Origin of the sequence: Pseudooceanicola antarcticus, assembly GCF_900215355.1 — a bacterium.
Classification (GTDB): Bacteria; Pseudomonadota; Alphaproteobacteria; order Rhodobacterales; family Rhodobacteraceae; genus Pseudooceanicola; species Pseudooceanicola antarcticus.
This window is the reverse complement of the sequence record NZ_OBEA01000003.1, coordinates 55569-113239: the sequence shown is the minus strand read 5'-3', so window position 1 is coordinate 113239 and position 57671 is coordinate 55569. Positions and strand designations below refer to the sequence as shown.

The 57671-nt window shown below is 66.9% G+C and carries 48 protein-coding genes and 2 tRNA genes (2 of these 50 cut by a window edge); 20 read left to right on the top strand and 30 right to left on the bottom strand.

Going from position 1 to position 57671, the window contains the following annotated elements:
* The 16 genes from CRO50_RS08435 to CRO50_RS08360 all read right to left on the bottom strand — a co-directional run.
* A protein-coding gene (locus CRO50_RS08435) for a hypothetical protein (protein ID WP_143516882.1) crosses the window boundary here: on the bottom strand, positions 1 to 111 show its 5' end (the start). 234 nt of this gene lie to the left of the window's left edge; only the first 111 of its 345 coding nucleotides appear in the window; the start codon lies at positions 109 to 111; the stop codon falls past the left edge of the window.
* Between the two features lie 4 nt (positions 112 to 115).
* Positions 116 to 832 (bottom strand): hypothetical protein, encoded by a 717-nt coding sequence (locus CRO50_RS08430; RefSeq protein WP_143516881.1) that lies wholly within the window; start codon positions 830 to 832, stop codon positions 116 to 118.
* A 312-nt stretch (positions 833 to 1144) separates the two neighbouring features.
* Entirely contained in the window at positions 1145 to 1843 is a 699-nt protein-coding gene (gene rplA / locus CRO50_RS08425; protein WP_097145466.1) for a 50S ribosomal protein L1, read from the bottom strand.
* 1 nt (position 1844) lies between these two features.
* Complete coding sequence (gene rplK / locus CRO50_RS08420; RefSeq protein ID WP_097145465.1) at positions 1845 to 2270, bottom strand: 50S ribosomal protein L11; 426 nt, start codon at positions 2268 to 2270, stop codon at positions 1845 to 1847.
* Positions 2271 to 2472: 202 nt separating this feature from the next.
* The gene (gene nusG, locus CRO50_RS08415) at positions 2473 to 3006 is read right to left on the bottom strand and encodes a transcription termination/antitermination protein NusG (protein ID WP_097145464.1); all 534 of its coding nucleotides are present in this window, start codon (positions 3004 to 3006) and stop codon (positions 2473 to 2475) included.
* A 216-nt stretch (positions 3007 to 3222) separates the two neighbouring features.
* The gene (gene secE, locus CRO50_RS08410; RefSeq protein ID WP_097145463.1) at positions 3223 to 3414 is read right to left on the bottom strand and encodes a preprotein translocase subunit SecE; all 192 of its coding nucleotides are present in this window, start codon (positions 3412 to 3414) and stop codon (positions 3223 to 3225) included.
* Positions 3415 to 3567: 153 nt separating this feature from the next.
* Positions 3568 to 3643, bottom strand: a tRNA-Trp gene (locus tag CRO50_RS08405).
* A gap of 208 nt (positions 3644 to 3851) precedes the next feature.
* Positions 3852 to 4604: a hypothetical protein gene (locus tag CRO50_RS08400; protein ID WP_097145462.1), complete on the bottom strand. Its 753-nt coding sequence runs from the start codon at positions 4602 to 4604 to the stop codon at positions 3852 to 3854.
* Positions 4588 to 5646 carry a GSCFA domain-containing protein gene (locus tag CRO50_RS08395; protein WP_097145461.1) on the bottom strand — a complete coding sequence of 353 codons (1059 nt, stop codon included), beginning with the start codon at positions 5644 to 5646 and terminating at the stop codon, positions 4588 to 4590. Before CRO50_RS08395 ends, CRO50_RS08400 begins: the two co-directional genes overlap by 17 nt.
* A gap of 130 nt (positions 5647 to 5776) precedes the next feature.
* Entirely contained in the window at positions 5777 to 6748 is a 972-nt protein-coding gene (locus CRO50_RS08390) for a zinc transporter ZntB (RefSeq protein WP_097145460.1), read from the bottom strand.
* A 129-nt stretch (positions 6749 to 6877) separates the two neighbouring features.
* On the bottom strand, positions 6878 to 8053 hold the full coding sequence (gene tuf / locus CRO50_RS08385; protein WP_097145459.1) for an elongation factor Tu: 1176 nt from the start codon (positions 8051 to 8053) through the stop codon (positions 6878 to 6880).
* A 156-nt stretch (positions 8054 to 8209) separates the two neighbouring features.
* A complete protein-coding gene (locus tag CRO50_RS08380) occupies positions 8210 to 8890 on the bottom strand; it encodes a hypothetical protein (protein WP_097145458.1) in 681 nt (226 codons plus the stop codon).
* 78 nt (positions 8891 to 8968) lie between these two features.
* A complete protein-coding gene (locus CRO50_RS08375; RefSeq protein WP_097145457.1) occupies positions 8969 to 9541 on the bottom strand; it encodes a cob(I)yrinic acid a,c-diamide adenosyltransferase in 573 nt (190 codons plus the stop codon).
* Between the two features lies 1 nt (position 9542).
* Entirely contained in the window at positions 9543 to 9740 is a 198-nt protein-coding gene (locus CRO50_RS08370) for a twin transmembrane helix small protein (RefSeq protein ID WP_097145456.1), read from the bottom strand.
* A gap of 135 nt (positions 9741 to 9875) precedes the next feature.
* Positions 9876 to 10715, bottom strand: coding sequence for an SDR family NAD(P)-dependent oxidoreductase (locus CRO50_RS08365; protein WP_097145455.1), 840 nt, complete (start codon positions 10713 to 10715; stop codon positions 9876 to 9878).
* A gap of 101 nt (positions 10716 to 10816) precedes the next feature.
* Entirely contained in the window at positions 10817 to 11479 is a 663-nt protein-coding gene (locus CRO50_RS08360) for an SH3 domain-containing protein (RefSeq protein WP_097145454.1), read from the bottom strand.
* 182 nt (positions 11480 to 11661) lie between these two features.
* Between CRO50_RS08360 and CRO50_RS08355 the strand changes: the two genes are divergently transcribed.
* The gene (locus tag CRO50_RS08355) at positions 11662 to 13983 is read left to right on the top strand and encodes a DNA topoisomerase IV subunit A (RefSeq protein ID WP_097145453.1); all 2322 of its coding nucleotides are present in this window, start codon (positions 11662 to 11664) and stop codon (positions 13981 to 13983) included.
* A 200-nt stretch (positions 13984 to 14183) separates the two neighbouring features.
* Here CRO50_RS08355 and CRO50_RS08350 read toward each other — a convergent pair whose 3' ends face one another.
* Complete coding sequence (locus CRO50_RS08350) at positions 14184 to 14975, bottom strand: hypothetical protein (RefSeq protein WP_097145452.1); 792 nt, start codon at positions 14973 to 14975, stop codon at positions 14184 to 14186.
* A 15-nt stretch (positions 14976 to 14990) separates the two neighbouring features.
* Positions 14991 to 15977, bottom strand: a complete 987-nt coding sequence (locus CRO50_RS08345) for a 2-hydroxyacid dehydrogenase (RefSeq protein ID WP_097145451.1) — start codon at positions 15975 to 15977, stop codon at positions 14991 to 14993.
* Positions 15978 to 16084: 107 nt separating this feature from the next.
* Between CRO50_RS08345 and CRO50_RS08340 the strand changes: the two genes are divergently transcribed.
* The gene (locus CRO50_RS08340; RefSeq protein WP_097145450.1) at positions 16085 to 16708 is read left to right on the top strand and encodes an SH3 domain-containing protein; all 624 of its coding nucleotides are present in this window, start codon (positions 16085 to 16087) and stop codon (positions 16706 to 16708) included.
* 226 nt (positions 16709 to 16934) lie between these two features.
* Positions 16935 to 17009 (top strand) — tRNA-Gln (locus tag CRO50_RS08335).
* Positions 17010 to 17354: 345 nt separating this feature from the next.
* Here the strand turns inward: CRO50_RS08335 and CRO50_RS08330 are convergent.
* From CRO50_RS08330 to CRO50_RS08295, 8 genes are all read right to left on the bottom strand, one after another.
* Positions 17355 to 17993 (bottom strand): hypothetical protein, encoded by a 639-nt coding sequence (locus tag CRO50_RS08330; protein WP_097145449.1) that lies wholly within the window; start codon positions 17991 to 17993, stop codon positions 17355 to 17357.
* Positions 17990 to 22495 carry a non-ribosomal peptide synthetase gene (locus CRO50_RS08325; protein WP_097145448.1) on the bottom strand — a complete coding sequence of 1502 codons (4506 nt, stop codon included), beginning with the start codon at positions 22493 to 22495 and terminating at the stop codon, positions 17990 to 17992. Before CRO50_RS08325 ends, CRO50_RS08330 begins: the two co-directional genes overlap by 4 nt.
* Before the next feature lie 3 nt (positions 22496 to 22498).
* A complete protein-coding gene (locus CRO50_RS08320) occupies positions 22499 to 23341 on the bottom strand; it encodes a hypothetical protein (RefSeq protein ID WP_097145447.1) in 843 nt (280 codons plus the stop codon).
* A gap of 48 nt (positions 23342 to 23389) precedes the next feature.
* Positions 23390 to 24121, bottom strand: coding sequence for a hypothetical protein (locus CRO50_RS08315; RefSeq protein ID WP_097145446.1), 732 nt, complete (start codon positions 24119 to 24121; stop codon positions 23390 to 23392).
* Between the two features lie 12 nt (positions 24122 to 24133).
* A complete protein-coding gene (locus tag CRO50_RS08310) occupies positions 24134 to 24439 on the bottom strand; it encodes a hypothetical protein (RefSeq protein ID WP_097145445.1) in 306 nt (101 codons plus the stop codon).
* A gap of 235 nt (positions 24440 to 24674) precedes the next feature.
* Positions 24675 to 25670, bottom strand: a complete 996-nt coding sequence (locus tag CRO50_RS08305) for a glycosyltransferase (protein ID WP_100128033.1) — start codon at positions 25668 to 25670, stop codon at positions 24675 to 24677.
* Between the two features lie 9 nt (positions 25671 to 25679).
* The gene (locus CRO50_RS08300; RefSeq protein WP_097145443.1) at positions 25680 to 27992 is read right to left on the bottom strand and encodes a glycosyltransferase family 2 protein; all 2313 of its coding nucleotides are present in this window, start codon (positions 27990 to 27992) and stop codon (positions 25680 to 25682) included.
* Positions 27989 to 29905: a glycosyltransferase gene (locus CRO50_RS08295; RefSeq protein ID WP_097145442.1), complete on the bottom strand. Its 1917-nt coding sequence runs from the start codon at positions 29903 to 29905 to the stop codon at positions 27989 to 27991. Before CRO50_RS08295 ends, CRO50_RS08300 begins: the two co-directional genes overlap by 4 nt.
* Positions 29906 to 30232: 327 nt before the next feature.
* Here CRO50_RS08295 and CRO50_RS08290 point away from each other — a divergent pair, with 327 nt between their 5' ends.
* From CRO50_RS08290 to glpK, 4 genes are all read left to right on the top strand, one after another.
* On the top strand, positions 30233 to 31357 hold the full coding sequence (locus CRO50_RS08290; RefSeq protein WP_097145441.1) for an aromatic ring-hydroxylating oxygenase subunit alpha: 1125 nt from the start codon (positions 30233 to 30235) through the stop codon (positions 31355 to 31357).
* A gap of 234 nt (positions 31358 to 31591) precedes the next feature.
* Positions 31592 to 32236: a phosphoglycolate phosphatase gene (gene gph, locus CRO50_RS08285; protein ID WP_097145440.1), complete on the top strand. Its 645-nt coding sequence runs from the start codon at positions 31592 to 31594 to the stop codon at positions 32234 to 32236.
* Positions 32237 to 32318: 82 nt separating this feature from the next.
* A complete protein-coding gene (gene glpD / locus CRO50_RS08280; protein WP_097145439.1) occupies positions 32319 to 33893 on the top strand; it encodes a glycerol-3-phosphate dehydrogenase in 1575 nt (524 codons plus the stop codon).
* Between the two features lie 21 nt (positions 33894 to 33914).
* Positions 33915 to 35399, top strand: a complete 1485-nt coding sequence (gene glpK / locus CRO50_RS08275) for a glycerol kinase GlpK (RefSeq protein WP_097145438.1) — start codon at positions 33915 to 33917, stop codon at positions 35397 to 35399.
* Positions 35400 to 35614: 215 nt separating this feature from the next.
* On the opposite strand, the gene CRO50_RS08270 is transcribed toward glpK, so the two are convergent.
* Entirely contained in the window at positions 35615 to 36532 is a 918-nt protein-coding gene (locus CRO50_RS08270) for a LysR family transcriptional regulator (RefSeq protein WP_097145437.1), read from the bottom strand.
* Between the two features lie 168 nt (positions 36533 to 36700).
* Here CRO50_RS08270 and chvE point away from each other — a divergent pair, with 168 nt between their 5' ends.
* The 11 genes from chvE to CRO50_RS08215 all read left to right on the top strand — a co-directional run bounded on the left by chvE (position 36701) and on the right by CRO50_RS08215 (position 49431).
* On the top strand, positions 36701 to 37753 hold the full coding sequence (gene chvE, locus CRO50_RS08265) for a multiple monosaccharide ABC transporter substrate-binding protein (protein ID WP_097145888.1): 1053 nt from the start codon (positions 36701 to 36703) through the stop codon (positions 37751 to 37753).
* A 114-nt stretch (positions 37754 to 37867) separates the two neighbouring features.
* Positions 37868 to 39421 (top strand): multiple monosaccharide ABC transporter ATP-binding protein, encoded by a 1554-nt coding sequence (mmsA, locus tag CRO50_RS08260; protein WP_097145436.1) that lies wholly within the window; start codon positions 37868 to 37870, stop codon positions 39419 to 39421.
* Positions 39422 to 39432: 11 nt separating this feature from the next.
* A complete protein-coding gene (gene mmsB, locus CRO50_RS08255; RefSeq protein ID WP_097145435.1) occupies positions 39433 to 40626 on the top strand; it encodes a multiple monosaccharide ABC transporter permease in 1194 nt (397 codons plus the stop codon).
* 147 nt (positions 40627 to 40773) lie between these two features.
* Positions 40774 to 42519 carry an L-arabinonate dehydratase gene (gene araD / locus CRO50_RS08250; RefSeq protein ID WP_097145434.1) on the top strand — a complete coding sequence of 582 codons (1746 nt, stop codon included), beginning with the start codon at positions 40774 to 40776 and terminating at the stop codon, positions 42517 to 42519.
* Positions 42519 to 43445: a Gfo/Idh/MocA family protein gene (locus CRO50_RS08245; protein ID WP_097145433.1), complete on the top strand. Its 927-nt coding sequence runs from the start codon at positions 42519 to 42521 to the stop codon at positions 43443 to 43445. Before araD ends, CRO50_RS08245 begins: the two co-directional genes overlap by 1 nt.
* A gap of 41 nt (positions 43446 to 43486) precedes the next feature.
* On the top strand, positions 43487 to 44404 hold the full coding sequence (locus CRO50_RS08240; protein ID WP_097145432.1) for a dihydrodipicolinate synthase family protein: 918 nt from the start codon (positions 43487 to 43489) through the stop codon (positions 44402 to 44404).
* 12 nt (positions 44405 to 44416) lie between these two features.
* Complete coding sequence (locus CRO50_RS08235; RefSeq protein ID WP_097145431.1) at positions 44417 to 45931, top strand: aldehyde dehydrogenase (NADP(+)); 1515 nt, start codon at positions 44417 to 44419, stop codon at positions 45929 to 45931.
* A 3-nt stretch (positions 45932 to 45934) separates the two neighbouring features.
* Entirely contained in the window at positions 45935 to 46855 is a 921-nt protein-coding gene (locus tag CRO50_RS08230) for a 2-dehydro-3-deoxygalactonokinase (RefSeq protein WP_179747235.1), read from the top strand.
* 145 nt (positions 46856 to 47000) lie between these two features.
* The gene (locus CRO50_RS08225) at positions 47001 to 47609 is read left to right on the top strand and encodes a 2-dehydro-3-deoxy-6-phosphogalactonate aldolase (protein WP_097145430.1); all 609 of its coding nucleotides are present in this window, start codon (positions 47001 to 47003) and stop codon (positions 47607 to 47609) included.
* Positions 47606 to 48454, top strand: coding sequence for an SMP-30/gluconolactonase/LRE family protein (locus tag CRO50_RS08220; RefSeq protein ID WP_097145429.1), 849 nt, complete (start codon positions 47606 to 47608; stop codon positions 48452 to 48454). Before CRO50_RS08225 ends, CRO50_RS08220 begins: the two co-directional genes overlap by 4 nt.
* Complete coding sequence (locus CRO50_RS08215) at positions 48454 to 49431, top strand: aldose epimerase family protein (RefSeq protein ID WP_179747234.1); 978 nt, start codon at positions 48454 to 48456, stop codon at positions 49429 to 49431. The genes CRO50_RS08220 and CRO50_RS08215 overlap by 1 nt, the downstream gene beginning before the upstream one ends.
* A gap of 195 nt (positions 49432 to 49626) precedes the next feature.
* Here the strand turns inward: CRO50_RS08215 and CRO50_RS08210 are convergent, their stop codons facing one another.
* On the bottom strand, positions 49627 to 51078 hold the full coding sequence (locus CRO50_RS08210) for an aldehyde dehydrogenase (RefSeq protein ID WP_097145428.1): 1452 nt from the start codon (positions 51076 to 51078) through the stop codon (positions 49627 to 49629).
* 417 nt (positions 51079 to 51495) lie between these two features.
* Between CRO50_RS08210 and CRO50_RS08205 the strand changes: the two genes are divergently transcribed.
* Together CRO50_RS08205 and CRO50_RS08200 are read left to right on the top strand one after the other, a co-directional pair.
* Entirely contained in the window at positions 51496 to 52407 is a 912-nt protein-coding gene (locus CRO50_RS08205; RefSeq protein ID WP_097145427.1) for a helix-turn-helix domain-containing protein, read from the top strand.
* A gap of 289 nt (positions 52408 to 52696) precedes the next feature.
* Positions 52697 to 54901 (top strand): NADP-dependent isocitrate dehydrogenase, encoded by a 2205-nt coding sequence (locus CRO50_RS08200; RefSeq protein WP_097145426.1) that lies wholly within the window; start codon positions 52697 to 52699, stop codon positions 54899 to 54901.
* A gap of 574 nt (positions 54902 to 55475) precedes the next feature.
* On the opposite strand, the gene CRO50_RS08195 is transcribed toward CRO50_RS08200, so the two are convergent.
* Complete coding sequence (locus CRO50_RS08195; protein WP_097145425.1) at positions 55476 to 56564, bottom strand: ABC transporter ATP-binding protein; 1089 nt, start codon at positions 56562 to 56564, stop codon at positions 55476 to 55478.
* A gap of 1 nt (position 56565) precedes the next feature.
* Positions 56566 to 57671 carry the 3' portion of an alpha-glucosidase gene (locus CRO50_RS08190; RefSeq protein ID WP_232617676.1) on the bottom strand. 562 nt of this gene lie beyond the right edge of the window, so only the last 1106 of its 1668 coding nucleotides appear in the window; the start codon falls outside the window, past its right edge — the gene reads right to left on this strand; the stop codon is at positions 56566 to 56568.

The window sequence follows — 57671 nt, the reverse complement described above, 5'->3', positions numbered from 1 at the left end:
CCCCGGATCAGTCGTCCCGGTCACGGTGACTTTGCCACCAGCCGAAGCGGGCAGTGCGCTCAAAGCGAGCAGAGCCGAGACTGCAAGGCCCTTCAATACACGATTGGTCATGTCATCAGCCTCCGAAGACATTGTTGATGCTGTAGCTCACAGAAAGGATCTTCTGCTTCCGCTCCATGTTGTCGGTGATGTCGTTGACGCCGAAGCTGACGTTCAGCCCTTCAACACCCGGCACCTTCAGACCGATACCCGCGTTCAGCTGGTTCTCGGTGCCCGAAACTGCGACGCCCAGGTACTTGGTGACGCCGATGCCGACACCGGCGAAGAAGCCTTCCTCGGTGGTCGAGCTGCCGGGGGTCACGAGCACGGCGTCAGAGCCGTAGCCGACGGTCCACATCACCGGGTGGATCAGGGTCGGGCCGTCGATCTGGGTCATGCCGGACACGGTGACGTTCCAGCGCGTGTCGCCGGCGGCGGCATCGCCCCAGGGGGCCAGGTTCGAGGCTGCGACCGAGCCGAAGATCACGTGGTTGGGCTGCAGCACCAGAGCGCGGCCCAGCTTGAGGCCCAGGCCACCGGAATCGCCCAGCGGATCGGTGCCGGTGATGTTGACGTCGACCTGAACGCCGACCGCGTCGATCGGGTTGCCGAAACCGGCACCAAATGCGAGCGAGCCATCCATGTCGGCGCCAGCAATGCCGCCACGCGGATCAGTCAGTGTACCGGCGAAGTACATGTTGCCCTTGGGCAGCAGGAATGCTGCATCGGCACCAAACATAGTAACGTTGGCGCTGTCCTTAGCGAGGGTCGCCGTAGAGGAGAGTCCCAGCATTGCCGCGCTCGCTACCGCAGCAACACCGACCTTGTTCAAAATGTTCCACATTGGTCCATGCGTCCTTCAAATGAATCCTTCCGAAACTTCGCGTCCGGGATCTTCGCCGCCATTGAATCTCGGGGCAACAGAACGTTCAACACGTTTCTTAAATGACGATCACCGCGCGTAGGAACTATGTCAGATCCGCATCGGATTCGGGGACTTTCGGCAAAGTTGTGCCGGACTGCAGCAATATTTTTTCTGCACTTGCATACAAAAGGGGCGGATCGTTTCCGACCCGCCCCTCTGATTGTATTCTGATCCGGTGAATCAGTTGCCGGTTGCGCTCTCGACGGAGACGGAGACGCCCGGGCCCATGGAAGAGCTCAGCGAGACCTTCTTCATGTAGGCGCCCTTGGCACCGGTCGGCTTGGCCTTGGAAACCGCGTCCACGAAGGCACGGATGTTCTCGACCAGCTTGGCTTCGTCGAAGGAAACCTTGCCGACGCCAGCGTGCACGACACCGGCCTTCTCGGCCTTGAACTGCACTTCGCCGCCCTTGGCTGCTTCCACGGCCGCTTTCACGTCCATGGTCACGGTGCCGACCTTGGGGTTCGGCATCAGGTTGCGCGGGCCCAGGATCTTGCCCAGACGGCCGACGATCGGCATCATGTCCGGAGTGGCGATGCAGCGATCGAATTCGATCGTGCCGCCCTGGATGGTTTCCATCAGGTCTTCTGCGCCGACGATGTCGGCACCGGCTGCCTGAGCTTCCTCGGCCTTCGGGCCACGGGCGAAGACGGCCACGCGGACCTCCTTGCCGGTGCCGTTCGGCAGGCCGACGACGCCACGGACCATCTGGTCGGCATGACGCGGGTCAACGCCCAGGTTCATGGCGATCTCGACGGTCTCGTCGAACTTGGTGTTGCTGTTGGCCTTGATCAGGGCAACGGCTTCCTCGACGGAGAGGTTCTCTTTGCCGGCGAAGGCTTCGCGAGCGGCGCGGGTACGTTTACCGAACTTTGCCATCTTACTTCACCTCGATGCCCATGGAGCGGGCGGAGCCCAAGATGATCTGCATTGCGCCTTCGATGTCGTTGGCGTTCAGATCCTTCATCTTCGCTTCGGCGATCTCTTTCACCTGGGCGACGGTCACGTGACCAGCCACGGCCTTGCCGGGGGTCTGCGAGCCGGATTTCAGCTTGGCGGCCTTCTTCAGGTAGTAAGACGCGGGGGGCGTCTTGATGTCCATGGTGAAGGACTTGTCCTGATAGTAGGTGATCACGGTCGGGCACGGCGCACCGGGTTCCATGTCCTGCGTCTTGGCGTTGAACGCCTTGCAGAATTCCATGATGTTGATGCCGCGCTGACCCAGTGCGGGGCCGACGGGCGGGGACGGGTTTGCCTGACCGGCAGGCACCTGCAGCTTCAGGCTGCCGACGAGTTTCTTGGCCATTGGCCTTCTCCTTGTTCATCGCGCAGTTGCGACGGGGATCACCCCGCCCTGCGCCTGTTCCCTCGGGCGCGCCTTCGGGAACGGTTGCGCGTGGTCAGGTCCGACGGACGCGTCCGCCTCGCCTCCCACGTATGAACGGGACCGGAGCCCCGTAGGGCGGGAGTTCATCCCGCCTCGGCGGGTCACCCCGCCGCCACTCAGGTCAGCCTTGCTTGGTGACCTGGGTGAATTCCAGCTCGACCGGGGTTTCCCGGCCAAAGATCGAAACCGAGACCTTGAGGCGCTGATTGTCCTCGTCGACCTCTTCGATCATGCCGTCGAAATCCTCAAACGGACCGTCGTTGACCTTCACCTTCTCGCCGATCTCGAAGGAGATCAGGGTCCGCGGGGCGTCTTCGCCTTCCTGGACACGGTTCAGGATCTGGTTCACCTCGGCGTCGCGCATCGGCATCGGGCGCCCTTGCGGGCCCAGGAAGCCGGTGACGCGGTTGATCGAGTTGACCAGGTGATAGCCCTCGTCGGACATCTCCATGTGAACCAGCACATAGCCGGGCATGAAGCGGCGCTCGGTCGAGACCTTCTTGCCGCGACGTACCTCGATCACCTCTTCGGTCGGGACGAGGACTTCGTCGATCTGGTCCTCAAGCCCCTTTTCCTCGACGCTCTGCCGGATCTGCTCGGCGATCTTCTTCTCGAAGTTCGAGAGGACCGAGACCGAGTACCACCGCTTTGCCATGTCGCAACGACCCTTCCATCGCCGGCCCAAGGGCCGAAATACATTCACTTTCCCTGGGCCGCACCGGTCATCCGGCAAAAGGCCCTTCCGAATAGAAAATCGGCGCGAGACTCGAATCGCCGCGCGCCAGACCTGGGAACGGGTCGTGGGTTACAGCGTGACGCCGAAAAGCGCAAGCCTGCCGGGGCGTTCCGCCCCCGCAGCCCTGCAGGATGCTCAGCCGAAGAAGCCCAGAAGGCCGGTCAGGCCGGTGCGGATCAGCACATCCACCAGGGCGAAGAAGACCGCGGTGATCGCAGCCATGACGAAGACCATGACCGTGGTCAGCAGCACTTCGCGGCGCGTGGGCCATGCGACCTTGCCGACCTCGGCACGGGTCTGCTGGATAAATTGCAGCGGATTGGCCATTGGGGCTCCTCAGCGTCGAAACTTCATGTCCCGGACCAGCACGGCCCCGGACGTCATCCGGTGCAGATACGGAAAAGCGGCCCGCTGTTCAAGGTGCAAAGGCGCGCAGCGCACGACGGCGCGATGGAACGTATCTGATGGGAGGTTCGGACTTGGCAGGGGCAGCAGGGTTCGAACCCGCGACCTACGGTTTTGGAGACCGTCGCTCTACCAGCTGAGCTATACCCCTAGTCCGTCGCTGTCGTCTAATGCAGGGCGCGAGGGGGATCAAGAGGCGATCTGACGGCAGCCGGGAAATTCCCGGCCCATCCGGATTTTCGCCCGCAGGTACGGGCCTTCATGCGTCGCAGGCAGGGGGCCGGCAGCGCCCTGCCGCCCTGTCGCAAGAGATGAGCCTGGCAAGGGCTGCACCAGGCAGGGCAAGACCGACACCGCACCTAGCCTGCCTGCATCTCGCGGTAGCGGGTCAGCATGAGGGCGGCAAACTCGGGGCTCTTGTGGACCGGGTCATCGGCGCTTTCCGGGCCAGTCGCGGCATAGCGGGGGTCGGTCCAATAGCCCTCGACGATGGTCTCGTCGGGCTGGTGCAGCAGGGTGATTCCATCGCGCTCTGCTTCCATGTCCAGCCAGGAGCGAATCTCTGCCCGTTCCTCGGGCGTGGCCCCTTCCGCCTCGGGCCAGGTCTTCTCGGGCTGGCCCACCCCCAGGGTCAGCAGCGGTGCCGGGGCGAAAGTGACGCGGGCGGCGGGATTGGCGCGGACGAACTGCTGCGCGATCCGGTAGCTCTTGCGACCCTCCAGGAAACGCCGCGTCACCCGCTGCCGTACCGCTGCCGAGAGGTGCCCGCCCTGCCGCAGGGTCGACAGCATGGGCGGCAGGAACTCGGCGCTGCGCAGCCTGGCACCATAGAAGAGATAGGCGGCGAAGTCATCGCAGCGCAGCGACAGGCGGCCGTTGCCGTTGATCCGCGCCACCATCTCTTCCGCCTCCTTGCGGGGGTGGACCGCCTGATCCTGGTATTCAAACTGCCGGAAGGCCGGGCCATAGGCGCCCCAGAACTCTAGGTGGTCGGTGAGATAGGGCAGAAGCCCCGCATCCAGCGCCAGCTTGACCGAGGCGATATGGCTGTCCCCGAAAATGCAGAGCGAGGGGAGAGGCGAGGGCGCGGGCTGTTCAGCGGGCGAAAGCATTGAGCATCTCCTCTTCGCATTTCACATCCCCCGCAGCAGGGCGCACCCGCGCCCCCTGCCCCTTCCGGGCCTTGGGGAATTTCGGCGGACCAAAGGCGGCCTCCTGGTCGGCGAAGAAGTTGCGCATCACCACCTCGACCCCCTCGGGCACAACCGAGCGCTGGTTCGGCGCGTAGAACATGCCCCGGAAGACCGGATGGGTGATGATCTCGTAGCTGGGGAAGTAGTCGACCTGGGGGTGGTCCTCGACCAGCTCGCCGGCCACCGCGCGCAGGGTCGCCTTGGAGCGACTGGTGGCGGTAAGCACATGCTCTCCGCTGGCCGTGGCAGTGAGCGGCACCGGGCTGACCGTCAGCAGGACCTCCAGTCCGGGGTTCCGGGCGGCCAGCAGGGCCAGCACCGCCTCCATGTCCGCAAGGATCGCCGCGTGGCGGTGATTGCGGAAGACATGCAGGGCGGGGTCGAAGTCCCCCGCCAGGGTGCCGGGGCAGAGCGCATATTCCAGGCCCGTCTCGGCATTGGCCCAGCTCTCGGTCAGGCCGAGGGTGAAGACGAAGAGCCGTGCCGTCTCGACCGCGCGGCGGATCGCCACCAGGGTCGCCGCGCGCGAGGCGCGGGCCTCTTCGACGCTCTCGAAGCCCCTGGGTTCGATGGCGGGGCGCAGGGGATCGTAGACCCGTCCCTTGCGGTGCCACCACTCCTCGGGCGGCTCCATCTCGCCATAGGCCATGCGCAACCACTGCAGCAGGGCGCGTGCGGTGTAGATATTGCCGGTGCGGAAAGAGAAGATGCCGTAGTTGAAGGTCTCCGCCTCGTCGAAGAGCCAGGCCGGGGCGGGTTCGGCGTCGAACCAGTCAAAGCCCCGCGCTGCCAGCGCCCGGCCGATATGCTGGGCGAAACACGACCCCGCGGTGATGATCGGCTGACCGGGGCTCACCTTCAGCTTCGGCTGCCAGAGCCCCGAGATCTGCAGGGGGTTCACCTCGGCCACGCCGGTCTTCCAATAGGCCCGCGCGGGCAGGGACTGGTAGGGATGCGACATCGAAGGACCTTTGCAAGAGGGCGAGACGACCTGTTGGCCTCAGCCTAGCAGACAAACGCCCAATTGGGGCCGGTTGCGGTCATTTCCGGGGAATTCAGGGGGTTTTTGCGGCACCGCGGCGCGCCGGGGCCTACAACCAGTGCAGGCGGCGCAAAAGCCAGCCCTGCGCAAGGAAGATCAGCGCCATCACCCCCGAGAAGATCCAGAAGGCATTGGGCCCATGGGCTCCGGGGATGCCGCCGACATTGATGCCGAAAAGGCCGGTGAAGAAGGTCAGCGGCAGGAAGACCGCCGACAGGACCGAGAGCGCATACATGTGCCGGGTCAGCCGCTCGCTGACCGCGCCGGTCAGCTCGTCGCGCAGGACGCCCAGGTTGTCACGCAGCTCGTCGACGTTCTCGGCCATGCGGAAGAGGCCCTCGCTGGCCTCCTGGACCTCGCGCAGGTCCCGCGGCTCGAGCAGCGGATGCTCGAGACGGGCCAGCCGCGTCATGGCCTCGCGTTGCGGCGGCAGGTGCCGACGCAGCTCCACCACCGAAAGGCGCAGGCTGACGATGCGGCGGCGCAGGCCCGGATCGCGATTCTGGATCACCTGCGGCTCCAGCGCATCGACCTCGCCGTCGAGCTCGGTGACGAAGGGCTCCAGCTGCTCGGTCAGCCGGTCGGCGAGAAGGGCGATGAAGCCCCCGGCCGTCTCCGGGCCGCCGCCCTGCTCGATCTCGCGGGCGATTTCATCCAGCACGCTGACCCGCTGCCGCGACAGGGTGATGATCCGCTGGGAATCGGCCCAGATACGCACGCCGATCATGTCCTCGCGGTCGCAATCGGGGTTCAGGTTCATGGCGCGGAAGTTCAGCAGCAGCCCGTCACCGACCGGCGTGGCACGGGGGCGGGTCTCGGGCTGGGTCAGCGCCTCGACCACCGTGGTGTCCAGGTAGGACAGCCGCTCGGACACCCAGTCGCGGGTGCCGGCATGGGCGGCATCCAGGTGGGCCCAGGCCAGGGTCTGGTCACGCAGCGTGTCGGAAATGGCCTGCCCCTGCAGCGGCTGGCAGCGAAGCGGGCCCGAGAGGGCAAAGGCGTAATGGACAGGCGCGGTCATTCACCGAGGATAGCCCGCCCGCCGGCAAGGTCCAGAGCCCATGCGGGCAGGCCTGTGCAAAAGAAAACGGCGGCCCCGAGGGAGCCGCCGTTCCGATCTTTGGGTACCCGCCCTGAGGCGGGACCCGACTTACTCGACGATCTTCGAGACGACGCCGGAGCCGACGGTACGGCCACCTTCGCGGATAGCGAAGCGCAGACCATCTTCCATGGCGATCGGAGCGATCAGTTCCACGGCGAACTTCAGGTTGTCGCCGGGCATGACCATCTCGGTGCCCTCGGGAAGGGTCACGGTGCCGGTCACGTCGGTGGTCCGGAAGTAGAACTGCGGACGGTAGTTCGCGAAGAACGGCGTGTGACGGCCACCTTCGTCCTTGGTCAGGATGTAGACCTCGGCTTCGAACTTGGTGTGCGGCTTCACGGAACCCGGCTTGCAGAGAACCTGGCCACGCTCAACGCCTTCACGGTCGATGCCGCGCAGCAGGGCGCCGATGTTGTCGCCGGCTTCACCACGGTCCAGCAGCTTGCGGAACATTTCCACACCGGTGCAGGTCGTCTTCTTGGTGTCGCGGATACCAACGATTTCCAGTTCGTCGCCGACGTTCACGACGCCACGCTCGACACGGCCGGTCACAACGGTACCGCGGCCGGAGATCGAGAACACGTCTTCGATCGGCATCAGGAAGGGCTGGTCAACGGCACGTGCCGGCTGCGGGATGTACTCATCCACGGCGGCCATCAGTTCCTTGATCTTGTTCTCGCCGATCTCGGGGTCACGGCCTTCCATTGCGGCCAGAGCCGAACCTGCGATGACGGGGATGTCGTCGCCGGGGAAGTCGTAAGCCGACAGCAGTTCGCGGATTTCCATCTCGACGAGCTCGAGCAGCTCTTCGTCGTCGACCTGGTCAACCTTGTTCATGAACACGACCATGGCGGGGATACCCACCTGGCGGCCCAGCAGGATGTGCTCGCGGGTCTGCGGCATCGGGCCGTCAGCTGCGTTCACAACCAGGATCGCGCCGTCCATCTGGGCAGCACCGGTGATCATGTTCTTCACGTAGTCGGCGTGGCCGGGGCAGTCGACGTGCGCGTAGTGACGGTTCTCGGTCTCGTATTCCACGTGGGCGGTCGAGATGGTGATACCGCGAGCCTTCTCTTCCGGCGCGCCGTCGATCTGGTCGTAGGCGCGGAAGTCACCGAAGTACTTCGTGATCGCCGCCGTCAGCGTCGTCTTGCCGTGGTCAACGTGACCGATCGTGCCGATGTTGCAGTGCGGTTTGCCGCGCTCAAACTTTTCCTTTGCCATCGTCAGGCGCCTCTGTGGTCTAGGGGGCCATTGGCCCGATTTCACTCGGACGGCGATTTATTGGGTCTGATGGGGAAAATCAAGCGTCACTTGGACGGGAAACCGCCGGGATCGCGCCTTTGCAACAAGCCGCCGCCCGCGCCACGGCGCGGCGCGTCATCCGGCCTCCGAGGTGACCACTTCATCGACCGTGTCGACCGCCGCCTCGGCGGGGGCCTCGAGCTCGCCCTCGGGTATCTCCGCGGGCGCCGTCGAGGGCGCCACCATGCCGGCCTGCGGACCCGGCGCGACGCCGAACCATTCGCGGTTGTCCAGCAGCCAGTTCTCGATCTGCTTGGCCGCGTTGCGGGCCAGGTTGTCCATCTGCTCTTCGCGGGTCTGGGTCAGGCCAGAGCCAACCAGCGTGTCCCCCGAGAAGGTTTCCAGCACGGTGAACTGCTTGGGCTCCTCGTTGATCTTCGCGCCCGCAAGGTCATCCCAGACGGTGACGTTGATGATCAGGCCGGACTTCGGCGAGAGCACCAGCGGGATGCCCGGAGGGGCCAGGATATAGCCTTCGACCGAGATCCCGAGGTGGTACATCTTGTCGCCGTCGTAGCGCCCGAAGCGCTCCTGCACGGCGGCCTTCATCACGGTTTCCCATTCCTCGGCGCTCGCCTCGCGCGAGATCGCCACCTTTTTCATCTTCGACGCCACCACGACATTGTGACCGAGGCTGAAGTCGCCGAGATCCGGCAGGGGCTCGTCGAAGTCGTCGGGGTTGGTACAGGCGGAAAGCAGGAACACCGCAGCGAGAAGGCCGGGCAGGAGGCGGAAGGCGGCAAGGCTGCGGAGCATGAATTCCTCGGGAAATCTTTTGTTACCTGAACCGCATAGCCGATCAGGGCTTCATTTTCAATTCACAGGACGGCGGGATCAGCGCGTGGCGCCGGGCACCCAGAGCACATCTGCGCGGCCCCCGTCGTTGGCGATGCGCGACGCGACGAAGAACCAGTCCGACAGGCGGTTGAGGTATTTCACCGTTTCCGGGTTGCAGCCTTCCTCTGCCATCAGCGCCACGGCCAGGCGCTCGGCACGGCGGCAGATGGTGCGGCAGAGGTGCAGCTGCGCAGCAAGGGCAGAGCCTCCGGGCAGCACGAAGCTGCGCAGGGGTTCCAGGTCTGCGTTCATCTCGTCGATCTCGGCTTCCAGCCGTGCCACCTGCGAGGCGATCACCCGCAGCGGCTCGTAGGGGGCCTCGTGGTCCTTCTCCATCGCCGGGCGCGCCAGGTCAGCGCCCAGATCGAAGAGCTCGTTCTGGATGCGCGACAGCGCCGCGTCGATCTCGCCCTCGGCATGCAGGCGCGCCAGCCCGAGGGTGGCGTTGGTCTCGTCCACCGTGCCGTAGGCCTCGACACGCAGAGAGGGCTTGGGCACGCGGGAGCCATCGCCAAGGGCGGTCTCGCCCGCGTCTCCGGTGCGGGTATAGATCTTCGACAGAACGACCATATCAGCCCTGCCCCCTGATCAGCACGAAGCCGAGAATCAGCAGCACCGCGAAGAACTGCGCGATGATCCGCCACTTCATCAGCTTGTTAGAGGTCTTGGCATCCCCGCCCTTGGCGAAGTTGCCGATCCCCATCATCAGGATGATGGCGACGATCAGCACCGCGCCTGCGGCGACGAGGAACAACGGGTCCTGGGCCATGGTGTCTCCTTCCGGGTCTGGGGAAGATGTAGACCCTGGAACCGGGATTGCGAACAGGAAATTCCGTCGCAACCCCCAAGGCTGCCCGTTGGGCCAGCAGGGCCTGCGCGGCGCGCGCCCTCTCTGGCCCCTTTCTCAGGCCCCGGCCAGCATCCGGTCGGCCAGCCGTGCCGGCAGGGCGCGGCGCATGAAGGCGGCGAAATAGGTGGGGGTGGTCACCATGTAGCGGGGCCGCGGGCGGGGATCTTCCAGCGCGCGGATGAGCTTGGCGGTGACGGCCGCGGGCTCGAGCTCGAATCTCGCCTTGCCCTCGTATTTCGGCCCGCGCTTGTAGAGCATGTCGAGCAGGCCCGCGCGGTATTCCTCGGCGCGGTCCGAGGCTTCCCAGTCGACCCATTGCTCGAAGGCGCGGATGGCGTTCTTGCGGAAGTCGGTGCGGATCGGGCCGGGCTCGATCAGGATCGGGTGGATGCCGCTGCCCGCCAGCTCCAGCCGCAGGGTATCCGTCATCCCTTCAAGCGCGAATTTCGACGCATTGTAGGCGCCGCGCCAGGGGGCCGCGACGAGGCCCAGCACCGAAGAGCAATTGACGATCCGCCCGCCGCCCTGCTTCCGCATCACCGGGATCAGCAGCCGGTTCAGCGCATGGGGGCCCATGAAATTGACCTCGAAGAGCGCCCGCATGGCCTCGCGAGAGATATCCTCGGCCGGGCCGGGAATCGCGAAGGCGCCATTGTTGAAGACCGCGTCCAAGGTGCCACCGGTGGCTTCCAGCACCTGCGCCAGCGCGCGCTCGATACTGGCCTGGTCGGCATAGTCGAGGTGCAGGCACTCCAGGCCCTCGGCCTGCAGGCGGGGGATGTCGGCGGGATTGCGGACCGAGGCGAAGACGCGCCAGCCGCGGGCTTTCAGACCAAGGGCGGCGTCATGGCCTATGCCCGAGGAACAGCCGGTGATCAGGATGGATTTGCTCATGCCCCTGCTATGCCCGGCGCGGGCTGGACGGACAAGCGCCGCGCTCCGGGCAGGGCGGCCTGGGCGCGGCGCTGTTGTATCGTTGTTATATCGCGGGGGCGTCAGCGCTTGGCGCTGACCAGCCAGTCGGCCATCCAGCCGGTCTTGCCACCCTGGGGCAGGCGCAGGTGCAGCCAGCCATTGCGCGCTCCGATCACTTCGACCTCGGTGCCGCCGTCGAGGGTGCCCAGCACATCATGGGTGGTACCGGGGCCGGCGCGCAGGTTGACGCGGTTGCCGGTCACCTGTCGCAGGTCGATCTCGGCCTGGGCTTCGGTCCGGGCCTGGGCCTTGGGCGCTGCCGCCACCGAGGCGGGAATCGTGCCAAGCAGCACGGCCTGGCGCTCGTCCGCGCTCAGCGCAAGTTCGGCGCGGGCGGCGGGCTGCATGTCACGCATGGAATGGGGCACCTCGGCCGAAGCCTTCTGCACCGTCGCCACGGCGGGGGTCACCTTGGCAAAGTCGATCCCGTCCAGGATCGGGTCGATCCCGCTGTCGTTCTGACCGGCGATCGAGGCCAGCTGAATGCCCTCGGGCGCTTCCGATGCGGTGGCGCTGGCGACGAAGAAGCCGTCACGGCGCGCGGCCGGGGCCTGCCAGGGTTCGGGGCTGGCAACGACGTAATCCGGCGTATCACGCTGCCATGGCTCGAAATCGGCGCCTCCGCTGGCCTGGTAGAACAGCACGGCAAGCAGGAAAGTGGTGGCAGTCATGAAACGGAACATGGGGTCCTCATTCGGCAGCGCGTTTCTGCGTCTGTCAGGCGGGCTCTCAGCGAGTTTCCGCCGCGACGCGGTGTCACTTCACTAACCACTGGGCGGCGCTTTGGTTCCTTTCCGCCCGCCGGCAAGCTCCCGCTGCGCAGGCGGCGCTTTACCGCCGCCCGGGCTGCGGCTATCACCGCTCCATGAGTGACAAGCCCGAAGATCCCGAGACCGGCCCTGCCGAGACCCTGCTGGCAGAGCCGCTGCGCCGCGCCATTGGCGAGCGCTACCTGACCTATGCGCTTTCGACCATCATGCACCGGGCCCTGCCCGACGCCCGTGACGGTCTGAAGCCGGTCCACCGCCGCATTCTCTACGCCATGCGCGAGCTGAAGCTGGCGCCCAATTCGCGCTTCCGCAAGAGCTCGAAGATCTCGGGCGACGTGATGGGCAACTATCACCCGCATGGCGATACGGCGATCTACGACGCCATGGCCCGCCTGGCGCAGGACTTCAACGTCCGCTACCCGCTGGTCGACGGCCAGGGCAACTTCGGCAATATCGACGGCGACAACCCGGCGGCCTCGCGTTACACCGAGGCCCGGCTGACCGCCGTCGCCGAGGCGATGATGGAAGGCCTCACCGAGGATGCGGTCGACTACCGCGACAATTACGACGGCACGCTGACCGAGCCTGTGGTGCTGCCCGCCTCCTTCCCGAACCTGCTGGCCAATGGCTCTTCGGGGATCGCGGTCGGCATGGCGACCAACATCCCGCCGCACAATATCGTCGAGCTCTGCAACGCCTGTCTGCACCTGATCAAGACGCCCGACGCGCGCGACGACACGCTGCTGCAATACGTGCCGGGCCCCGACTTCCCGACCGGCGGCGTGCTGGTCGAAAGCCCCGAGATGATCGCCAAGTCCTACCGCACCGGCCGCGGCTCCTTCCGCCTGCGCGCCCGCTGGGAGGTCGAAGACCTGGGCCGCGGCCAGTGGCAGGTGGTGGTGACCGAGATCCCCTACCAGGTGCAGAAGTCGAAGCTGGTGGAACGGATCGCCGAGCTGATCCAGACCAAGAAGATCCCGATTCTCGCCGACATCCGCGATGAAAGCGCCGATGACGTGCGCATGGTGCTGGAACCGCGTTCGAAGAACGTCGATCCCGAGCTGCTGATGGGGATGCTGTTCCGCAATTCCGACCTCGAGATTCGCTTCTCGCTCAACATGAACGTGCTGATCGACGGGGTGACGCCGAAGGTCTGCTCGCTGAAGGAAGTGCTGCGCGCCTTCCTCGATCACCGCCGCGAGGTGCTGGAGCGGCGCTCGCGGCACCGGCTGGCCAAGATCGACCACCGGCTGGAAGTGCTGGAAGGCCTCGTCACCGCCTTCCTCAACCTCGACAGGGTGATCGACATCATCCGCTACGACGACGATCCCAAGGCCGCGCTGATGGCCGAGGACTGGTCGAAGAAGCGCGCCCGCTGCCGGGACGAGAAGGATTACGTCAGCCCGCGCGGCGCCGGCGACGAGGGCGAGCTGACCGAGGTCCAGGCCGAGGCCATCCTCAACATGCGCCTGCGCAGCTTGCGGCGCCTGGAAGAGATGGAGCTCCTGCGCGAGCGCGACGCCCTGATGGAAGAGCGCGCCGGACTTGAAGACCTGCTGGCCACGCCCGAGCTGCAGTGGACCCGCATCGCCGAGCAGCTGCGCGAGACCCGCAAGACCTTCGGCAAGGGCTATCCGCGCGGCGAGCGCCTGACCCTGATCGAGGCCGCCGCCGAGGTCGAAGAGGTGCCGCTGGAAGCCATGATCGAGCGCGAGCCGATCACCGTGGTCTGCTCGAAGATGGGCTGGATCCGGGCGATGAAGGGCCACATCGACCTTTCCGCCCAGGACAAGCTGAAGTTCAAGGATGGCGACGAGGGCCGCTTTGCCTTCCACGCCGAGACCACGGACAAGCTGCTGGTTTTCGGCTCGAACGGGCGCTTCTACACCATCCAGGCCTCGAACCTGCCCGGCGGGCGCGGCATGGGCGAGCCGATCCGCCTGATGGTCGACCTGCCCAACGAGGCCGAGATCGTGGTGATGCGCATCCATCGACCGGGCGGCAAGCTGATCGTCGCCTCTTCGGCGGGCGATGGTTTCCTGGTCCCCGAGGACGAGGTGCTGGCCCAGACCCGCTCCGGCAAGCAGGTGCTGAACGTCAAGGAAGGCGTCCGCGCCCTGGTGGCGAAGCCCGTCTGGGGCGATCACGTGGCCTGTGTCGGCGAGAACCGCAAGGTGCTGATCTTCCCGCTGGAAGAGCTGCCCGAGATGACCCGCGGCAAGGGCGTCCGGCTGCAGAAGTACAAGGACGGCGGGCTCTCGGACCTGACCACCATCGTGCTGGCCGATGGCCTCTCCTGGCACGACCCGGCAGGCCGCACCCGTACCGAGGCCGAACTGGCCGAATGGATGGGCAAACGCGCCGGCACCGGCCGCATGGCCCCGCGCGGCTTCCCGAGGGACAATACCTTCACCTGATCCGGGTAGGGTTGGGGGCTCTTCCCAGCCGTCGCCGGAGGCGGCAACTGGGAAGCAAATGGGGGGCTCTGCCCCCGTCTCCGTGCCGGAGACTCCCCCGCAGTATTTTCAGCCATCGGATAGGGATAAGAGGCTCTTGCCCCTATCCGACGGCCCCAAATACTGCCGCCGGAGGCTTCGGCCCCGCAGGGGGCGAAATCCTAGGCCGCCACCAGGCGGCGTGCGGCGGCCCAGAGCGCGACCAGCAGCACCATGGGCAGCACGACCATCCGCAGCAGGAAGATACCCACCAGGGTCAGCGTGGCGGTCAGCAGGTCATCGGCCTGCTCCCAGAAGAAGCGCGCCGCGCCACGGTAGGCGTCCCAGCTTTCGCGCCAGCTCTGATCCTCGAGGGCGACCAGTTTCGCCGCCTCGTCCGAGATCATGTCGAGCGTCGCATTGGCCTCGGCCGCGGCTTCGGCGGTCAGCACGTCGCCGCCCCAGACCCCCAGCACGAAGGCCAGCGGCAGCGCAATGGCGAAGGCGAAGCCCAGGCCGCCGCAGACGCCGCTGAGGCGCCGCAGGGCGCCCGGCGCGCGATGCCAGCCGGTGGCCACCTCGCAGCCGCCTCGGGTCAGCAGGGCCAGCGCCAGCAGGGCGAAGCCCACCGAGGCCACCGGCGCGAGAGAGATCTTCAGCACCCCGGTCAGCACCGCCACGGCGAAGATCGCCGCCGAGACGCGCTCGACCGTGTCGTCCACCGGCTCCAGCCATTTCAGCGGCTGCACCGAGCCCTCGACCACCAGAGAGCCGCCGATCTGCACCTCCTGCGCCGCCGAGAGGAAGGCGTTGATCGCCCGCAGAGAGATATAGGTGGCACCGGCGGCCAGGGCGATCTCGCCCTGGTAGGCCTCGGCGCGCGTCACCAGCGGATTCTGCTTCGGCGTCGCGGCCAGGAAGAGGCAGAGCGCGGCCAGCACGATCGACAGCAGGGAGTTTCGGGCAGAGCGCATCGGGCCCCTTTCAGCCTAGTACATGCCGGGCAGGACCAGGTCGGGCGGACGGTGGCCATCGGCAAAGGTCTTGATATTGATCAGCACCTTCTCGCCCATTTCAACCCGGCCCTCGCGGGTGGCGGAGCCCATGTGGGGCAGAAGCACCACGTTGGGCAGCTCGCGCAGGCGCGGATTGCCGTCGCTTTCAAAGTTCAGCACGTCGAGCCCGGCCCCGGCGACCTCCTTGGCGCGCAGCATGCGGGTCAGGGCATTCTGGTCGATCACCTCGCCGCGCGAGGTGTTCACGATCACCGCCTCGGGCTTCATCAGCTTCAGCCGCCGGGCATTCATCAGGTGATAGGTCGAGGGCGTATGCGGACAGTTGATCGAGATCACATCCATCCGCGCCACCATCTGGTCGAGGCTCTCCCAGTAGCGGGCCTTCAGCTGGGCCTCGGTCTCTTCGCGCAGCCGGCGGCGGTTGTGGTAGTGGACCTGCATGCCGAAAGCGGCGGCGCGACGCGCCACGGCCTGGCCGATCCGGCCCATGCCCAGGATGCCCAGGCGCTTGCCGGCGACGCGGGCGCCCAGCATGGCATCGGGGCTCCAGCCCTCCCAATCCTCGGATTGCATCTGCGCCAGCCCCTCGGGGATGCGGCGCAGCAGGGCCAGGATCAGGGCAATGGTCATGTCGGCGGTGTCATCGGTCACCACGTCGGGGGTGTTGGACACCAGGATGCCGCGCTGGCGGGCGGTGGCCACGTCGATATGGTCGACCCCGGCGCCGAAATTGGCGATCAGGCGCAGGTTCTCGCCGGCCTGGCCAAGCAGCGCCTGGTCGATCCGGTCGCGCAGGTTGGGGATCAGCACATCGGCGACGCGCATCGCCTCCGAGAGCTCCTCGCGGCGCATCGGGCGGTCCGCGGGGCCCCTGTGCAGATCGAAGAGCTCGGCCAGCCGGGCTTCGACCCTGTCGGGCAAGCGTCGCGTGGCGACAACACTCAGGCGGCGAGATGGCATGGGCTGGCTCCTCCGTCTTCCCATCGCGGCAATTCGCAGGCAAAGTGGCGCAAAGCGCTCAGGGGCACAAGAACCCCTGGCGAGGCAGCAACGACACGAGCAGCATCATGACCCAGACGCGCAAGCGCATCCTGGCGCTGGCCCTCTCGTTCTTCGGCATCGCCGGCATCCTTGCCGCAGCCGAGACGCCGGGCTTCGAGGATTCGGACCTGCCGGGCACCGACAGCCCTGCCGTGGCCATCGGCGAGCAGGTTGCCGCCGCCAGTTCCCCCGCCCCCGCACCGGCGGCCGAACAGCCCGCCCGCATCGGGTCGGTCACCCATCTGCCGCTGCCGCGCTTCGTGTCGATGAAGGCCGAAAAGGCCAATATCCGCCGTGGCCCCTCGAAGACCCATCGCATCGACTGGGTCTTCCTGCGCCGCGACATGCCGGTCGAGGTCATCGCCGAATATGGTCACTGGCGGCAGATTCGCGATCACGACGGAATCGGCGGCTGGGTGCACTACGTGCTGCTTTCGGGCAATCGCACGGTGATGGTCCAGGATGACCTGCTGCCGCTGCACTTCCAGCCCTCGAAGGACGCCCGCGTGGTGGCCCAGCTCGAGGCAGGCGTGATCGCCGATCTGGACAAGTGCGAGCCCGACTGGTGCAAGCTTTCGGTCAATGGCTACAAGGGCTGGGCCCCGAAGAGCGCGCTCTGGGGCGTGCGCCCGGACGAGCTGCGCGACTGAGCACCGCAAGACCGTCTCGAGACTTCCTCAAGAGAACCGGCAGCGCACCGGAAAAGGGCGTGAAAGCGCAGGTTTCCGGGCGCCCCGCCCGCCTCATGCCCCGCGCCCGAGCCAGGCTGCCGCGAGGGAATTCAGAGCTCTGGCGGCGATCTCGAAAAAGCGGTGAGGTTTGTGCTGAAAAGGGGTTGAACACCCCCGAAGCTTTCATTAGTTAGCGCGTCACCGTTGGGGTGTAGCCAAGTGGTAAGGCAGCTGTTTTTGGTACAGTGTACCGTAGGTTCGAATCCTACCACCCCAGCCATCTCTCTCTGAAAAGACATGTGATCCGTGGATGCGCCCGTCAGGGCAGCGTCCTCATGTGCCTTGCCCGTGGCAACTCGCGCCTCGACGGAATGCGCCTTGCCGCTCCGGTGCGAGCGCCGAGAGAACAGCGTAAGATCTTGTAATCAAAATCAGATCCCCCGCCCCAGGTCCTTCCGCGCCGCAGAAGAGCGTGGCCTGTCAGGTGCAATCCACCGGCTCCCGGCTCGCCATCCGCCGCAGTCAGGACGAGACATTCCGGTCTAACCGCTATAGCACGGATGGCAGCAGACCGGCCCCGGCCATGGCCCAGAGGGGAATCGCCGGAGTGCGGGCAAAGCGTAAATCAGCCCCGCATATCGGTGCTGCAGAAGGCCAGCTGATAGCCCTCGGCGCGGCAGAGACGGCCCCTAATCTCGGCACCCCCAACCCCCTCCAGCGTGAAGCCCGTCAGATCCGGCGCGAGCGAGATCCGCATCCCGCGCAGCTCAGGCACAAGGCCGCCTGCGCCGGCCATCGCCTTGGCCCCGGCCTCCTTCGAGGCCAGCGCAGCCACGGCCCTTCCCCCGCGCATCTCCCGAGTACCAAGGATCTCTTCGGGGCGCAGGAACAGGGGCCATATCTCGGGCTCGGGGTGATCTTCTGGGGCAACAATGTCGAGACCCGTAGCCGCAGCCAGAGAGACCGGCGCGATAACCGCCATGGCGAAGCCCCCGCTATGACTTATCGCCCCGCAGAAGCCCCGAGGCCAAAGCGGTGCCCCGGAGGGCAGGCGCGGGATGGCAAGGGAGGGCGCTCCGACCGAACCAAGGGCGATTCGCGCCGCCTCGCGGCCTGCAGCGAATTCCCTCAGGCGCGACGGCGCTGCCTCGGGCAGGGTCTCGGTCGGAAAGAGTGGATAGTCCCGGTCGATCGCGACGCAGCCCTGGGCCATCCCCTCCGGCAACAACGCCCCGAGCGCCTCGGCCAGGGCGCCTGCCCTCATGCCATGCTCTTCCGTGCCCAGGCCCGTTCCAGGTCCTTCAGCGTCGGTTCGCGCGGGAACCGACGATTGGCCAGCTCCATCACGCGCTCGAAGAGAGAGGCATCCGAAGGGCTCAGGAGGGCGCGGATGGCTTCGCGGAAATGCGCCAGCTCGGCCCCTTCGGAAGAGAGCAGCTCAAGCAGCGTCTCGGCAAACTCACTGTCTGAAAGCGTACCGTCGTGGCGTGAAACCAGCAGGCGCAGGAGGCCGATCTCTACCGGGTCTTCGTCCAGCAGCGCCGGGTCCAGCATGATGCGCATGACGCGATCCGGCCGCCTGCGGCGCAGCCAGCGACGCACCCGGCGGAAGACGGCTCCCGGCGAAGTGGAGGCCAGCAGATCCAGGACTTTCTCGTCCAGGGCATCGGCCAGCTCGGGCTCGGCCACGAGATGCAGCGCGTCTATCAGCGTCAGCACCCTGGCGACACTGGCCTGCCGTGGCTGGCGCAGACACTGCTCGGCCTCCCGCACCAGCACCTCATGGTCACGCATGGTCTCTGCCAGCCAGAGCAGGTAGCTCTGCACCGGCGCGATCGCGCGGCGGCTCTCCGGCAGGGCCAGAAGCTGCGCCTTGGCGGCAGCAAAGTCGCCCCTGCGCGCCGCTTGTCCGGCGGCGGTCAGCATGGCCAGGTCGGCGTCGCTCCAGGCCGCGTTCAGCACCCGCTCGGGCTGCCAGCTGTCCGAGAGCAGATCGACGACGATCTTCGCCATAAGTCCTCCTCCATCCTTGTTGGGGAGGGCAGCGTGGAAGGTACTGACCGGATAGATCGCCACGCCACCGCGCGCCAGGATAGCCCATTCCTCGGGTGAGCCATGGGCCGGGGTGGGGAAGCTGCGGGTGGCGAAGACGAACCGGATCGGCGTCTCGATGGGGCGCAGGTCATGGGCCAGCCGCATATGATGCAGCGACTCGGTCAGATTTTCCCCCGCGGGGCCGGGCGCGGCCACCTTCGGAAAAAGCGTGCAGCCGGGGTCCAGCATGAGAAGCTGCGAGGGCGGCATCCCGGCCTTTTCCAGCGCGGCTGTGACCACACCGGCCATGAAGCCCGCCATCGAGAAGCCCAAAAGGATCGGCCCCTCTTGCAGGCCGCGCGCGCGGTGCCACTCCATGATGTCCCGGGCAAAGAGCGTGGCAACGGCCTCGACGCTTTCGGGCACGGTGTCGTCGGGGATCTGCAAGCCCAGGATCGGATGCTCGATCTCGGGTATCTTCTTGAGCGCCGCGAAGGCCCATCCGGGCTGTCCAACGACGCCCGGCAGACAGATCAAGGGCACCGCCCCCGCGGGCCCCGACCTCAGCTGGTTCAGGTAGCGATACTCACGCTCTTCCGCGGGGGCGCGGCCCGCCTGGGCCAGCCGCGCTTCCAGCGCGCCAAGGGTGGGGCTCTGCAGGAACTCATGCAGGGTCACCGAAAGGTCCAGCTGGCGCGCGAGCCGGGCAAGGAAGCGCATGGCCAAGACCGAATGGCCACCCGAATTGAAGAAGTCATCCTCGGCCCTGGCGCTGGTCAGGCCCAGCATCTCGCACCAGAGGGCGCGAAGGCCGGGATCGCCGGTCTCGTCCTTTACCTCGGCCTGCCCGGCAGCGGATTGGTCGCGCTCTGCCAGGGCCTTGCGGTCGATCTTGCCGCTCTGGTTCAGGGGCAGCCCCTCGGGATGGAAGACCAGGCGGGTCGGATGCATCGAGCGCGGAAGGGATTGGGCCAGCGCGGCGCGCAGGCGGCTCTCCAGCACCTGGGCGTCGATATCGGAGCGCTCGCTGTCATAGGCCCCCAACAGGCCGCTCACCGCGCCACCATCCTTGCCAAGCTGCGGGATGACGGCAGCCAGACGGACGCCGGGCACCTGCTGCATCACCGCTTCGATCTCGGCCGGGTCGATCCGGTTGCCGTTGAACTTCACCTGGCTGTCGATCCGCCCGTGGAATTCGATCACCTGCCCCCTGGCGTCCCAGCGGGCCTTGTCTCCGGTACGGTAGAGCCTCACCGGTGGGCCCTCGGGCAGGCCCAGTTCCTCGGGGCGGAACATGCGGAAGCGCGCCTCGGTCAGGGCCGCGTCCCCGTCGTAGCCAAGCGCCAGGCCCGGCCCGCCGATCCAGAGCTCGCCCAGGAAGCCATCGGGCTGCAGCGACAGGTTGGCGTCCAGCACGAAGGCCAGGTTGCCGGGCAGCGGCTGGCCGATGGGAAGGCTGCTGACCGCGCCATCCTCGAACGGGCGCAGGCGGTAGCCGGTGGTCAGCGCGCCGTTCTCGGTCGGGCCATAGACATTGGAGAGCGGCGTCTCTGGATAATGCGCCATGAAGGCCGCCACGTGGCGGATCGAGGCCGCCTCTCCGCCAATCGTCACTTCCCGCAACCCGGCGAAGGCCGCAGGCTCTTCATCGACCAGCAGGTTGAAGATCGAGGTGGTGATGAACTGATGGGTGATCCCGTTGTCGCGCAGGAAGGCGGCGTAGGCGGGCACGGAATTGAGCGGCCCCACCGGGCAGACCAGCGCCGCGCCGTTCAGCAGCGCGCCCCAGAGCTCGATGAACATGCCGTCGAAGCCGGGCGAGGCCAGCTGGCCCAGCCGGTCGCCCGGTCCGGGGCGCAGCGGGAAGCAGCCGGGGATCAGCCGGGCAATGGCGCTGCGCGGCACCACCACGCCCTTGGGCACGCCGGTGGAGCCGGAGGTATAGATGACATAGGCCGGTGCCTCGGGCGGCACGGCAACGGGCGTGACGGGCTCGGTCAGCGTCCCGGTCTCGGGCAGCTCGCGTTGCGCCACCGTCCCGGCGCAGAGCTTCTGCATCCGTTCAGTCTGGCGCCCGCCCGTGGTCAGCAGCAGCTTGCACCCCGCGCGCGAGATCACCTGCGCGATGCGGGCATCGGGATAGCTGACGTCGATCGGCACGATGACCAGCCCGGCCAGAAGCGCCGCAAGATGGGTCAGCGCCAGTTCCGGGCCATGATCGAGCGCGATGGCCAGGCGGTCGCCGGCCCGCAGCCCCGCGCTTTCGCCAAACCAGCTCGCCAACCCGCAGGCGGCGCGCTCCAGCGCGGTGTAGTCCAGGCTCTGCGACCCGCCGGTCACCGCCAGCCCCTGCGGGTTGGTCTTCACCACGGCGGCGAAAAGGGCAGCGGGATCGAGCTCCGCGCCCGTCTCCAGCTCATTGCGGCCACGCGCGGCGATGGCGCGCCGGGTCTCGTCGGACAGCGGCAGGCTGCCCGGAGCCTCGCTGCTGTCCGGGCTGACACCGGCAAGGATGCCCTGCCAGGCGCCCATGATGGCCTCGAGATCATCGAGAGAGAAAAGCCCCGTGCGACCGCGCAGCAGCACTTCCATGCCCTCGGGCCGTTCACGCAGGCTGGCAGCAAACTCCATCAGGACGCTGTCTGCCGGCAGGGTGACGAGGCTTGCCTCGATGCCCTCGATCTCGGGAAGGTCCCGCTCCTGCAGATAGCGCACGATGCTGGCCGAGAAATGCAGGTGGGTCTGCTGCCCCCGCCCCTCGCGCAGGTCCTTCAGGCGCTGGCTGAAGCCACGCGCCAACTCGGTGACCGGAAGATCGGGCGCGATTTCCTGCGTGATGCCGATGTAGTCGACCCAATTGCCGACCAACTCCATGGCGCTTTCATTGGCCCGCGTCGAGACGCCGATGCCCAGGCCGACCTCGGGGACCATGCAGTAGCGCGACAGCGCCACCTGCAGCCCCGCCGCCATCAGGCAGAAAAGCGAAACCCCGGTGGCATGGGCGCAGGCGCGCAGGCGCGCGATCTCATCGGTGGGCAGGCGGGTCTGGAACTGGACACTGACTCCGGCGCGGTCCGGGCTGGCGGCGCCATAGACCGTCCGGCCCGGCCAGGGCAGCGCGGCCGAGGCGGGGTTGGCGACGACCTTGATCTCGGGCGTGCGCTGCGGCGCCTCGCGCGCGGACTGGGCGCGTGCGAACTCGGGCGCATGGGCCTGCCCCTTGAGGGCGGCAGAGTAGCAGCGTCCGAAATCACGCATCAACAGGGAAACGGTGATGTCATCGGCGCAGATATGGTGGATCTGAAGCATCAGCACCCAGTGCCCTTGCTCCAGCTTGAGCACCCGCATCGCCATGGCGGGCGCGCGCTTCAGCTCGATCCTCAGCCCGACGACACGGATCAGCCAGCTGCTCAGCGCGGCCTCCAGGTCAGGGCAGTCGGCCGGCAATTCCTCGATGAAGACCGGCACCGTTGCGGGATCGGCATAAAGCTTGCAGGGCTCGCCCTCCTCCTCGCCGATCCGTACGCGGGTTTCCGGGTGGCATTCGGCAAGGTCGGCCACGGCGCGGCGCAAAGCATCCTCGTCCAGCGGCCCGTTCATCCGCACCGCATGGGACACCAGCGCATGGCTGCCCTCGGGCGCGGCCTGGTCGGCCAGCCAGATATCCAGTTCGTCCTTGTTGAGCCTGATCACACGCTCGAAGCCGTTCGGTTGGGAGGCAGAGCGGGACATGACCTACCCGTTCAGGCTGGGGTCGCGGCTGCCTACATAGGCCCGGATCTCGGCCAGGTTGCTGACGCGGGACAGGCTGTTCTGGCGCTTGGTCGGCGAAGAGAACCCACCGGGGATGTCTGCGTACTGGCCCAGGAAGCGCAACACGTCGCGGTAGCTGCTGCGCCAGTCCTCTGCGATCAGATCCTCGTAGACCACGTGGTGGACATTGGCCCCCAGGGCCTCGAGCACCGCCTTGGCATTCTCGCGCGCATTCCGCATCTGCTGGGTCCGCCGCAGCACCTCGCCGGCAGGCAGGCGCAGCACGTCGGCGCCGCCATCAGAGCTGTCCCCGGTCTTCACCAGGTATTCGCCGCTGTCTTCCGCCACCATCAGCGAGATCGCCTGGGCGACCAGATCGCGGCGGGTCAGGTGCACCACCGGCATCTTCAGCTTGACGCATTCCTCCAGCACTACCGGCACCGGCATCGGGTGAACCATCTCGGCGTTCACCCCGAAGGCATAGGCCTGGGAATACTTGACGTCGATGATGATGCTGCGCTGTGGCGGCATGTAGCGATAGAAGTTGGACAGGAACCGCTGCACCGCATCGTGGCCCTCGGTCATCACCTCGGGCATCTTGCCGCCCTGACACAGGAAGGTGCCCAGCGTGTAGCCGTCGCCAAGCGCGATACGATGATTGAAGGGCTCTGCCGGTGTCACCATGCGGGCCAGGCGGCCCAGCGACAGCTTCAGCATGTGTGAACCCGAGCGGAAGTCCGAAAGCAGCACGAAGGAGCGCTGGAAATCGAGGTAATCCAGGCGCACCTCGTCTGCGTCGGCCCCCTCATCGGGGGCCGTCGACATCAATAGGTCTTTGCTATCCATGACAGGTGTTCGCCAGAGGCTGCGCGGTCAGAAGTTGACCAGCAGCTGGACCTCACCGTAGGAGAACTCGCTCGAGGAACCGCCGGTGACGTCCTGGCGGGCCTTGGCGACAGTCGCCTTGATCTCGAAGGTGTCGGTCAGGTTGAACACCGCAGAGGCACCAAGCGCGCGACGCTCGAAATCGTCGTTGAACGCGTAGTTGGCGGTCGGGCCGATACGAAGGTTGTCGCCGACGTTCATCAGGTAGGTCGCAGCAACGTAGTTCGCACCGATGCTCTCGTATTCCGCGATCCCCTGGAAGGTGCCCGCAGCGGCTGCATATTCAGCCTCCATCGACAGGAAGGCGCCGGTGTCATCGGAATCCGCCGGAGAGGTCGCGGTGACGGGGCGCACTTCGAGAGAGCGATAGACCACACCACCCGTGACGGTGACGGTGAACGCGTCGTTCACCGGGATGCCGTAGGAGAGCAGCAGGCGATAGCCGTCCTCGACGCCCTGGCCGGGCGTGGCGTCATAGCCGGTGTCGTAGCGCGACCGCAGGGCATCGAAGCGCAGGCGCAGCCCGGTGGGGGCGTTGCGCTCATTGCCGCTGGTGGTCTCCGCGGGTCCGTCGGCCAGCTTCATGCGGAAGCTGCCCATGGTGAAATCAGTGCCATCTTCAGTCTGCGAGTAGATCGCGATGGCCTCGAAACGGGTGTCATCAGCGAAAGCCGGCTGGGCGAAGGCGGATGCTGCCAGGAGTGCAACGATGGGACGCATGATGTACCTTCCTCAGATGATAAAGATCTGGGCTTTGGGGCCGGTCGAACAACCGCCCAGGTCGACTCCGTCGACGTCGGAGTTATTCGCGGAATAGCTCTCCGCAACGCCAGCCGCAGCATCTGCATCCAGGTTCATCAGATCGCAGAATGCGGTTTCCACCTCGTCGGGCTCGTCACTCGACAGGATGAAGTTGGTCAGAGATTCGACGGTATCACCGGCCTGCGCAGTGGCGCTCACCGGTACGATCATGGAGATCGTGGGCACGAGCGCGACCAGGCCGCGAACTGCCATAAAGAACTTCAATCGGAAAGACATGGGCCATTCCCCCTACTCGAAATCAAGTCAATCAGCGCTATGCGCGATGAGAGCCTGTCCCCACAACCCGACCGAACCGCATCTCGCACCTAACATTCACCCAAGTATAGCGAGCAACCAGTTGCCCTGTATAGCCCCAACAGAAGCCGCCGGTGCGCCATCAACATTCGGGGCCGAACTGTGCCTTTCCCGCATCGGGAAATCGCGCCAACTTCCCGTCCAGGACGTGCGCCCGCTACGCCACTCTACCCAGAACGGGTATCAGCACGTCAGGAACCGGCCGGGTCATCTGCGTCTTGGCGGCTTCCAGAAGGTCGAAACTATCGATCCGGGGCGCGTCCGAGCCGAAGGATTCGGCCAGGATGACTCTCAGGTCCTCGAGGAATTTCGCCCGGTCCTCCTCAAGCAGGCGGACCGCGTTGGCCCGTATCTCTGCGGGGTCGAACTGCGCCGCCTTGAGCTCCGCCGTGGCGGCGGCGACCGCCTCGGGTGTGGCATCGACGATTCGGGCGTACTTGTGATGCAGGTAGCGATCCCGCCCTCCGAGGCTGGGGGTCGACACCACCGGAAGCCCGCAAAGCTGGTATTCGATACTGGCCCGCATGGCCCCTTCCGCGGCTGAAAGGCAAAGGCCCACGCAGGCGCTGTCCACCGCCTCCAGGTAGTCTTCTCCCAGCAGCAGGCGATACTCGTCGTCATTGAAATCATGGTTGCCGAAGACCGCATGCGGCAGGAGCGCGCGACAGGTATCGAGCTCTTCGTGCGTGGCGCGGAAATAGAGGCACAGGAGGCTCGGCACCTTCGCCGCCAGTTCATGCCGCTTCTCGGGCGCAAGCCGCCCGACATAGACCGCGTCGAAACGCTTCTCGGACCGGAACTCCGGCAGGCGGTAGTTGGCGATATTGCCGAACATCAGCTCGCTGGCCAGGAGGCTGCGCAGCCCCGCCTCGCGGAAAAGCTCGTCCTCGCGGGGGGTATTGGCCAGCATCACGAATTGCGCCAGCGGGAACTCCCGTCGCGCCTCGTCCATGTCCCGGACCAGCGCTCTGATCATGTAATCCGGCTCGTAGGTATGGCCGAGTGTCAGCAGGGAAAGGCTGGGTCGGTCGCGGAAAAGATCCGGCCGGAAAGACATCAGCCCCAGGTCATTGTCCATCGCGGGCATGCGCTTGCCCAGGAAGATGAATGGCTCCTCGCAAAGGACGCCTCCGAAAACCTGTTGATTGGACACTGAACTCTCCTACTCGTCATCAACTCCCGCACGCCATTCATGGCCCTCCCAGGCAGAGGAGGTCCTGAGCAGACCGAGGTCCACCAGGTGCGCTGCCCCACGGTAGCGCACAGAAGAGCCCGAGACCAATTGTTCCCCGCCCGCCTTCTCGCTGAAGTCGCGTTGCAGCAGCTTGTAGAAGTGGGCGCCCTGGAAATGCTCCCGCCGGTCGACCGCCTCCTTCACCCGCGCGGTGAAGGCGCCGATGAACTTGTAGTGCAGCAACGCGACCGAGATATCGGCCATCTTCTGGTGCCCGCAATTGTGGTTGTTGGCGAAATAGGCGGTGTCGGGGCGCATCTTCACCAGCGGCGCCTTGGTCATCATCAGGCTGCGTCCGGTGCGCTTGGCACGGATGCCACCCTTGACGAAGGCATAGGGCGGCAGCTCGTTACGCATCGAGACATAGTCGCGGTCGATGTAGCAACTGGCCTCGAACGGATTCGACTCTTCGCCCGACTGCAACGCATCGGGGTAGATGTCGATCATCATCCCGCCGGCCAGCTCGAAGCCGTTGGCGTCGAAATAGGCCAGCATCTGGGCCAGGCTGCGTCCGCTGTCCATTCCGGGGAAGACCAGCGCCTCATCGATGTCCAGGTGCAGGCACCAGTGCCCCACCCCGTAGCGGCGCATCACGTGGTTCAGCCAGAACACGCCGCAGGCCGAGGCGGCAAAGCTCCCGGGGTTGCTCAGCAACGAGACATCGGGCTGGTCGCGCAGGAATTCGACCGTGCCATCGGTTGAGCCATTGTCGACGAAGAAGAAATGGTCGACGCCCAGGTCGCGGTAGTAGCCCAGGAACCACTCGACGTATTCGATGCCGTTGAAGACGGTGGTGAAGCTCAGCACCTGTCCCGGCGTGCCGTCGAAGCGGATCTGCACCTCTTCGGGGTAGGAAGAGCGGGCATTGAGCGCGATATGCGCGGTCTCGCCAAGGTGCCGGACCCAGCCCTTGCGGGCCTCCTCGTCCTGCCCGGCGCGGGCCTGGAAGTACATCCGGAAGGGTGCCAGCTCGGCCACGCGGGTCATGCCCCGGGGCAGCGCGTCATAGGCGGCCTCGGCCTCCTCGTCGCGGTTCAGCGCGATCAGCAGCCGCAGGTGCAGGGCCAGCACCGAGGGGTCGTTCATCGCGCTGCCGCGCAGCTCCTCGACCAGCTCGTGGGCCTGCTCCAGCCAGGAGGTCTCATGCTGGTAGTAGTAGAGAAAGACCGCGTAGAGCACCGAGACGCCCGGATAGCGGATGCCATCCGAGCGCAGCATCCGGAAGAAGCTGGCCACGTTGGTCTCAAGCGGGCTGTGGCAGGCAGCAGAGAACTGCAGCAGCATCCAGGTCCAGGTGCCGCGCTCGCGGATCTGGCGCAGGGTGCGGGCATAGGCCGCCTGGTCGCCAATCTCGATGGCATGGTTGCAGAGCGCCTCGGCCAGCGACAGGCGCGAGGGGTACTTGCGGTTCAATTCCGACAGCACGGCGCCGAATTCCACCGCCCGGTCTGCCTCGCGCGCTGCCCAGGCCGCGGGCCCATAGAGCGCCTCGGAGAGCGGTGCATCCTCGAGCCAGGCCAGGGCCAGGTCGAGCGCCTCGTTGTAGCGGCCGCGGTGGATCATGAATTCCAGCTTGAGCCCGCGATAGGCCTCCGAGGCTGGCGGCAGCACGTCCGAATGCTCGTCCAGGCGTTTCAGCGCGGCAAGGGGGCCTTCCTCGGCCATGACGAGCCTCGCATCGGCCATGGCACTGGCCGGGGTGGCGCCATGCTCTGCGATGATCGCGTCCAACTCGCGGCGCGCCTCGGCATAAGAGCCCCAGACGAAGAGGCCCTTCACCAGCTCCAGCCGCAGCGGCGCGGTCAGCGGGCTGTCCTCTGGCAGCTCGGCGATGATCTCGCGGGCACGGGCCTCGTCGCGCAGGCCAATGGCGACGCGGAAGGCGACATCGGTCCAGCCCTCGGCCTTCACATCCTCGCGGCGCACTTCGGCCAGGGCGCGGGCGGCCGCGGCATGGTCCTGCGCGGCTAGCAGAAACCGGGTGAAATCCAGCCAGTGGCGGCCATTGTCACTCAGATGCGACAGGCGGCGGCTGATGCAGAGGCTCCAGCGCAGATCGCCCCACTCGCGGCTCTTGGCCAGGGCGGCCTCCAGCAGGTCGATCCGCGTTTCGCGGTCGATCAGGATGCCGACATCGACCCCCTTGGGCAGCAGCTGACCGAAGGTCAGCCCACTCTCGAGCGCATCCTTCAGGTTCACGACATGCAGGGGCTGGGCGGAGGTTTTGGGGACCATGTTCATGCGGCGATGATCTCTCTCACGCGGTCGGGTCCGGGACGGTCGGCCTCCATCATGCGCCGATAGAGCGTGGGCAGGAAGCCCGCGCCCTCGGGCGGCGCGTTGACGCCCAGGCCGATGGTGCGCCAGGTCTCGGTGTAGAGGTGCAGGTTATGGGCATGGTCCAGGCTCTGCGAAGCGCGCACCGCCTCGTAGGGCTCCATCAGCCGCCCGACCTCCATCCAGCCGATGGGGTTCAGGAATTGCGGCGGCAGCAGACGGTAGCTGCCCGCGCCGAGGTCGCCCAGCAGCTCGGCCAGCAGCTCCGGGCCGATCCGGGCGAAATGCAGGGTGCTGTCGCGCAGCAACTCCTGCGCGGTCTCCAGCGCCAGTCGCTGCAGCGGGTCGCCCGCCGGGGCGGCCATCATCGCGCCATTCGGCCCGACAAGCCCGGCGTCCGTCCACTCCGAGGCGATCATGCGCACGCCGTCGGGATCGAAACGGCGCAGGTTCACCACGTCGGTATCGGTCCACATGCCGCCCCGCTTGTGGATCAGCGCATAGCGGAAGAGATCCGAGAAGGCCCCGAGAGAGCCCTTGTGCGCGCCGCTGCTGTCGCCCTCGGTGAACACCATGTCACGGGGCAGGATCGAGGCGGCATCGGCCAGCTCGACACCCTCGGGGACGTTCTCGGGCGGGTCGTAGACATAGAGTTTGTAGCGCCAGCCGTTCAGCAGGTAGCTCTTCATCGAGAGCTCTTCGATCCAGCGCAGCCGGGGCCCGATCCACAGCGCCTGCGCCATGGGCAGGCCCTGCCTGACCGCCAGCGCCGGCGAGGCCAGGGCCTCGACCGGCTGGCCGCCGTCTTCCAGCAGCCGCCGGGTCATGCCGATCATCGCCGCCCGGCCCTTCAGGAACCAGGGCGCGCGCTGGCCGAAGCGCACGTGTTCGACGGCGGCGCGGGCGTTGTCATGGTCCCCCAGGTGGGCCAGCGCCAGGGCGCGCAGGCAAACCGCCTGGTCCCGCAGTTCGCGGTGATCCAGCAGCGGGCCTGTCAGCGCCAGGGCATCCTCCCAGCGCAACTGGGCGATGGCCAGCCGCGCCTGCATGAAGTCCAGCTCGTCGCGCTCCTCGCTAAGCTTGGCATGCAGTGCGACCGCCGCCTCGATCAGCGCATTGGGCTGCGAGGCCCCCAGCAGCGAGCCCGCAAGGCGCTCGCGCTCCACCGGGTCGGTCAGATCCGCCGCGCGCTCGAAGGCGCCGGCCACGTCGGTCTGGCGCAGCATGCAGCGGTAGATGTCGAAAAGATCCGTCAGCTCCTCGCGCTCGGCCCGCTCCAGCAGGTCGGCGACGCGGGCCTCGGGGCGGGCACCGCCCAGCTCGGACCAGCGCCGGGCAAGGGTCTGGTACTGCCAGTAATCGGGCACGAAGCCCCGGTCATCCTTCAGCAGATGCTCGAAGAGGTCTTCCAGAAGCGCGGTATCGCCGCCCAGGAAACACTTCGACAGCACCGCGTATTGCAGCCCGTAATCGGTGTCGGGCAGCCAGTTCCAGATGGCCAGGACCAGGCTGCGCGTCGCCTCCTGTCCGCCGATGGTGTCGAACTGGGCTTCACAGGTGGCAATGGACGGCCAGATATCACCGCTCTGGCGCGACGTCTCGAGCCGGTCGAACCAGTGCTGCGTCTGGTCCAGCGCCGCGGTATCCTCTCGGAAGCGCTCTCTCCAGAGCTTCATCCAGAGAACCAGCGTCAGGCGGCGCTCGACATCCTTCAGGCGTGTGGGGCGCAGCGACAGCAACTCGGCCTGCGCGGCCTCGAACTCTCCGCCATCGACCTGCTTCGCCACCTGCACCAGAACCGAGGGGTCCGGTTTGCGCAACGGGTTCTGCGCCTTGCGAAGCCAGGGTGTGACCGACTTGAGGATCGAGAGCACCAATGCAAACCTCCCTGCATATCCCGCGAGAATGGAATTGCCGCAGGGCATCCCTACAAAGTTATTCACACCGCGCAGGGGATGCGTCAATCCGGCGATTGTACTAAATTGCTCTCCGAAAGGTAGAGTGAGCGCCTTGGCAATCCCTGCATCCGCGCGCTCCGGGGCGGGCCTTGCCCCGCCGCCCCCGCTGCCTGCGCTTTCACCCCTGCGACTGCCCCGCGCCCCTGCCGGCTGCGGTTTACCTTGCTTTCTGCCCGAAACCGGCGAACCTCTTGCTCCGGGCAGCCGGTTCCGAACCCCGGATCTGCCGCAGGAAGGGAGAGCCAGATGAACATCCATGACCCAGCCGCCGAACTGCGCGCCAATGTCGCGGTGCCCTTCGACAGGGCGCAGGCCATGCCGACCTCGGTCTATACCTCGCCGGAATTCGCGGCGCTCGAGCAGGAGCATATCTTCGCCACCTCCTGGCTCTGCGCCGGCCGCGTCGACGCGCTGAAGGCGCCGGGCGACTACCTGACCATGGAGATCGCGGGCGAGCCGGTGCTGGTGCTGCGCGACCGTGAAGGCCAGCTGCGCGCCATGTCCAACGTCTGCCGCCACCGCATGTCGGTGCTGCTTGAGGGGCGCGGCAATGCCCGCGTGATCACCTGCCCCTACCACGCCTGGACCTACTCGCTCGACGGCTCGCTGCGCGGCGCCCCGGCGATGGAGCTGAACCAGAGCTTCTGCAAGGAACAGAACGGCCTGCCGCCGATCCGCTGCGTCGACTGGAACGGCTGGATCATGGTCACCCTGAACCCCGATCTGCCGGACCCTGCGGAACAGCTGGCCGAGGTCGATGACCTTGTGGGCTACCTGGACATGTCGCACTATGTCGAGGTCTTCCGCGAAGAGCACCGCTGGAACACCAACTGGAAGATCCTGGCCGAGAACTTCATGGAAAGTTACCACCTGCCCATGTGCCACGGCGGCACCATCGGCGGGGCGGTGGACCTGAAGAAGATGACCTGCCCCGAGGGCCGCGAACACTTCAACTACCACCATATCCTGAAGGACGATTCGATCGCCCTGTCGATCGCCCACAAGGACAACACCGACCTGCAGGGAGAGGACCGCCTGCGCACCTGGCTGATGGCGATCTACCCCTCGCTGCTGATCACCCTGACGCCCGGCTACTTCTGGTATCTCTGCCTGACCCCCGACGGGCCGGGCCACGTCAAGATCCTCTACGGTGGCGGGCTGCATCCCGACTTCGCCGCCGACCCGGACCGGGAGGCGCATTTCGCCACGCTCAAGGGCCTGCTGGATCACGTCAACGACGAGGATCGCGGCTGCACCGAGCGCGTCTGGCGCGGCATGCAGGGCCGCCTGGCCCGCCCCGGCGCATTGAGCCACCTGGAGCGGCCGAACTACGAATTCGCCCGCTGGATCTCGCAGCGCATGCCGGGCTAGCACCGGCCCCTGCGGCGTCCGGGGATTTCGCCGAACGCCGCCTCTCTGCCCCGACTGCCAAAGCTTTGAGCAGCCCGCCCGGCCGACGCGCCGCGCGGTACGTTTCTTCGTTTCCCTCCCCTCCGGCCACCCCTAGTCAGGATAGGTGGCGCAGTCGGGGCCATTTGCCCCCTGCCCGCCCGTTGTGTTCCGGCCCGCGAAGTTGCGGACCGACTGTTTCTTGGGGGGAGGCCCATGGCCCGTATCGTTTTCGACCTGGACGGCACGCTGATCGACAGCGCGCGGGATGTGCAGGGGATTGCCAACGCGATCCTGTCCGAGCTGGAAAGCCGGCCCCTGTCGCTGTCGGAAGCGCGCCGCTTCATGGGCGAGGGCGTCCCCATTTTCGTCGACCGCATGATCGCCTCGCGCGAGCTGGACGAGGCATTGCGCCCCCGCATGGTCGAGCGCTTCCTGGCGCTCTACGAGGCCGCGGTCGAGCTGACCCGCCCCTACCCCGGCGTGGCCGAGACCCTGCATGCCCTGGCCCGCGACGGCCACCACCTGGGCCTGTGCACCAACAAGCCCGAGGCACCGGCCCGCGCCGTGCTGCGTCACCTCGGCCTGGAAGAACCCTTCGAGATCATCGTCGGCGGCGACACCCTGGATTGCCGCAAGCCCAACCCGGCGCCCCTGCGGGCGGCCTTCGACCGGATGGCGACCACCTCGACCCGGATCTACGTCGGCGACAGCGAAACCGACGCCGAATGCGCCCTGCGCGCCGATGTGCCCTTCGTGCTCTTCACCGAGGGCTATCGCAAGGGCAAGGGCGGCATGACCTGCCGCGCCGCCTTCAGCAGTTTCACCGAGCTGCCGCAGGTGCTGGAAGGCTTCGCCTGAAGCCCCGGCTTCGCTTTGACATCCGCGCCCCCGCGTTGTCATCTGCCGCCAATTCCAAGGGCGGCAGCAAGCGAGATCCCATATGACCCGGCAAGACGGCCCTCCCCGTTCTGGCTTCGACCTCTTCGTCATCGGCGGCGGCATCAATGGCTGCGGCATCGCCCGCGACGCCGCGGGGCGCGGTTTGCGCGTCGGACTGGCCGAAATGGGCGATCTGGCGGGGGCCACCTCCTCGGCCTCGACCAAGCTCTTCCACGGCGGCCTGCGCTATCTCGAGTACTTTGAATTCCGCCTGGTCCGCGAATCGCTGATCGAGCGCGAGCGGCTGCTGAAGGCCATGCCGCATATCTCCTGGCCCATGCGCTTCGTGCTGCCCCTGCACCCCGAGATGCGCTTCGAGAACGACACCCCCACCTCGCGGCTGCTGAATACGGTCATGCCCTGGATGAAGGGCCGCCGCCCCGCCTGGCTGATCCGCCTGGGTCTCTTTCTCTATGACACCCTCGGCGGTCGAGAGATCCTGCCCGGCACCCGGTCCCTGTCGCTCGATGGCACCCGCGAGGGCGCGCCGCTGAAGGACGAGATGCACCGGGCCTTTGAATATTCCGATTGCTGGGTGCAGGACGCCCGGCTGACGGTGCTCAACGCCCGTGACGCCGCCCGCTGGGGGGCCGAGATCATGCCCCGCACCAAGGTCATCGCCGCCACTCCCGAAGGCGAGGCATGGTCCGTCACGCTCGAGGACACGGCCACGGGCGAAACCCGCCAGATCCGCACCAGGGCGCTGGTCAATGCCGCGGGCCCCTGGGTCGCCGAGATGCTGAACGGCACCCTCGGGCGCAACTCCCAGGCCGGTATCCGGCTGGTGCGCGGCTCTCATATCGTGACCAGGCGGCTCTACGATCACGACAAGTGCTACTTCTTCCAGGGCTCCGACGGGCGGATCATCTTCTCGATCCCCTACGAACAGGATTTCACCCTGATCGGCACGACGGACGTCGACCACCCCGACGCCGACTCGAGGCCCCGGATCACCGACGAGGAAGTCTCCTATCTCTGCGATTTCGCCTCGGGCTACTTCAAGCAGCCGGTGACGCCCGGGGACGTGGTCTGGACCTACTCGGGCGTCCGGCCGCTCTATGACGACGGCGCGTCGTCCGCCTCTGCCGCGACCCGCGACTACGTGCTGCGGCTGGAGGAAAGCGGCCCGCCGCTGCTGTCGGTCTTCGGCGGCAAGATCACCACCTATCGCCGTCTCGCCGAACACGCGATGGAGAAGCTGGCCCCCCTCTTCCCCAGGATCCGCGACCCCTGGACCGCCGGCGAACCCCTGCCCGGCGGAGACTTCCCGGTCGCCGAGGCCGAGACGCGCATCGGCCAGCTGATGCTCGACTATCCCTTCCTGGAACCGCGCCAGGCCGAACGCCTGTTCCGCCACTACGGCACCGAGTGCTACGATATCCTGGGCGAGGCCAGCACGGCCCTAGAGCTGGGGCGTGATTTTGGCGCCGGCCTCAGCGAGGCCGAGGTGCGCTTCCTGATGGAGCGCGAATATGCCACGCGGGCCGAGGACGTGGTCTGGCGCCGGACCAAGCTGGGCCTGCGCCTCGACGAGGGGCAGATCGCCGCGCTGGACGCCTACATGACCGGCAGCTGAGACAGCTTTGGGAGGAGCGACATGAAACACATTCTGGCCATCGACCAGGGCACCACCTCGACCCGCGCCATCCTCTTCGGCCCCGACCTGCGCCCCGTCGCCTCGGCGCAGGAGGAATTTCCCCAGCACTACCCGCGCTCGGGCTGGGTAGAACATGATCCCCAGGATCTCTGGGCCTCGACGGCGGCCACCTGCCGCGCCGCGATCGAGAAGGCCGGGCTCGGACCCGCCGATATCGCGGGCATCGGCATCACCAACCAGCGCGAGACCGCGCTGCTCTGGGACCGCGAGACCGGCAAGCCGCTGCACAATGCCATCGTCTGGCAGGACCGTCGCACCTCGGCGCTCTGCCACGAGCTGCGCGAGGCAGGCCACGAAGAGCGCGTCTCGGAGATCACCGGCCTGCTGCTCGATCCCTATTTCTCGGGCACCAAGGTGAAATGGCTGCTGGACAACGTCGAGGGCGCCCGCGAGGGCGCAGAGGCGGGCCGGGTGCTCTTCGGCACGGTCGACAGCTACCTGATCTGGCGCATGACCGGCGGCAAGGCCCATGTCACCGACGCCACCAATGCCGCGCGCACGCTGCTTTACGATATTCACGAAGGGACATGGTCCGAAGAGATCTGTGCCCTGCTGGACATCCCCCTGCAGATCCTGCCCGAGGTGCGCGACTGCGCCTCGGATTTCGGCCTGACGCGGCCGGACCTCTTCGGCGCCCCGATCCCGATCCTCGGCGTGGCGGGCGACCAGCAGGCGGCCACGCTCGGCCAGGCCTGCTTCCGGCCCGGCATGATGAAATCGACCTATGGCACCGGCTGCTTTGCCCTGCTCAACACCGGCGAGACGCCGGTACGCTCGTCGCACCGGCTGCTGACGACGGTGGCCTATCAGCTGGACGGCAAGACCACCTATGCGCTCGAGGGCTCGATCTTCATCGCGGGCGCGGTGGTGCAATGGCTGCGCGACGGGCTGAAGATCATCCGCGAGGCCTCCGAGACACAGCCGCTGGCGGAACGTGCCGATCCGGGGCAGGAGCTGATCCTCGTGCCCGCCTTCACCGGCCTCGGCGCGCCCTACTGGAACGCCGAATGCCGCGGTGCGGTCTTCGGGCTGACCCGCAATTCGGGCCCCGCCGAATTCGCCCGCGCGGCGCTGCAATCGGTGGGCTACCAGACCCGCGACCTGCTGGAGGCCATGCAGGCCGACTGGCAGACGGAAGGTGCCGCCACCCTGCGCGTCGACGGCGGCATGAGCGCCTCGGACTGGGCGATGCAGTTCCTCTCGGACATCCTGGGCGCCCCGGTCGACCGGCCCGAGATGCTCGAGACCACGGCCCTGGGTGCCGCCTGGCTGGCGGGCCACCGCGCCGGCCTCTATCCCGATGCGGAGGGCTTCGCCGAGAGCTGGGCTCTGGAGCGCAACTTCACGCCGCAGATGGAAGCAGGCGAGCGCGACCGGCTCTATGGCGCCTGGAAACGCGCCGTCGCGGCGGCCCAGCAGGCCTGAGGGGGCTCTGCCCCCCTCCGCTGCGCGGAGTCCCCCGGAGTATTTTCAGCTTGGTGATGATGCGGGACAGGCCCCGGAAAGGCGGCCTACTTTCGCCATTGCGGGCGCGGCACGCTCCAGCTGGAAAGTAGGGTGCCCTTCCGGGCATCGGCCCTCATCATCACAAGGCTGAAAATACTCCCGCCGGAGGCCTGCGCTCCCGCAGGGAGCGCCCCCTAGAGCCGCCGCAGCACCTCTTCCAGGACCCGCTCGGTGGCGCGGGGCAATTGCTGGCCGCGGTTGGCAAGGATGAAGTAGGGCGAGACGATGATCCGCTCGGCCATGTCGAGCGCCACGAGCTTCGCGCCCAGGCTATCTCCGGTGAGGATCTCGGCCACTTCGCGGGATAGCGGGGCGATCACGTCGGAATGGGCCAGGAGCGAGAGCACCACCAGCAGCGACGAGGAATTGGTGATATTGCCCGGCACCGCGGTGCCCGATTGCAGGAAGGCCGCCTCAACCGCCTGGCGGATCGGAGAGCCGCGCTCCTGCATCAGCCATTCGTAGCCGGTCACGGCTTCCAGCGGCAGTTGGCGATGGCTGGCCAGCGGGTGGCTGTCGCGTACCATCAGCGCCACGTTCTCGGAGCGCGCCGGATAGACGTGGAACTCGTGGCTGTCCTGGTCCGGCATCAGCCGGGCGATGATGAAGTCGAACCGGCCTTCGCGCAGGCCGCGCACCAGCTGCACCGAGGGGCCGACCTCGATGGTCGCCTCGATGTCGGGGCTTTCGGCCTTCACCTGGCGCAGCGCGGGCATCAGGAAGCCCATGGCCGGCCCGGTCACAGCACCGACGCGGATCTCGCCCGCCTGGCCCTCGGCGATATTGCCGACCTCGGTCTGCAGCGTCTCGAGCTCCCAGAGAATCACCCGGATGTGGCGCAGGAAGGCCTCTCCGACCGGGGTTGGCTCCATCCAGCGGGGGTGCCGAATGAACAGCGCCGTGCCCAGTTCGGATTCGACATCCGCCAGCATCCGGCTTGCCGCAGGTTGTGACATCGCCAGCGCCTCAGCCGCAAGTTGCAGCTTCTGGCGGCGGGCGATTTCGTCCACGAGACGAAAATGCATCGGCTTGAGACGTTTTATAAGGTCCATGGCGGCGGCTTAGCATGAAGCATACCATCATTGATATGGGAATCTGCACAAATAGAATTTTACAGATATGATATGTTAGGGCTACCCAAGGCGCGGTTGAGGAGACCAACCAGATAATTGCGGCCCACCGGATACCCCGGCAAACCGGCCGCTAACGTGGAGGAGATCATGACTCTCAAGACTCTCGCGGCCAGCACGGCCGCCGCCCTCGTGTTCGCAACCGGCGCCTATGCCGACGGTCTGATCGGCATCGCGATGCCGACCAAGTCCTCGGCCCGCTGGATTTCGGACGGTAATTCCATGCAGGAGCAACTGCAGGAAGCTGGCTACGAAACCATCCTGCAGTACGCAGAAGACGACATCCCGAACCAGGTTGCGCAGATCGAGAACATGATCACCCGCGGCGTGGACGTGCTGGTGATCGCGGCCATCGACGGCACCACGCTGTCGAACGCGCTGGAGAACGCCTATTACGCGGATATCCCCGTCATCTCCTACGACCGCCTGATCCGTGACAGCGAATACGTCAGCTATTACGCCACCTTCGACAACTTCAAGGTCGGCGTGCAGCAGGCAAGCTCGCTGGTCGACGGCCTGAAGGAACGCTTCGGCGATGGCCCCTACAACGTCGAGCTCTTCGGCGGTTCGCCGGACGACAACAACGCCTACTTCTTCTACAACGGCGCCATGTCCGTCCTGGACCCGCTGATCGAAGACGGCACCATCAACATCGTGTCGGGCCAGACCGGCATGGACACCGTGGGTACGCTGCGTTGGGACGGTGCTGTTGCACAGGCCCGCATGGATAACCTGCTGTCCGCCTACTACACCGACGAGATGGTCCACGGCGTGCTGTCCCCCTACGACGGCCTGTCCATCGGCATCCTGTCCTCGCTGAAGGGCGTGGGCTACGGTTCCGGCGACATGAAGATGCCGATCGTCACCGGCCAGGACGCCGAGCTTCCCTCGGTCAAGTCCATCATCGCGGGCGAGCAGTACTCGACCGTGTTCAAGGACACCCGTGAGCTGGCCGGCGTTGCCGTCGACATGGTGGAAGCGCTGGTCGAGGGCTCCGAGCCCGAGATCAACGACACCTCCACCTACGACAACGGCATGAAGATCGTCCCCTCCTACCTGCTGGAACCCGTCCTCGTGGACAGCTCCAACTGGAAAGAGATCGTGGTCGACAGCGGTTACCACCCCGCTGACGCCTTCGAGTAAGATCGGGTCAGACCCCCGATCGCTCGCGGCCGGTCCTCACCGGATCGGCCGTTCAGGGTCCGCTCGCATCCTCCGCGAGCGGACCTCCCTTCAAAGAATGCAGAAGGCAAAGCCATGACTTCTTTGCTTGAAATGCGCTCCATCACCAAGGAATTCCCCGGCGTGAAAGCCCTGGACAACGTCAATCTGACGGTGACCGAGGGTGAGATCCACGCGATCTGCGGCGAGAACGGCGCCGGGAAGTCCACGTTGATGAAAGTGCTGTCCGGCGTCTATCCCGCCGGCACCTATGACGGCGAAATCCATTACGACGGCAAGCTGGCCCAGTTCGCGGATATCAATGACAGCGAAGAGGTGGGGGTGATCATCATCCACCAGGAGCTGGCACTGGTGCCCCTGCTGTCCATTGCCGAGAACATCTTCCTCGGGAACGAGCGCGCCAAGAACGGCGTGATGGACTGGCGCGAGACCTTCCGCCTGACCGAGGACCTGCTGAAGAAAGTGGGCCTGTCCGAGAACCCCGGCACGCTGATCGACAGCCTCGGCGTCGGCAAGCAGCAGCTGGTCGAGATCGCCAAGGCCCTGTCCAAGGACGTGAAGTTGCTGATCCTCGACGAGCCGACCGCCGCGCTCTCCGAGCACGACAGCCAGGCCCTGCTGGACCTGATGCTGGAACTCAAGGCCCAGGGCGTCACCCAGATCATCATCAGCCACAAGCTGAACGAGGTGCGCCGCGTGGCGGACAGCGTGACGGTGATCCGCGACGGCTCGACCGTGTCTTCCATGGATGCGCACAAGGAAGAGATCACCGAGGACCGCATCGTGCGCGACATGGTGGGCCGGGACATGTCCGACCGCTATCCGCCGCGTCCGCACCGCGCTGGCGAGATGCTGATGGAGGTCGAGGACTGGAACGTCTGGCACCCCGAGCACGCCGACCGCCAGGTGATCAAGAACGCCGCCTTCAACGTCCGTGCCGGCGAGGTTGTCGGCATCGCGGGCCTGATGGGCGCCGGCCGGACCGAGCTCGTGATGTCGATCTTCGGCAAGAGCTACGGCAAGAACATCTCGGGCACGGTGAAGATGCACGGCAAGACGGCCGATGTCTCGACCGTCGGCAAGTCCATCGACGCGGGCCTGGCCTACGTCACCGAGGACCGCAAGTCGCTGGGCCTGATCCTCGAAGAGACGATCCAGAAGAACGTCACCCTGGCCAACCTGCCCGGCGTGTCGAAATCGGGCGTCATCAACGAGGGCGAAGAGACCCGCGTCTCGGAAGAATACCGGCAGGCGATGAACATCCGCACGCCTTCCGTCTTCCAGAAGGTGATGAACCTCTCGGGCGGCAACCAGCAGAAGGTTGTGCTGTCCAAGTGGCTCTTCTCAGGCCCCGAGGTGCTGATCCTCGACGAGCCGACACGCGGTATCGACGTTGGCGCGAAGTTTGAAATCTACAACATCATCAATGACTTGTCCGAACAGGGCAAGGGCGTGGTGATGATCTCTTCCGAGATGCCCGAACTTCTGGGCATGTGCGACCGCGTTTACGTGATGAACGAGGGCGCGCTGGTCGGAGAGCTGACGGCGGCCGAGGCCAGCCAGGAAAAGATCATGTCGATGATCGTCACCGATGTCGTCGACGAGCCTGTCTCGGGCGCTGCGGAATAGGAGTCGGAAACGTGGAACTCGCTGATAACAACAACGACGGCGCGGGCAAGAGCCTGGGCGCCTACCTTGCAGGTCACCTGCGTGACTACGGCCTCCTGGTCGCCCTGATCGCCATCATGCTGTTCTTCCAGGTGGTGACCGGCGGCACGCTCCTGAAGCCTGTCAACATCACCAACCTGTTCCTGCAGAACAGCTACATCATCATCATGGCGCTCGGCATGCTGATCGTCATCGTGGCCGGCCATATCGACCTCTCGGTCGGCTCGGTCATGGGCTTCGTCGGCGCGCTGGCGGCGGTGATGATGGTCAACTGGGGCTGGCCGGTCTGGCTCACCATCCCCGCCTGCCTGGTCGCCGGTATCGTCATCGGGGCCTGGCATGGCTACTGGGTGGCCTATTGGAAGATCCCCGCCTTCATCGTGACCCTGGCCGGCATGCTGGTGTTCCGTGGCCTGTCGCTCTGGCTGCTGGAAGGCCAGTCGGTGGGTCCGTTCGAGCGCTCCTTCCAGTCGCTCTCGACCGGCTTCATCCCGGATATCCTGGGCATCAACCGTCCCAATGGCACGGCGCTGATCGCCGGTGCCCTGGCGGTGATCCTGATCGTCTGGATGGGTCTCAACCAGCGGGCCCGCAACCGCAAGTACGGCATGGATGACGAACCCACCATGTTCTTCGTGGTGCGCAACGTGGTCGTCTGCGGCGCGCTCTTCTACGTGATGTACAAGCTCTCGGGCTTCCGTGGCCTGCCGAACGTGCTGGTCTCGATGGTGGTGCTGACGGTCGTCTATGCCTTCATCACCGAGAACACGACGCTGGGTCGCCGCATCTACGCCCTGGGGGGCAACGAGAAGGCCGCCAAGCTGTCGGGCATCAAGACCGAGAAGCTGACCTTCCTGGCCTTCGTCAACATGGGCATGCTGGCCGCTCTCGCGGGCCTGATCTTCGCCGCCCGCCTCAACACCGCAACGCCGAAAGCCGGCTTCGCGGTCGAGCTCGACGTGATCGCCGCCGTCTTCATCGGCGGGGCCTCGATGTCGGGTGGCTCGGGCAAGATCATCGGGGCCGTGGTCGGCGCCTTCATCATGGGCGTGCTCAACAACGGCATGTCGATCATGGGCATCGGCATCGACTACCAGCAGGTGATCAAGGGCCTCGTGCTTCTCGCCGCCGTGTTCTTCGACGTCTACCAGAAGAACAAGGGCTGAACCTGCGGCGGGGGGCACCCCCCGCCCTCCGCGGGGGCCATCCCCGCGCCCTGGCCGGGCGGCCGCACCGCCCGCCACCACAGCCGTAGGGTGGGTAAGACCCCACCGTAGCGGATCAATTCAATCGCTAGTAACGGACCCGGTAAAATGACCTTCACCCCAGCCAAATGGCCCCGCAAGCTACGGTCCCAGGAATGGTATGGCGGCAACTCCCGCGACACGATTTACCATCGCGGCTGGATGAAGAACCAGGGTTACCCCCATGATCTCTTCGATGGTCGCCCGATCATCGGCATCATGAACACCTGGTCCGACCTGACCCCCTGCAACGGCCACCTGCGCGAGCTCGCCGAAAAGGTTAAGGCCGGCATCTGGGAGGCCGGTGGCTTCCCCGTCGAAGTGCCCGTCTTCTCGGCCTCGGAAAACACTTTCCGACCCACCGCGATGATGTTCCGCAACCTCGCCGCCCTGTCGATCGAGGAGCAGCTGCGCGGCCAGCCCATCGACGGCGCCGTGCTGATGGTCGGCTGCGACAAGACCACGCCCTCGCTGCTGATGGCCGCGGCCTCCTGCGATGTGCCCTCCATCGTCGTCACCGGCGGCCCGATGCTGAACGGCTACTTCCGTGGCGAACGCGTCGGCTCGGGCACCCACCTGTGGAAGTTCTCCGAGGCCGTGAAGGCCGGCGAGATGACGCAGGAAGAATTCCTGGAAGCCGAGCAGGGCATGTCCCGCTCGACCGGCACCTGCAACACCATGGGCACGGCCTCGACCATGGCGTCGATGGCCGAAGCCCTGGGCATGGCGCTTTCCGGCAATGCGGCGATCCCCGCCGTGGACAGCCGCCGCCGCGTCATGGCACAGATGTCGGGCCGTCGCATCGTGCAGATGGTCAAGGACGACCTGAAGCCCTCCGACATCATGACCAAGCAGGCCTTCGAGAACGCCATCCGCACCAATGGTGCCATCGGCGGTTCGACCAACGCCGTGATCCACCTGCTGGCCATCGCCGGCCGGGTGCAGGGCGTCGACCTGACCCTGGACGACTGGGACCGTTGCGGCCGCGACGTCGAAACCATCGTCAACCTCATGCCCTCGGGCGAATACCTGATGGAAGAGTTCTTCTACGCCGGCGGCCTGCCCGTGGTGATCAAGCGCCTCGGCGAAGCGGGTCTGCTGCACAAGGATGCGCTGACAGTCTCGGGCCAGACCATGTGGGACGAGGTCAAGGACGTGCTGAACCACAACGAGGACGTGATCCGTCCCGTGGGCAAGGGCCTGACGCCCCAGGGCGGCATCGCCGTGCTGCGCGGCAACCTGGCGCCCAATGGCGCGGTGCTCAAGCCCTCTGCCGCCTCGCCGCACCTGATGCAGCACAAGGGCCGCGCCGTGGTCTTCGAGGATATCGACGACTACAAGGCCAAGATCGAGGACCCCGATCTCGACATCGACGAGACCTGCGTCATGGTGCTGAAGAACTGCGGTCCGAAAGGCTATCCGGGCATGTCCGAAGTGGGCAACATGGGTCTGCCGCCGAAGGTCCTGCAGAAGGGCATCACCGACATGGTCCGCATCTCGGATGCGCGCATGTCCGGCACCGCCTATGGCACCGTGATCCTGCACACCTCTCCCGAAGCCGCCGCCGGTGGCCCCCTCGCGGTGGTCCGCAACGGCGACATGATCGAGGTCGACGTGGCCGCCCGCCGGGTCCACCTGGATATCTCGGACGAGGAACTGGCCGCACGCCTGGCCGAGTGGACGCCCGCGCATGAGCAGTTCGAGTCGGGCTATGGCTGGCTGCACCAGCAGCACGTCGAAGGCGCCGACACCGGCGCGGACCTCGACTTCCTCAAGGGCTGCCGTGGCAATGCTGTCGGAAAGGATGCTCACTGATGGATATCGCGCTCGTAGGCATCGGCAAGATTGCCGTCGACCAGCACGTGCCCTCGCTGAAGGGCTCTTCCGACTGGGATCTCGCCGCCACCGTCTCGCGGTCCGGCACCGTCGAGGGGGTCGAGGCTTTCACCTCCTTCGACGAGATGCTGGAGGCCCGTCCCGAAATCCGCGTGGTCTCTCTCTGCCTGCCGCCGGTGCCGCGTTTCGACTACGCGGCCAAGGCGCTGGCAGCGGGGCGTCACGTGATGCTGGAAAAGCCGCCGGGGGCCACCCTGGCGGAATGCATCGCGCTGGAAGAGATGGCCCGTGACAAGGGTCTGTCGATCTACGCCACCTGGCATTCGCGCGAGGCCGACAAGGTCGCGCCTGCCAAGGCCTGGCTGGCCGACAAGACCCTGAAGTCGCTGCATGTCACCTGGCGCGAGGACGTGCGCCGCTGGCATCCCGGCCAGGACTGGATCTTCGAGGCCGGCGGTCTCGGCGTCTTCGATCCCGGCATCAACGCCCTCTCGATCGTGACCGAGATCCTGCCCGATCCGATCCACCTGCAATCCGCCACCCTGTCGTTCCCCGAGAACCGGCAGGCGCCGATTGCAGCCGACCTGGCCTTCTTCCATCCGGGCGGCGCGCGCGTCACCTGCGACTTCGACTTCCGCCAGGAAGGCGAACAGACCTGGTCGATGGAAGCCCGCTGCGAGGAAGGCACCCTGCTGCTGACCAACGGCGGCGGCAACATGTACATCGACGGCGAGGAACAGGGTGAGCATCACTCGGGCCTCGACGGTGAATACCCCCGGCTCTACGCCAAGATGGCCGAGCTGGTGCGCTCGGGCGGCATCGACATGGACCTGCGCCCGCTGCGCCATGCCGCCGACGCCTTCCTTCTTGGCCGCCGCTCGGTGGTCGAGCCCTTTGAATTCTGATCCCCGAAATTTCTGACCGACATCCCTGAAAGGACCGAACAGTGAAAACTCCTCTGACCGGCATCCTCCCCGTTGCGCCCACCCCCTTCCTCGATGACGGCACCGTCGACGAAGAGGGCATGAAGCGCGTCCTCGACTGCCTGATCGACCAGGGCGTCGACGCCATCTGCATCCTGGCCAACTACTCCGAGCAATTCGTGCTCTCGGACGACGAGCGCCGCCTGCTGACCCGCCTCAGCCTCGAGCATGTCGCGGGCCGCGTGCCGGTGATCGTCACCGTGTCGCATTTCTCGACCCAGGTCGTCGTCGACCGCGCCCGCGAAGCCCAGTCCCTTGGCGCCTCGATGCTGATGATGATGCCGCCCTACCACGGCGTCGGCCTCGTCCCGCCGCCCGAGATGATCTACGAGCATTTCGCCATGGTCTCGGATGCGATCAGCATTCCGATCATGATCCAGGACGCGCCGCTCTCGGGTGTCACCCTGCCGGTGCCGCTGCTGGTGAAGATGGCCAAGGAGATCGAGAACGTCTCCTACTTCAAGATGGAAACCCCCTTCGCCGCCGACAAGCTGGCGGCGCTGATCGAGGCCGGTGGCGACGACATCATCGGGCCCTTCGACGGCGAAGAAGCGGTTACCCTGCTGGCGGACCTGGATGCCGGTTGCACCGGCACCATGACCTCTGGCATGTTCGCCGAGAAGATCCGCCCCATCGTCACCAACTACCTGGCCGGCGACAAGGATGCGGCTCTGGCACAGTGGAACCTCTGCATGCCGCTGATCAATCACGAGAACCGCCAGTGCGGGCTGCGCGCCTGCAAGGTGGTCTACAAGGAAGGCGGCGTGATCAAGTCCGACCACGTCCGCCATCCGCTGAAACCCATGACCGAGCGCACCCGGACGCGCCTGCTGCAACTGGCGTCGGATCTCGACATCATGGCGCTGTCCTGGGGCAAGTAAGGGAAGAACCAAATGACTTTTCACGGTAAACACCTGATCGCAGGCGAATGGGTCGGCAACGACGACACCTTCGCCTCCACGCCCGTCACCGGCGACGCCATTTCCGTCTCCAAAGGCACCGCCGCACTGGTGGACCGCGCCGTCCAGGCCGCCGAAGAGGCCTTCTGGACCTACGGCTACACCACCCGTGAGGAACGCGCCGCCTTCCTCAACGCCATCGCCGACGAGATCGAGGCGCGCGGCGAGACCATCACCGCCATCGGCACCGCCGAGACCGGCCTGCCCGCAGGCCGCCTGGAAGGCGAGCGCGGCCGCACCACCGGCCAGCTGCGCCTCTTCGCCTCCCACATCATGGATGGTGCCTACCTGGACGTGCGCCACGACGAGGCCCTGCCCGACCGTGCGCCCCTGCCCCGTCCCGACCTGCGCATGATCCAGCGCCCCATCGGCCCGGTGGCCGTCTTCGGCGCCTCGAACTTCCCGCTGGCCTTCTCCACCGCCGGCGGCGACACCGCCTCGGCGCTGGCCGCTGGCTGCCCGGTCGTCGTCAAGGGCCATGAGGCCCACCCCGGCACCGCCGAAGTGGTCGCCGAGGCGATCAAGGCCGCGATCGAGAAGACCGGCATGCCCGCGGGCACCTTCTCGATGGTGCATGGCGGCAGCTACGAAGTGGGCGGCGCGCTGGTCCAGCATCCGCTGATCAACGCCGTCGGCTTCACCGGCTCCCTGCGGGGCGGCAAGGCGCTCTTCGATCTCTGCGCGCAGCGCGACGAGCCGATCCCCTTCTTCGGCGAGCTGGGCTCGATCAACCCGATGTTCTTCCTGCCCGCCGCCATGCAGGCGCGGGCCGAGGACATGGCCAAGGGCTGGGCCGGGTCGCTGACCATGGGCGCAGGCCAGTTCTGCACCAACCCCGGCGTCCTCGTGCTGCTGGAAGGTCCCGAGACCGAGGCCTTCCTGGCCGCCGCCAAGGACGCGCTTGAGGCCACCGGCCCGCAGGTCATGCTGACCGAGGGCATCGCCGATGCCTATCGCTCGGGCCGTGACGCCATCGCGGCGCAATCGGGTGTGCAGGAGGTCATGACCTCGACCTGCGACCTGCGCAACGCCACGCCCTATGTCTTCCGCACCACCGGCGCCGAATGGCTGGCCAACGAGGCGCTCAGCCACGAGGTCTTCGGGCCCCTGGGCGTCGCCATCGTGGTCAAGGACATGGACGAGATGCTGACCGTGGCCCGTGGCTTCGCCGGTCAGCTGACCGCCACGCTGATGATGGACGCAGGCGACAAGGCCGAAGCCGCCAAGCTGCTGCCGGTGCTCGAACGCAAGGCAGGCCGCGTGCTGGCCAATGGCTTCCCCACCGGCGTCGAGGTCTGCGACAGCATGGTCCATGGTGGCCCCTACCCGGCGTCGACCAACTTCGGTGCCACCTCGGTGGGCACCCTGGCGATCCGTCGCTTCCTGCGTCCGGTCTGCTACCAGAACATCGACCCGGCCCTGCTGCCCGGCGATCTTCAGGACATCTGACCCGTGCAGGCCGCCGACTGGATTGCCGCCGACTGGATCGCTGCAGACTGGGGCACCTCGAACCTCCGCCTCTGGGCCATCGGCCCCGAGGGGGAGATCCTCGCGGAACGCAGCTCTGCCGATGGCATGGGCGGCCTGACACCTGACAAATTCGAGCCAGCCCTGCTGCGGCTGGCCGATGACCTTCTGGCACCGGACCGCGTGACCCCGGTGCTGATCTGCGGCATGGCCGGTGCCAAGCAGGGCTGGATCGAGGCCCCCTACGCCCAGGTCCCCTGCCCCCCGGCCTTCGGCGGCGCGCCCGTCGTGGCGCCCACCGGCGACGCCCGGATCTCGGTCCGCATCATGCCCGGCCTCTGCCAGTCCGGCCCCGCCGACGTGATGCGCGGCGAAGAGACCCAGATCGCCGGTTTCCTTGCCGATGAGCCCGATTTCGACGGCACCCTCTGCCTGCCCGGCACCCATACCAAGTGGGTCCGCGTGGCCGGCGGCCAGGTGCTGAACTTCCGCACCGCCATGACCGGCGAGATCTTCGCCCTGATCGGCCAGCACTCCGTGCTGCGCCATTCGCTGGCCAGCGATGGCGAGGCCGACGAGGGCGCCTTCTTCGCCGCCCTGGCCACGGGCTTCGCCGAACCCGCCGCCATCGGCATGGAGCTCTTCTCGATCCGCCCCGCCTCGCTCCTCGAGGGGCTCGCCCCCGCCTCCGCCACCGGGCGGCTCTCGGGGCTGCTGATCGGCACCGAACTGGCCGGGGCACAGGACTTCTGGCAGAACAGGGACGTGGTCGTGGTGGGCTCGCCCCGCCTGACCCGCCGCTATATCGCCGCGATGGAACGGCTGGGCGGCAGCGCCCGCGCCGCAACGAACCCCGAGCTGGCCCTGAGCGGCCTGATCGCCGCCCACCAGCTCGAACAGGCCTGAGGGGCGCCACCGCCCCGGCCAGCCCGGACGCGGCTTCCGCGTCACGGGTCAGGAAAGACGGCGCACCGCGCCTAGGCCACCCAAGACGGCGCTCTGCGCCGAGGGCCAACAAGGACGGCGCTCTGCGCCGAGGGAAGGAGAGGCCATGCGCCGCAATATCATCGCCATTCTGCGCGGCATTACCCCTGCCGATGCGCTGCCCGTCGCCGAGGCCCTGATCGAGGCCGGCATCACCTCCATCGAGGTGCCGCTGAACTCGCCCGAGCCGCTGAAGTCGATCGGCCTGATGGCAGAGACCCATGGCGAACAGGCGCTGATCGGCGCGGGCACCGTGCTGACGCTCGAAGACCTCGCCAATGTGGCCGAGGCCGGCGGCAAGCTGATCGTCTCGCCCGATGCCAACCCCGAGGTCATCGCCGCCACCAAGGCCCGCGGCCTTGAAAGCTGGCCCGGCGTGATGACCCCCACCGAGTGCTTCTCGGCCATCCGCGCCGGGGCCGACGGGCTGAAGCTCTTCCCCGGCTCGCTGATCGGCCCGGCCGGCCTCAAGGCCATGCGTGCCGTGATCCCCGCCAGCGTCCCGGTCTATGCGGTCGGCGGTGCGGGCCCCGAGAACTTCGCCGAATGGGCCGCGGCCGGGGCCAATGGCTTCGGCATCGGCACCGCGCTCTACAAGCCCGGCGACAGCGCTTCCGAGGTGGGCCAGCGCGCCCGCGCCATGGTTTCCCGTTACGACGAGGTATTTTCAGCATGACCCGCGCCACTCTCTGCGATTCTCGCAACTGCGAACTGGGCGAAGGCCCGCTCTGGCACCCGCTGCGGGGCCAGCTGTTTTGGTTCGACATCATCGGCCGCAAGCTGCTCTCCATCCAGGGCGACACCCCGCTGGAATGGAGCTTCGACGAATATCACTCCGCCGCCGGCTGGGTGGATGAGACGACGCTGATCCTGGCCTCGGAAACCGCGCTCTGGCGCTTCGACATCGAGACCGGCGCGAAGGAGCGCCTGGTGGACCTGGAGGCCGACAACCCGGTCACCCGGTCCAACGATGGCCGCGCCGACCCGCAGGGCGGCTTCTGGATCGGCACCATGGGCAAGGCCGCCGAGCCGGGCGCCGGGGCGATCTACCGCTACTACAAGGGCGAGCTGCGCAAGCTCTGGAGCGATATCTCGATCTCCAACGCGATCTGCTTCAGCCCCGACGGCAAGACCGCCTATTTCGCCGATACGCCGAAGCAGACCATCATGCGCGTCGCGCTGGATGCCGAGGGCTGGCCGGGCACGCCCGAGCTCTTCATCGACCTCGCCCCCGAAGGGCTCTTCGCCGATGGCGCGGTGGTCGATTCCGAGGGCTACCTGTGGAACGCCCAATGGGGCGCGGGCCGGGTGGCGCGCTACGCCCCCGATGGCAGCTTCGACCGGGCGATCGCGGTGGATGGCCTGCATACCTCCTGCCCGGCGTTCGGCGGGCCCGATCTGACGACGCTCTATGCCACCACGGCGCGCGAGGGGATCAGCACCCCCGACGCGGCCCAGGGCAGGCTCTACCAGGCACCCGCCGGTGTCGCGGGCCAGCGCGAACACCAGGTGGTGCTCTGATGGCGCGGCTCTTCGGTACCCGCCCCGACGGCGAAGCGGTGCAGCAGGTGAAGATCACCTCCGGCGCGCTCACCGCCTCGATCCTGACCCATGGCGCGACACTGCAGGACCTGCGGCTCAAGGGCGTGGCGCATCCGCTGGTGCTGGGCTCGGAGCGGTTCGAGGACTACCTCGGGCCGATGACCTATTTCGGTGCCACCGTGGGCCGCTACGCCAATCGCATCGCCGATGGACGCTTCAGCCTCGACGGCAAGAGCTACCAGCTTGACCTCAACGAGGCCGGACGCACCTGCCTGCATGGCGGCGGCAACGGCATCGGCGTCAGGAACTGGACCCTCGAGGCGAGCACCCCCGACAGCGCCACCTTCGCGCTGCTGCTGGCGGATGGAGACATGGGCTTTCCCGGCCGCTGCGCCATCTCGGTCACCTACCGGGTCACCGGCACGGCGCTGGAGATCACCATGGAGGCGACCCCCTCGGACCCCTGCCCGATCTCGCTGGCCCATCACAGCTACTTCTGCCTCGACGGCGCGGGCGACGTGGCGGGTCAGACCCTGCAGATCGCTGCCGAGCACTACCTGCCCGTCGACGACCGCCTGATCCCCTCGGGAGAGATCGCCCCGGTCGCGGAGACCCCCTTCGATTTCCGCACCCCGCGCGAGATCGGCACCCATGGCTACGACCACAACTTCTGCCTCGACGGCGACGCCCCCGCCGCCCGCCTGACGGGCCGCGACGGGCTGGTGCTTGAGGTGGAAACCGATGCGCCCGGCCTTCAGGTCTATAATGCCGCGCATTTGCCGGCCGAGGGGCTGCCCGGTCTCGATGGCCTCGCCTATGGCCCCCGCGCCGGGCTGGCGATGGAAACCCAGGAATGGCCCGATGCGCCCAACCATGAAGACTTCCCCGACCCGGTGATCCGTCCCGGAGAGGTCTATCGCAATCACACCATCTATCGCTTCACGCAGGGGGCGTAGGGGGCTCTGCCCCCCTCCGCTGCGCGGAGTCCCCCGGAGTATTTCCAGCTTGGTGATGCAACAGGTCCGGTCGTTGAGGCGGCCTCCTTTTGCCATGGAGAGCGTGCACGCTCCCGGAAGCAGAAGGAGGGAGCCAGATCGGCTCCCCCCATGCTCATCACAAGGCCTGAAATACTCCCGCCGGAGGCGGATGCCTCAGAGCGGATAGTGCAGCGGGCCGTCCTGCATGGTGATCCAGCGCAGCTCGGTGAACTCGTTGATGCCCTGCGTGCCGCCGAAACGGCCATAGCCCGAGTCCTTGACGCCGCCGAAGGGCATCTGCGCCTCGTCGTGCACGGTCGGGCCGTTGACGTGGCAGATGCCGCTTTCGATCCGCTTGGCGACCGAGAGCGCGCGGGCCTGGTCCTTGCCGAAGACGGCAGCCGAGAGGCCCAGGTCGCTTTCGTTGGCCACGCTCACCGCCTCGTCGATGGACCCCACCCGGATGATCGAGACCACCGGACCGAAGCTCTCTTCGGTGTAGAGCCGCATCGAGGAGGTCACGCCGTCCACCGCCGTGGCGTCGAGCATGGTGCCCGAGCCGCCGCCGCCGGCGATCAGGCGGGCGCCCTTCGAGAGCGCATCCTCGATCAGGGATTTCACCCGGTTGGCGGCCTCGGCATTGACCAGCGAGCCGAGCGGCTGCTTGGCCTCGCGCGGATCGCCCGCGGTGAGGGTCGCCACCTTGGCCGCGAAGGCCTCGGCAAAGCGGTCGGCGATCTCGTCCATGACGATGATCCGCTCGGTCGACATGCAGATCTGGCCCTGGTTCATGTAGGCACCGAAGGCGGCAGCCGAGACGGTGGCCTCGATATCCGCGTCATCCAGCACGATCAGCGGCGCCTTGCCGCCGAGCTCGAGCAGCGCGGGCTTGAGGTGACGGGCGGCGGTTTCGGCGATGATCCGGCCGACACGGGTCGAGCCGGTGAAGTTGATCCGGCGCACGGCGGGCTGGGCGATCAGCGTCTCGACGATCTTCGGCGCATCCTCGGGCGCGTTGGAGACCGCGTTCAGCACGCCTTCCGGCATGCCCGCCCCGGCGATGGCTTCCAGCATCAGCGCATGGACGCGGGGGCAAAGTTCCGAGGTCTTCATCACCACCGTGTTGCCGCAGGCCAGCGGCGTGGCGATGGCGCGGGTGCCCAGGATCACCGGCGCGTTCCAGGGCGCGATGGAGAGCACGACGCCCACGGGCTGGCGCACCGCCATGGCGGTGGAGCCGGGGCGGTTCGAGGGGATGATCTCGCCCTTGATCTGGGTGGTCAGGCCCGCGGCCTCGACCAGCATTTCCGAGGCGAGGTGCACGTTGAACCCGGCCCAGGCCTCGGTGGCGCCGATCTCTTCCTGCATGGCACGGATGATCTCGGGGCCGGCTTCGCGCAGCCGTTCCGCGGCCTTCAGCAGGTAGCCGCGCCGTTCGGCGGGCGAGGTCTGCGACCAGGCCGGGAAGGCCGCCGCCGCCGCGTCCACGGCCGCCACGGCGTCTTCCGTGGTTGCCGCCGCCGCCGAGGTCACGGCATCGCCGGTCACCGGGTTGGCGCGCTCGAAGCGGGCGCCGTCGGAGGCGGGCTTGTGGGTTCCGCCGATATAGAGGTCGATCTGATCCATGTTTCAGGGTCTCCTTTCCTGTTCATCCCGGCGATCGCGCCGCCGGGAAGGCATCTTGTCGGGAGGGGTCTCTGCCCTTGCCACGGCGGCGCGCGGTCGAGGCCTGCGCCGCCTGCCGGTCAACGACCAGCCGCCGGGGCCCTGCGGCCCGCATGCGGGCAACGGGCCCTATCAACCGGCCCTATCAACCGGCCATGTCTTGGGCCGTGTCTCGGGCCATGTCTCTGGCGCAGCAGGACGGGGCCCTGCGCGGGGCATGTCGCATGAAGATCCTCCCAGGTTCCTCCCACGACCGACGAGTTCCTCCCTGCCGGCCGGGGCTGAGGGTAGAACCTAGCAGTGGGCGGCCCGCTTGAAATGCAGTAATGAGGGTCATTATTGCACTTTTGCCGCTCACGCCTGCCGAACAGAGACCAGATGCCCCGCCCCCAGCCGCCTCTCCCCTCTCGCGCCAACAGGCTCTTTGAAGCGCGCCTGCTGCGCTCTTCGCTGCATCCGACCGAGTTGCAGCTGGAGCCCGAGGCCGCCTGCCTGCTGGTGCTCGCCGCGGGCCGGGTCGCGCTCGAGAGCCCCGCGGCGGCGGGCCAGCGCAGGGACGGGCCGGAGGACGAGGCGCTCTCGGCCGATGCGCCCCGGCTGGCCTGGCTGCCACCGGGGGCGGTGCGGCGCATCCGGCTTTCGGCCGGGGCACGGGGGGCGCTGCTGCGGCTGGGTCCCGTGGCGCTGGCGCGGGCGCTGCCGACGGGGGCGATGAACACCCGGCTGCGCGGATTGCTGAGCCAGCTGCGGCTGCTGCCCCTCGACCCGGAGGTGCGGGACGACATGTTGCGTCACCTCGAGGTCATCGACGAAGAGAGCCGCGCCGCCCGCGGCGGCACCGAGGTGATCGTCGAGAACCTGGTCTCGGTGCTGCTGGTGCGGCTCTGGCGCGCCGCCGAGGTGGGCGGGCACAGCGGCGCGCTGGCGCCGCGCTCGCAGCTCGACCGTTTCGTGCTGCTGGTGGCCCGGCACGGGCGCGAGCATTGGTCGGTGGGCGATTACGCAGGCGCCCTGGGCATATCGCGCGACCGGCTGGGGGCGGTGGTGCGCCAGGCCACCGGGCTTTCGCCCCAGGGCTACCTGCACCGGGAGATCCTGGCCGATGCCCGCGACCTGCTGGTCAATACGCCGCTGCAGGTGGCCGAGATCGCCTTTCGCCTGGGCTTCCAGGACCCGGCCTATTTCAACCGTTTCTTCGCCCGCCACGAGAAGCTGAGCCCCGGCCGCTTCCGCCGCGCCGCCCGCGCCCGCCAGCGCGAGGACACCACGAGCTTCGCCGCCTGGCCCTGACAGGACCCTCTGGGTCTGCCCCAGGGCGGGCTTTCCCGCTGCCGGGCCGGCCCCTGGCTACCACGGCGGCGCATCCGCGCGATTTCCGGGAGGCGCGGGATCAGCGGCCCGCCAATTCCCCCCGCGACATTCAGCAAACTTGCCATCGCGGCCCTGTCCGCTTAGGGATTTCCCCGACGCCCCCTGACGGGGCTCCGCCTGTCCCCGGCCCCGCCGGAGCGACCGCCGCCCAACCGACGCCGCGCCCATTGGCCCGGACCTTCCGAAGATCGCGAAAGGGAGAAGAAAATTGGCAGACAAACAGACGCCCGATATTGTGTATACCAAGGTAGACGAAGCGCCCGAGCTGGCCTCGGCTTCGCTGCTGCCGATCATCCAGGCCTTTGCCGCTCCGGCCGGCGTGACGTTTGGCACCCGCGACATCTCGCTGGCGGGCCGCATCATCGCCACCTTCCCCGAGTATCTCTCTGAAGAGCAGCGCCAGGAAGACGACCTGGCCGCCCTGGGCGAGCTGGTGAAGACGCCCGAGGCCAATGTCATCAAGCTGCCGAACATCTCGGCCTCCGAGCCGCAGCTGGTCGCCGCCGTCAAGGAGCTGCAGTCCCAGGGCTACGCCCTGCCCGACTACCCCTATGCGCCCTCGACCGATGAAGAGAAGGCCGTGCGCGCCAAGTACGACAGCATCAAGGGCTCGGCCGTGAACCCGGTGCTGCGCGAAGGCAACTCGGACCGCCGCGCCGCCGCCGCCGTGAAGAACTACGCCCAGAAGAACCCGCACCGCATGGGGGACTGGGTGGCCGACAGCAAGACCACCGTCTCCGCGATGTCCGGCGGCGACTTCTTCTCGAACGAGAAGTCCGTGACGCTGAAAGAGGCCGCCACCGCGAAGATCGTGCTGGAAGGCGCCTCGGGCGAGACCGTGCTGAAAGAGGCCGTCTCCTACCCCGCCGGCACCGTGGTCGACGCGACCTTCATGTCGGCCAAGGCGCTGGACGCCTTCCTGGCCGAGCAGATCGAAGAGACCAAGAAGGCCGGCACGCTCTTCTCGCTGCACATGAAAGCCACCATGATGAAGGTCTCGGACCCGATCATCTTCGGCCATGCCGTGAAGGCCTGGCTGGCGCCGGTCTTCGACAAGTACGGTGACAAGATGGCCGATCTGGGCGTGAACCCCAACGGTGGCCTCGGCGCCCTGCTGGAGCGCGTCAAGGACGAGCCCGAGATCCTCGCCGCCATCGAAGAGGTGCGCGCCACCCGTCCCGACATGTACATGGTGAACTCCGACAAGGGCATCACCAACCTGCATGTCCCCTCGGACGTCATCATCGACGCCTCGATGCCCGCGCTGATCCGCGCCGGCGGCAAGGGCTGGGGTCCGGACAACAAGGAACACGACACCAACTGCGTGATCCCCGACAACTCCTACGCGCCGGTCTATGACGAGGCGATCAAGTTCTTCAAGGCCAACGGCAAGCTGAACCCGGCCACCGCCGGCACCGTGCAGAACCTGGGCCTGATGGCGCAGAAGGCCGAGGAATACGGCTCTCACCCCACCACCTTCGAGATCCCCGAGGATGGCGTGGTGAAGATGATCCTGGAAGACGGCACCGTCATCCACGAGCACAAGGTCGAGAAGAACGACATCTGGCGCTCGGCCTCCGTGCGCAAGGCGCCGATCGAGGACTGGGTGGCGCTGGCCATCGAACGTCAGAAGATCACCGGCTACCGCTCGATCTTCTGGCTGGACGCCGAGCGCGCCCATGACGCAGAGCTGATCGCCTATGTGAAGCCGATCCTGGAAGCCCAGGGCGTCGCCGACAAGTTCGAGATCATGTCCCCCGCCGAGGCCACCACGGCCTCGCTCGAGACGATCACCAAGGGCGAGAACACCATCGCCATCACCGGCAACGTGCTGCGCGACTACCTGACCGACCTCTTCCCGATCCTCGAGCTGGCCACCTCGGCCAAGATGCTGTCGATCGTGAAGCTGATGCAGGGCGGCGGCCTCTTCGAGACCGGCGCCGGCGGCTCGGCCCCCAAGCACGTCCAGCAGCTGCAGGAAGAGAACCACCTGCGCTGGGACAGCCTGGGCGAGTTCTGCGCACTGGGCGAGAGCTTCAAGTTCCTGGCCTCCGCCAAGGGCAATGCCAAGGCCAAGGTGCTGGGCGACGCGGTCGAGGCGGCAACCCAGGGCATCCTGGACGACAACCGCAGCCCCTCGCGCAAGGTGGGTGAGCCCGACAACCGCGACAGCCACTACTGGTTCGCGCGCTACTGGGCCGAGGCCCTGGCCGCGCAGTCCGAGGACGCCGAGCTGGCCGGTCACTTCGCGCCCATCGCGGCCCAGCTGGCCGAGAAGGAAGCCGAGATCACCGGAGAGCTGGCCGCCGCACAGGGCGCGCCTGCCGACCTCGGTGGCTATTACCACGGCGATGCGGGCAAGACCGCCGCGGTGATGCGCCCCTCGGCCACGCTGAACGCCATCATCGGCTGAAGCGCCTGACGCTTGCAGATCATGCCCCCGCCGGAGCGCCCCTCCGGCGGGGGTTTTTCCTTGCCGAAAGCCTCCCTCCGTCACCTGACGGCGACACGTAGAGGGGGGCGGGGGGCTCCGCCCCCATCCGCTGCGCGGATTCCCCCGGAGTATTTTCAGCCTGGTGATGAGCCAGGCTGAGCCGGAAAGGCACCCTCGTTTTGCCGCCGAGGGCGTGCACGCTCTCCATGGCAAAAGTCCGGCGCCTTTCCGGGCACTGTCCCGTTGCATCACCAGGCTGAAAATACTCCCGCCGGAGGCTTCGGCCCCGCAGGGGCGAAATCAACGTGCGCCGCGTTAACCACGGTGCGGCACGGGGCGAGACACCGACGCAATACCGACGTGATACCGACATCGTACCGACGTTGGATTTCGGGGTCCAAAGCCCTGTTAACATGTAGATTCGGCTGCCCTGGCCGGACCCGGTGCTGGGGTGGACGTCGGTGCGCGGCGAGCGGTCGTGACAGGTTTTGGCAAGACATGAAAAAGCCCCGCCGAAGGGGCGGGGCTTTCATTTTGTCCGAAGGGCGCGCGCTCAGCGGTAGAGCAGCGACTGGCCTTCGTGGAAGACATGCACATGCTCGGGCGCGGCGGTCATGGTGACCTTCTGGCCGCGACGGTCCTTGTGGACCCCCGGCAGCTTGGCGATCAGCGCAGGGTCGGTGCCGACGGTCTCGAAGTAGAGCAACGTGACCTCGCCCAGGGCCTCGGTGATGTCGACGCGGCCGGTGAAGAGCCCTTCACCATCGGTGGCTTCCAGGTGCTCGGGACGCACCCCGATATTGACCGTCTTGCCCATGTCCGAGGCCTCGGTCTGCACATGGGACACGGCCTTGCCGCCATCATCCAGGGAGATCTCGGTCTGGGCGCCGGTGCCGGTGATCTTGCCCGGCAGCAGGTTCATCGCCGGAGAGCCGATGAAGGTCGCCACCATCTCGTTCTGGGGCCGCTCGTAGAGCTCCAGCGGGCTGCCGACCTGGGCGATGCCCTTGTTGGCCAGCACCACGATGCGATCCGCCAGCGTCATCGCCTCGACCTGGTCATGGGTGACGTAAATCATTGTGCGGTCGGGCATTTCCTCTTTCAGGCGCGCGATCTCGATCCGGGTGGCGACGCGCAGCGCGGCGTCGAGGTTCGAGAGCGGCTCGTCGAAGAGGTAGATCTTCGGGTCGCGCACGATCGAGCGGCCGATGGCCACACGCTGGCGCTGACCGCCCGAGAGCGCCTTGGGCAGGCGGTCGAGGTAATCGGTGAGCTGCAGCTTGCGCGCGGCTTCCTCGACGGCCTCGTTGATCTCTTCCTTGGACTTCTTCGCCAGCTTCAGCGCGAAGGCCATGTTGTCGCGCACGGTCATATGCGGATAGAGCGCGTAGCTCTGGAAGACCATGGCGATGCCGCGCTGTGCCGGCGGCACGTCGTTCATCCGCTGGCCGTCGATCTCGAGCGTGCCGCCCGTGATCTTCTCCAAGCCGGCGATCATCCTGAGCAGCGTGGACTTGCCGCAGCCCGAGGGGCCGACGAAGACGATGAGCTCGCCCGCGGTGATCTGGAGGTCAATGTCATTGAGGACATTGACCGTCCCGCCATAGGTCTTGCTGACGTCCTTGAGTACTACATTTCCCATATCATTCCGCTCCCTTGCGCAGCACGGCATAGCCCCAGCCGGGCAGGTCGACGCGGCCCTCTGCCGGGGCGACGGCGCCCTGCAGACCTTCCGCGATATTGATCCAGTTGCCCGCAGGCAATGTCTTGCTGGCCTCGGCCGCGCCGAGATTGAAGATGCAGAGCAACTCCTCGCCCGCGCCCTGCCGCGTGAAGGACAGCAACGGGCCCTCGGCCTCCAGCGGGCTCTGCTCGGCCGTGCGCAGCATCGGGTAGCTGGTCCGCAGGGCCAGCGCCCGGCGGTAGTGGTTCAGCATCGAGGACGGCACGTTCTCCTGCAGGTCCACAGCCATCGAGGCCTGGGCCCCGGAGACCGGCAGCCAGGGGCGCGCATGGGTGTCGGTGCCGAAGCCCGCATGGGGGTTGTGGGCCTCCCAGACCATCGGCGTGCGGCAGCCGTCGCGGCCCTTGAACTCGGGCCAGAACTCGATGCCGTAGGGGTCCTGCAGGTCCTCGTAGGCCACGTCGGCCTCTTCCAGGCCCAGCTCTTCGCCCTGGTAGATGCACATGGAGCCGCGCAGGCAGACCATCAGCATGTTGAACATCCGCTTGCCGGCCTCGTCGAGCTTCCAGCGCGAGCCGTGGCGCACCACGTCGTGGTTGGAATAGGCCCAGCAGGCCCAGCCGTCGCTGGCCACGCGGTCGACGTGGTCCATGGTCTCCTTGACGTAGGCGGCGGTTGGCGTGTCCCCCGAGAGCAGCTCGAAGGCGTAGCACATGTTCATCAGGTCATCGCCGGCGGTGTATTCGCCGAGGATCTCCAGCCCGCGCTGTTCGTCGCCCACCTCGCCGACGGCGGCGGCGTCATAGGGCTTCATCACGGCACGCAGCTTGCGCAGGAACTCGAGGTTCTCGGGCCGGGACTTGTCGTAGAGATGGTCCTGCCAGTTGTAGGGGTTCACCGAGGGCGCGGTCTTCGAGGTGCGCTGGTCGGCGGGCAGCGCGGGATTGTCGCGCAGCTCCTGGTCGTGGGTGTAGAAGTTGATCGTATCGAGGCGGAAGCCGTTGACGCCGCGGTCCAGCCAGAAGCGGGCGACGTTGAGCAGCGCCTCCTGCACCTCTTCGCAGT

Bases quoted from the DNA above. Each gene is read 5' to 3' on its own strand.
- mmsA (WP_097145436.1), top strand. From the start codon at position 37,868: ATGACTTCTTTGCTTGAAATGCGCTCCATCACCAAGGAATTCCCCGGC.
- nusG (WP_097145464.1), bottom strand. From the start codon at position 3,006: ATGGCAAAGCGGTGGTACTCGGTCTCGGTCCTCTCGAACTTCGAGAAG.
- CRO50_RS08345 (WP_097145451.1), bottom strand. From the start codon at position 15,977: ATGCCATCTCGCCGCCTGAGTGTTGTCGCCACGCGACGCTTGCCCGAC.
- secE (WP_097145463.1), bottom strand. From the start codon at position 3,414: ATGGCCAATCCGCTGCAATTTATCCAGCAGACCCGTGCCGAGGTCGGC.
- CRO50_RS08370 (WP_097145456.1), bottom strand. From the start codon at position 9,740: ATGGCCCAGGACCCGTTGTTCCTCGTCGCCGCAGGCGCGGTGCTGATC.
- CRO50_RS08400 (WP_097145462.1), bottom strand. From the start codon at position 4,604: ATGCTTTCGCCCGCTGAACAGCCCGCGCCCTCGCCTCTCCCCTCGCTC.
- CRO50_RS08210 (WP_097145428.1), bottom strand. From the start codon at position 51,078: ATGGATCAGATCGACCTCTATATCGGCGGAACCCACAAGCCCGCCTCC.
- CRO50_RS08350 (WP_097145452.1), bottom strand. From the start codon at position 14,975: ATGCGCTCTGCCCGAAACTCCCTGCTGTCGATCGTGCTGGCCGCGCTC.
- CRO50_RS08270 (WP_097145437.1), bottom strand. From the start codon at position 36,532: ATGGACCTTATAAAACGTCTCAAGCCGATGCATTTTCGTCTCGTGGAC.
- CRO50_RS08395 (WP_097145461.1), bottom strand. From the start codon at position 5,646: ATGTCGCATCCCTACCAGTCCCTGCCCGCGCGGGCCTATTGGAAGACC.
- CRO50_RS08360 (WP_097145454.1), bottom strand. From the start codon at position 11,479: ATGTTCCGTTTCATGACTGCCACCACTTTCCTGCTTGCCGTGCTGTTC.
- CRO50_RS08290 (WP_097145441.1), top strand. From the start codon at position 30,233: ATGAACATCCATGACCCAGCCGCCGAACTGCGCGCCAATGTCGCGGTG.
- CRO50_RS08225 (WP_097145430.1), top strand. From the start codon at position 47,001: ATGCGCCGCAATATCATCGCCATTCTGCGCGGCATTACCCCTGCCGAT.
- tuf (WP_097145459.1), bottom strand. From the start codon at position 8,053: ATGGCAAAGGAAAAGTTTGAGCGCGGCAAACCGCACTGCAACATCGGC.
- CRO50_RS08365 (WP_097145455.1), bottom strand. From the start codon at position 10,715: ATGAGCAAATCCATCCTGATCACCGGCTGTTCCTCGGGCATAGGCCAT.
- chvE (WP_097145888.1), top strand. From the start codon at position 36,701: ATGACTCTCAAGACTCTCGCGGCCAGCACGGCCGCCGCCCTCGTGTTC.
- CRO50_RS08245 (WP_097145433.1), top strand. From the start codon at position 42,519: ATGGATATCGCGCTCGTAGGCATCGGCAAGATTGCCGTCGACCAGCAC.
- CRO50_RS08390 (WP_097145460.1), bottom strand. From the start codon at position 6,748: ATGACCGCGCCTGTCCATTACGCCTTTGCCCTCTCGGGCCCGCTTCGC.
- CRO50_RS08330 (WP_097145449.1), bottom strand. From the start codon at position 17,993: ATGAGGGCAGGCGCCCTGGCCGAGGCGCTCGGGGCGTTGTTGCCGGAG.
- araD (WP_097145434.1), top strand. From the start codon at position 40,774: ATGACCTTCACCCCAGCCAAATGGCCCCGCAAGCTACGGTCCCAGGAA.
- CRO50_RS08195 (WP_097145425.1), bottom strand. From the start codon at position 56,564: ATGGGAAATGTAGTACTCAAGGACGTCAGCAAGACCTATGGCGGGACG.
- CRO50_RS08215 (WP_179747234.1), top strand. From the start codon at position 48,454: ATGGCGCGGCTCTTCGGTACCCGCCCCGACGGCGAAGCGGTGCAGCAG.
- CRO50_RS08310 (WP_097145445.1), bottom strand. From the start codon at position 24,439: ATGTCTTTCCGATTGAAGTTCTTTATGGCAGTTCGCGGCCTGGTCGCG.
- CRO50_RS08205 (WP_097145427.1), top strand. From the start codon at position 51,496: ATGCCCCGCCCCCAGCCGCCTCTCCCCTCTCGCGCCAACAGGCTCTTT.
- glpD (WP_097145439.1), top strand. From the start codon at position 32,319: ATGACCCGGCAAGACGGCCCTCCCCGTTCTGGCTTCGACCTCTTCGTC.
- CRO50_RS08235 (WP_097145431.1), top strand. From the start codon at position 44,417: ATGACTTTTCACGGTAAACACCTGATCGCAGGCGAATGGGTCGGCAAC.
- CRO50_RS08375 (WP_097145457.1), bottom strand. From the start codon at position 9,541: ATGGTCGTTCTGTCGAAGATCTATACCCGCACCGGAGACGCGGGCGAG.
- CRO50_RS08220 (WP_097145429.1), top strand. From the start codon at position 47,606: ATGACCCGCGCCACTCTCTGCGATTCTCGCAACTGCGAACTGGGCGAA.
- CRO50_RS08355 (WP_097145453.1), top strand. From the start codon at position 11,662: ATGAGTGACAAGCCCGAAGATCCCGAGACCGGCCCTGCCGAGACCCTG.
- CRO50_RS08340 (WP_097145450.1), top strand. From the start codon at position 16,085: ATGACCCAGACGCGCAAGCGCATCCTGGCGCTGGCCCTCTCGTTCTTC.
- gph (WP_097145440.1), top strand. From the start codon at position 31,592: ATGGCCCGTATCGTTTTCGACCTGGACGGCACGCTGATCGACAGCGCG.
- CRO50_RS08320 (WP_097145447.1), bottom strand. From the start codon at position 23,341: ATGTCGACGGCCCCCGATGAGGGGGCCGACGCAGACGAGGTGCGCCTG.
- CRO50_RS08325 (WP_097145448.1), bottom strand. From the start codon at position 22,495: ATGTCCCGCTCTGCCTCCCAACCGAACGGCTTCGAGCGTGTGATCAGG.
- rplK (WP_097145465.1), bottom strand. From the start codon at position 2,270: ATGGCCAAGAAACTCGTCGGCAGCCTGAAGCTGCAGGTGCCTGCCGGT.
- rplA (WP_097145466.1), bottom strand. From the start codon at position 1,843: ATGGCAAAGTTCGGTAAACGTACCCGCGCCGCTCGCGAAGCCTTCGCC.
- CRO50_RS08300 (WP_097145443.1), bottom strand. From the start codon at position 27,992: ATGAACATGGTCCCCAAAACCTCCGCCCAGCCCCTGCATGTCGTGAAC.
- CRO50_RS08380 (WP_097145458.1), bottom strand. From the start codon at position 8,890: ATGCTCCGCAGCCTTGCCGCCTTCCGCCTCCTGCCCGGCCTTCTCGCT.
- CRO50_RS08315 (WP_097145446.1), bottom strand. From the start codon at position 24,121: ATGCGTCCCATCGTTGCACTCCTGGCAGCATCCGCCTTCGCCCAGCCG.
- glpK (WP_097145438.1), top strand. From the start codon at position 33,915: ATGAAACACATTCTGGCCATCGACCAGGGCACCACCTCGACCCGCGCC.
- CRO50_RS08430 (WP_143516881.1), bottom strand. From the start codon at position 832: ATGCTGGGACTCTCCTCTACGGCGACCCTCGCTAAGGACAGCGCCAAC.